The following is a 55956-nucleotide window of genomic DNA, read 5'->3' on the forward strand; positions in this document are numbered from 1 at the left end:
TTGCCTGTGTCGATGGCGATCCGCAGCTTCGTGCCCACCCCATCGGTGGCCGCGACAAGGATCGGATCAGTGTAACCCGCACCCTTCAGATCAAAAAGCGCACCAAACCCGCCCAACCCGGCCATCACGCCGGGTCGCGCGGTGCGCTTTGCGGCAGGTTTGATCCGCTCGATCAGGCTGTTGCCTGCATCAATATCCACCCCGGCATCGGCATAGGTCAGCCCGTTCTTTTGTTCTGCCATTTTCAAAGGCTCCTCGCACTGGTCGCTTTGCAGCGGGATACGCCAGATGGCCCCTGAAAGGAAAGCCTGTGCAGGCACCGGGCTATGAATTCTTTAGCGTGGGGAACATACATGCAAGCCCGTGCGCGGTCGCGATGAAAAAATAGCCGCGCATTTCACACGCAAAAAGGAGATTGGCGCGGTGCGGTTCAAGCTTTGTTAACCTTTTCGAGGCATCACTATATACAAGATAAACGATCCCTCCTCAGTTTCCTTTATCTCCCCATATGCAGAGGCGGCTCACCCCAGAATCGCGGGGCAGCCGCCTCGCCCCGCGCTCGCGAATGCGCATCTTTTCCATTCCACAACTTGACGCCTTGGCCCGGTCTGGTAATGCCTATTGCAGGGGGCCTGTAGCTCAATTGGTTAGAGCAGAGCGCTCATAACGCTTTGGTTGCGGGTTCAAGTCCTGCCGGGCCTACCACCTTATCCCTTACTGAAATCCCTTAACGTGCAATCAGCTGTGGGCAAGCAGCGCCGCATTGACAGCTGCAGCCTGCACGCCATCAATCACCTTGATTCCCGTAGTTGCCGCAGCCGCTGCCCGCAGGGTGACCATACCACCGCAGCCAAGCACAACAGAATCGATGTGATCTTCTTTCACGGCGGTCTGAATTTCCCGCAGCACCCTGTCCTGCGCGGTGGCGTCGCCGTCCTCTAACGCCAGCACTGGCACATCGCTGGCCCGGACCTTGGCCAAATTCTGCGCCAACCCATAGGCGCTGATATTCGTCTCTAGTATCGGAACCGACACGTCCAAAGTCGTCACCACCGAAAACCGCGCGCCGCACATCGCGGCAAGATGGTATGCCGCCTGCCCGATGCCAATCACGGGACAATGCGCCATGGCGCGCGCTGCACCTAATGCCGTGTCATCAAAGCAGCCGATGATGATCGCTTTGGCCCCCAAGTCCGACGCTTTTCCGACAAGCTTCAGCAATGGCGGCGTCGCCAGCAAACCATCCGACGCGCCCTGAATGGCGGGCGGGCCATCATGTGATGTCCAACCTTCAATCCGGGCCGACGGCACGGCCGCAGATGCGGTGTCCACCATGGCTTTTGTCATCGATGCGCTGCTGTTGGGGTTGATCAAAATGATCATAAAAGCCCCTTGCCCGCATCCGACCCGCGCTTGGCCTTTCGCCGGGTGCTCCACCATGTGATGAACAAAAATGCCCCGATAATCAGCAATGAAAACAAGGTGGTGAGCGTACCAAGTGCATATAGCACCGGCGTGGTGACATTCGTCGTCATGCCAAAAATTTCCAGCGGCAGCGTGTTATAGCTGCCCGCCGTCAGCAATGTGCGGGCGAATTCATCATAGGACAGGGTAAAGCCAAACAAGGCCACGCCGATCAGCGACGGCGCGATGATCGGGATCACAACATGTCGCAGCGTCTGCCACGGCGTCGCCCCCAAATCGCGTGCGGCCTCTTCATAGCTTTTGTCAAACCGGTTGAAGACAGCAAACATAATCAACAAACCAAAAGGCAACGTCCACGTCAGCTGCGACCCAAAACCTGATGTCGCCCAATGCACTGGCAGGCCGGATTGGGAAAAGATCAGCCCGACACCCAATGAAACAAGGATCGACGGGATCACCAGCGATGTAATGATCAGATAAAACAGGATGTTTGATCCCGGAAACCTGCGCCGAAATGCCAGCCCACCCATCACCGACACGACCACGGTGACCACCATCACCATCAGCCCAAGCACAAAGCTGCGCCGAAAACTGCCCCAGATATCCCCCACGGCCTGTTGTTGAAACAGGTCATAAAACCAATGGAGCGACACACCCTGCATCGGAAAGGTCAGTCCGCCGCCAGGGCCTTGGAATGACAAGATACCGATGGTGAGCGTCGGACCGTAAAGAAACAGCAGGAACAGCCCGAAAAAAACAGCGAGACCGTAGAATGATCTGGGACGAGGTTCCATGATCAAAGCTCCTTTCGGATATCAACAAAGCGCAGCATTACGGCGATGGTCAGCAGCACGGTGCACAGCAGCACCACCGCGGTCGCAGCCGCCGATGGATAGGCGAGCAGCGCGATATCATTGGAAATAAGCCGCCCCACATTTGCCGATTGGCTGCCGGACATGAACCGCACCGTAATGAAATCGCCCATCACCAGCGTGACCACAAAGATCGTGCCGATCATAATGCCGGGCTTGGTCAGTGGGATGATCACATTCCACAGGATCTGCGCACCAGTCGCGCCCGCATCGCGTGCCGCCTCGACCAGCGATTTATCGATGCGCATCATGGTGTTAAAGATTGGAACGACCATGAAAAGCGTATAAAGATGCACAAAGGCGAGGATCACAGCAAAGTCGCTAAACAGCAGCCATTCCAGCGGCGCGTCGATCACGCCCCATGACAGCAGCGCGGAATTCGCGATCCCGTTGCGTCCCAAAAACGGGATCCAGCTGATCATACGGATAATGTTCGATGTCCAGAACGGGATCGTACAAAGTAGAAACAGCGCGATCTGCCAGCGTAAACTGCGTATATGAAAAGCCAAAAAATACGCAACCGTGAACCCGATCACCAAAGTGAACCCCCAGGTGATCGCCGCGTATTTGAAGGTGTTGATGAACACCCGCAGCGTCACGGATGAGGTAAAAAGATACCCGTAGTTTTCAAAGGAAAAGGCAGGGATGATCGAAAACTCTGTCGCCCGCCAGAAACTGACGACAACAATCATCCCGATGGGCAGCACAAGGAAAAACAGCAGGACAAGCGCCAGTGGCGACACCATCATCATAGCGCGAAAGGAAGGTTTGGAATTCACGGGAAAACAATCATCTATCAAGGTGAAAGGGGTGCCCGCAGGCACCCCGAATATGGATCAGGCGGCGATGAATTCGTTCCACTTGCGCACCATATACTGGTTTTCGTCCATAACGGCGTTCCAGCAGGCAACCGATCCCATGCGGTCATAGAACGACCCGCCATCGCGGACCTCACCAGCCTGTGCCAGCGGATCACCGAAGGGAGAGGTGATCGTTTCTGTGGCCTCCTTGCCTTCGAACCAATAGCCCCATTCGTTTTCAGACATATGATCTTTGGAGGTTTCAGGCACAGCCGAATAATACCCCTGCCGCATCAGGAATCCGCCGACCCAGCCATCAAGATACCAATTGATGTATTCATAGGCTGCATCACGCTCCAGCCCGGTCAGGGCCGATGACAGGCCGATACCACCACCCCAGCTGCGATAGCCTTCTTCCAGAGGCTGATAGACGCAGTCGATCCCACGAGATTTGACCGCCGTGATCGCAGGCGACCACATGGATTGGATCACCACCTCACCCGATGCCATCAGGTTGACGCTTTCATCAAACGACTTCCAGAATGCGCGGAACTGACCATTACGCTTGGCCTCTGTGAAGATGCCGATGGTCATGTCGATTTCTTCGCGGGTCATGTTGCCCTTGTCGGGATAGGTGTATTCGCCCATCGATTCCACGACCATCGCCATATCCATGATCCCGATGGAGGAAATATCAAGGATCGACGCCTTGCCCTTGAATTCCGGGTTCAGCAGTTCGGACCAATTGGTAATCGGTCGCCCGATCAGATCGGGACGAATACCCAGCGTATCCGCGTTGTAGATGGTCGGGATCAGCGTCATCCAACCGGATTCTTCCTGAACGAAATCAGTACCCTCCGGGCCAGAGGTAAAGCCAACGGTATGCGGCGCGGTGCCTTGGGCGATGGTGCTTTCAGGTGTCAGCAAACCGTTGCGAAAGATGCCAACGATCTTGTCGTAATTCTTGATCTTGCTGGTATCCATCGCCTGCAAATTGCCGGTCGGCCAGACCTTTTTGCAGATCCAATATTCGATATCAGCAATGTCAAAGCTGTTAGGCTGCGTCGCGGCGCGCTGGGTCACACTGTCGCTGTCCAATGCTGTCATTTCAAGGGTAAAGCCAAGGTCCTCTTTGACCTTTTGCGCCACCTCATTCAGGTTTGACACGCCCGTACCAAATTGGCGCAATGTCACGTCCTTGATATTCTGCGCCCAGATCATGGGCGCGCCAAGCGTACTTCCGGCAGCAAGGGCAGCACTGCCTTTCAACATATTTCGTCTGGATAGTTTCGTCATCTGGTTTTCTCCCGTTGGATGGTCTTAAGCTGTCAATCTGTGCAGCTTGCTTTGATCCCAGGTCAGGCCGATTGCGTCGCCCGGGTTTTGCGGATTTTCGAAAAAGGTATTGTCGGGCACCATAGCGACCACATCCTGATCACCTGCAATGCGCGCCGAGACGGCGACATGCATGCCCTGATATTCAATCGCGGTGACCCTGCCCTGCAACTCGCCCGCATCGCTGGCCGTCAAGCGCACATCATCCGCACGAATGGCAAAGGGCCCATCAGGCAGCGCAATCACGTTATGCCCACCCATAAACTGCGCCACAAAGGCGGTCTTGGGTGCGTTGAACACATCCCGCGCCGGTCCGGCCTGTTCGATGACGGCGTTATTCATCACCACGATTTCATCTGCCAAGGCTAATGCTTCATCTTGGCCGTGGGTGACATGCAGAAAGCTGATGCCAAGTTCGCGCTGCAGTTTGCGCAGCTCGCCACGCATTCGGATGCGCAGGAACGGGTCCAAGGCCGATAGCGGCTCATCCAACAGCAAAACCTGCGGGCGGGTGATCAGCGCGCGGGCCAGCGCTACCCGTTGCTGTTGCCCGCCCGAAAGCTGGTCTGGCATTCGATCAGCCAACGCAGACAGATCGACCAATTCCAACATCTCTCCAGCCTTAGTGCGGCGTTCGGCGACCTCCACCCCTTTCATCTTCAGGCTAAAACCGACGTTTTCCGCGACGCTCAGATGCGGGAACAAGGCGTAGTTTTGGAACATCATCGCCGTGCCGCGTTTGGCGGGCGGCAGATGGGAAATATCGCTCCCGCCCAGCAGGATTGACCCGTCGCTGACGGACTCATGCCCCGCGATCATTCGCAGAGTTGATGATTTACCGCAGCCCGACGGGCCAAGCAGGCAGGCATATCCGCCCGGTCTGAAATGATGGCTTATCGCATCCACCGCGACCGTCGCGCCGTAGCGCTTTGTGACCGCGACCAATTCCAACTCTTTTTGCATAGCAGGTCCAAGACAGCTGACTTTCCTTGACCCTGCGTAAAACCTGCAGCGACTGCCAAGCGGCGTCACCAAGGGGATGATGGAAATGCCACGGTTTGCTTAATCAAAAAGCACGCAAAAAGCGGATCGCACATTTTTTGCACGCAATATTGTATACAATTAATCATTCGACCGCATACATACCAAGGTGCCTTGAGCCTGACCTGCAGTCTTGGCAAACAGGAATCCTAAGGAAATGAGATGGACGCACAGACAGACACGCCCCCCAAAGCCAGCGCCGAAACTGTGGCCGATGCGATTTCTCTGGCGATCCATGAACACCGCCTGGCCCCCGGTACCAAACTGGGCGAGGATGAACTGGCCGAGATTTACGGCATCTCGCGCACCGTTGTCCGGGCCGCACTGCAGGCGCTGTCTCATATCCGGTTGATTGATATCCAGCGCAATCGCGGGGCCTTTGTTGCAAAGCCGACATTGTCCGAAGCGCGCGAAGTGTTCGAAGCGCGCGAATTGCTGGAACCACGCACCGCCGCCTCTGCCGCGATACATGCGACGGAGGCTGATATTGCGCTGCTTGAACGCCACATCAACGATGAGCATGCCGCCCTTGCCGCCGCTGATCCCGGTCGTGCGTTGCATTTATCGGGCGTTTTTCACATCGAAATTGCTCGTATTGCTAATCAGGCCACGATTGCAGGCTTTGTTGAAACGCTGGTCGCCCGGTCGTCGCTGATTATCGCGCTTTATTGGCGGCGCGAAAGCGCGCTTTGTGAAAAGCACGCGCATCATGCATTGCTGCATGCCATTGCCGATGGCCATAGCGAACGCGCCGCCGATTTGATGCGCAGCCATCTGGTTGATCTGCACTCTGCCCTTGATTTGCGGGACAGATCAGCCCCCGCGCAATCCTTGAAAGAGGCCCTGCAACCATGACTATTCGCAATATGACGCTTGCCGATTTACAGCTTGTGCTTCACTGGGCCGCTTCCGAAGGTTGGAATCCCGGCCTTGATGATGCTGCGGCATTCATGGCCGCCGATCCGCAAGGGTTTTTCATCAAAGAGATTAAAGGCGTACCAGTCGCAGCAATCTCGGTGGTTAATCATACGGATCATTTCGCGTTTCTTGGGTTATACATTTGCCACCCAGACCACCGGGGTCAGGGCCACGGCTGGGACATCTGGCAAGCGGGCATGGCGCATGCGGGGTCGCGCACTGTCGGGCTGGATGGCGTGCCGGATCAGCAGGCGAATTATGCGAAATCGGGGTTTATCTACGCATCCCGGACAATCCGATATGAAGGAAATCTAAGCGCTGGCCAAGCCATTGATGTGGCACCATCGACGACAAAACTGTTGGCGGTAGACAAGGTGGCGACGGGTCTGAAACGCGTCGGATTTACGTCGGACTGGTTTGCGGACACCGCACACCGCAAGACGGTTGCGCACGGCGATGGCTATGCCACTTTCCGCAAATGCCAAGACGGCACCAAGATCGGCCCGCTCTATGCCAACACAGACGCAAAGGCCCGCGCGCTGCTTGCGGCCTGCCCTTGGGATGGTCCTGTCTATATTGATGTTCCGCAAGAGTGCACCGCGCTCACCGCATTGGTCACCCAGATGGGGTTTGCGCCAGTCTTTGAAACCGCACGCATGTACAAGGGCGCGCCGCCAGATGCGAAACCCCCGGCCTTTCACGCCATCGCGACGATGGAACTGGGTTAAAGCGTTATGCGAAAAACCTGTATCTGCTAACGCTGCCTGAAATCATAGATTTCAACGCGTTAGAGCATTTCGATTTATACCTGAATCACCAATCGCTGCCTTTCGCCTGCGGCTCAAACGCAATTGGTGATCTGTGATGTCTCAGGGTAAAACCGAAACGCCTTAGCAGATACGTCATGTCTCAGGTATTTCGTCAAACGCTATAGGCATCATCCACATAAGCGCGGATCACAGCGCGGCTGCCCTGCGCCCAGATCCCGGCCAACGCAGCGCAGAAGGCATCCGCAAACGCCGCATTCTCCGCAAGGTCGCCATAGATATGCGCCTGCTGTAGCCACAGCGCGGGCGTGTCGCACGCCGCTTTGGCGGTTTGTGTCAGCGCGTCCCATGCCGGATCGTTCGGGGCGATGGCCGTGCCATCTTCACGGGTACCCTCACACATTCGCGCCCAGAGCGCCTCGACCAGTGCCAACCCCTGGACTGGCGTTCCAGCGGCCAGCGCGTCACGCAAGATCGGCAGGATAAAGCCCGCGTGGCGGGATGAGCCGTCAAAGGCCACCCGGCGCGTCGTGTCGTGGATTTCTGGGTTGGCGAAACGGGTGCCGATCAGCGCCACATATTCCAGTGGGCCCATGCCCGGAACGGCATCGACCTGCGGTGCGATCTCTGTCCGTTCCACCTTTTCGAACAGCGCAAGGATATCCGGGTCCGCCATACAGCCGGCAATCGTTTCAATCGACAACAGCTCCCCTGCGTTGGCAAGGATCTGGTGACCCGCGTTCAGCATGCGGATTTTCATCGACTCGTAACTGTGCACGTCATCGGTCAGCGTCGCGCCCGCTTGTTCCCATGCGGGGCGACCGGCGCAGAACTTGTCTTCGATCACCCATTGGCGAAAATTCTCATGTGTAACGGGTGCTGCGTCAGCGATGCCCATGCCTTGCGCCAAGGCAATTTCCTTGGGGCCAGTCGCGGGCACGATGCAATCAACCATCGCATTGGGGAAGGTCACATTGGTTTCGATCCAATCCGCCAGTTCCGGGTCGTTCTGTTGGGCCAATGTGACAACGACCTTATGGGTCACATCGCCATTGCCCTGCAGGTTGTCACAGCTTTGCACGGTAAACGGCCCCTGCCCCGCATCGCGGCGCGCCTTGAGTGCGGCGATGATCGCGCCAAAGGCCGTGCGCGGTGTGGCAGGCTGCGCGATGTCATGCTGGATGTCATCATGCGACAGGTCGAGCTCCCCCGTGGCGGGGTCGTTATAATAGCCGCCCTCTGTCACTGTCAGCGATACGATCCGGATCGCGGGGTCTGACATACAGGCAATCAACGGTGCGTTGTCATCGGCCACAGGCAGAAAATCAATCATTGCGCCTGACACCTCTGCCGAGATGCCCGCAGGGTCCAGTTCGATCAATGTGGTCAGGTAGTCCTGTGCAGCCAGCTTGTCGCGCATGATGGCATCACCTGCACGTACACCAGCCCCGATGATCGCCCAGTCCTGCGCCTGACCATCCTGCATCAGCCGATGCAGATACCACGCCTGATGCGCCCGGTGGAAATTGCCCAACCCGATATGCACGATGCCGGGCGTCAGCGCCGTCCGGTCATAGGCGGGGCGCGTGATTTGCGCGGGTAAGTCAGACAGATGTGCGTTACACAGATCAATCATAATAGCCTCAGCGGTCTGTATTTTGGTTCAGTTCATCCAATTGCCGCCGTCGACATGAAATGTCTGGGCGACGATGTAGCGGGCTTCGTCTGTCGCAAGAAACACGGCCATTCCGGTCAGATCTTCGGCTGTTCCCATCCGTCCGAATGGGACCGCATCTGCGACTTCACGGCGTTTTTGACCGATTGGTTTGTCTTCATATTTCGCAAAAAACGCATCAACGCCCTCCCAATGTTCCCCATCGACGACGCCGGGGGCGATGGCGTTCACGTTAATCCCGTGGGGGATCAGGTTCAGCGCGGCGGATTGGGTCAGGCTGATGACGGCAGCCTTTGTGGCGCAATAGACAGCGACAAGCGGTTCACCCCGGCGGCCGGCCTGACTGGCCATATTGATGATCTTGCCGCCTGCATCCCGGTCAATCATGTGTTTGGCGACGGCCTGCATAGTGAATAGCGTGCCGCCGACGTTGATATCAAAGGCGCGCTGATAGTCCGCGCGGTCAATCTCAGCAATCGGGGCGGCGGTAAAGATCGCCGCGTTATTGATCAGGATGTCGATCTTGCCGAAGTGTTCCACCGTTGTTGCGACAGCGGCATCAATGCTGGCCTGATCGCTGACGTCTATTTTCACGGCGATTGCCGCGTCAGGGACCGCCTGATTGATATCATGCGCCGCGGCTTCTGCCCGTGCAAAATCAATATCGGCCAGCGCGACACGGGCCCCTTCGTTTGCATAGGTTTCTGCGAAGGCAAAGCCGATACCCCGCGCAGCCCCGGTGATCAGGGCAGATTGTCCCTGAAGACGTGTCATGCAATCCGCAGCCCCTGCGCATCAAAACGGTGGATCACATCGGCGCGTGGTGTCAGGAAAATCCGGTCACCGTGGTTAAAGCTGACCTCACCATCGGCCCGCACGGTGATCGTTTCGGCCAGACCTGTTTGGTGGATGTGAAAGAACGTATCAGACCCCAGATGCTCTGACACGCCGACGACACCGGACCAAAGACCGTCTTGGGCCGATACGTCGATATGTTCAGGACGCACGCCAATTGTCTGTGCGTTATGCTTGGCCGCTTCTTCACCCGCGATCAGGTTCATCGTGGGTGAACCGATAAAGCCCGCGACAAACAGATTGCGCGGCGCGCGGTAAAGGTCGAGCGGTGAACCCACCTGTTCAATATGCCCGGCGCGCAGCACGACAATCTTGTCAGCCATGGTCATGGCTTCAACCTGATCGTGGGTCACATAGACCATTGTGGTGGCAAGGCGCTTGTGCAGTTCCGAGATTTCCAGACGCATCCCGACGCGCAAGGCGGCGTCAAGGTTCGACAATGGTTCGTCAAACAAAAAGGCGGCAGGCTCGCGCACAATCGCACGGCCGATGGCGACACGCTGACGCTGGCCACCTGACAGCTGGCCCGGACGCCGGTCGATATAGTCGGCCAGGTTCAGCACCTTCGCCGCGCCATCGACGCGCCGGTCGATTTCAGCCTGATCAAGCTTTGCCATCCGCAACGGAAAGGCGATATTTTTACGCACCGACATATGCGGGTAAAGCGCATAGGATTGAAACACCATCGCCAGACCGCGTTTGGCAGGGGCGGTCTGCGTGGCATCGGCCCCATCAATTTCGATGGTCCCGGAAGAGGTATCCTCGAGCCCCGCGATCAGGCGCAGCAAAGTGGATTTCCCGCAGCCCGACGGGCCGACAAAGACCGTAAACTCGCCATCCTCGATCGTCAGATCCAGCGGTGGGATGACCTCCAGGTCGCCAAAGCTTTTCGTGACTTGCTTGAGTTGAATGCGTCCCATGGTTCGTATCCCTTATTTTACCGCGCCAAAGGTCAGACCGCGGACGAGTTGTTTCTGGCTGAACCAGCCAAGGATGAGGATTGGCGCAATGGCCATGGTCGAGGCCGCGCTAAGCTTTGCGTAGAACAGACCCTCTGGGCTGGAATAACTGGCAATGAAAGCTGTCAGCGGTGCGGCGTTTGCAGCAGTCAGGTTCAGCGTCCAGAATGCCTCGTTCCAGGCGAGGATGAAGTTGAGCAGCACCGTCGATGCAATGCCCGGTATTGCCATCGGGGTCAGCACATAGAGGATTTCCTCTTTCAATGCGGCCCCGTCCATGCGGGCGGCTTCCAGAATTTCGCCGGGGATTTCGCGGAAGTAAGTGTACAACATCCAGACGATGATCGGCAGGTTGATCAGCATGATCACGATCACCAGACCGATCAGACTATCCAGCATCCCTGCCCGGATAAACAGCAGGTAAATCGGATAGAGCACGCCCACAGCAGGCAGCATCTTGGTCGAGAGCATCCAGAGCAGAATATCCTTGGTCCGGCGCGAGGGCACAAAGGCCATCGACCAGGCGGCGGGCACTGCGATGATCACGCCCAGCAGGGTAGATCCCCCCGCGATGATGATCGAATTCCATAAGAACCGCCCGTAGTTCGACCGTTCCAACACGACGCCGTAGTTGTCCAATGTCCAGTCGAAGAACATGAAGACCGGCGGATCGCTGATCGCCTGCGCCTCTGTCTTGAAGCTGGTGAGGATGGTCCAGAGGATCGGGAAGAAGATCAGCAGTCCCACGGCCCAGGCCAGAAGGGTGTTGATTGCTTTGCGCTGGTTTGTGACAGATCGTGCCATGTCAGTATCTCCCGTCCGGGCTTTGGGCCGGGACCTCGAAATCAGGGCTGGGGTGAAGGTCCCGGATCAGGTCCGGGACACGCGGGGCAATGTAATCAAGCATCGAGATTTTTCCCCACGATCCGCATCAGGAAGATCGCGACGATATTCGCAAGGATGATGGCATAGACGCCGCCCGCCGATCCCAGACCGATGTTCTGGCTTTCCAGCACACGCTGATAAATCAGGTAGGTCAGCGTCCGGGTCCCGAAGGCACCACCGGTGGTCACGAAAATCTCTGCAAAGATCGAGAGAAGGAAAATCGTCTGGATCAGGACAACAATGGTGATCGCCCTGCCCAGATGCGGCAGCACGATATACCAAAAGCGCGATGTTACGGGTGCACCGTCCATTTCAGCCGCTTCCAGCTGTTCGCTGTCCAGCGACTGAATCGCGGTCAGCAGGATCAGTGTCGCAAAGGGCAGCCACTGCCAAGAGACGATCATCACGATAGAGGTCAGCGGCACGCTGCTCAGCCATTCGACCGGCTGTGCGCCGAAAAATTTCCAAAGATGGGCGAACAACCCGTTCACCGGATCCATGAACATGTTTTTCCAGACAAGGGCTGAAACGGTTGGCATGACAAAGAACGGAGCGATGACAAGAATGCGGACGACCCCCTGCCCCCACATCGGCTGGTCGAGCAACATGGCGAGAAAAACGCCGAGCACGACCGTGATAATCAGGACGCCGCCAACAAGGATCAGTGTTGTCTGAACCGAAGGCCAGAAGGCGCTGGAGCTTAGGAAGCGGCCGAAGTTTTCAAATCCGACAAAGCCCTGATCGCCGCCACGCAGCGGCAGATAGCTTCGGAAGGAAAACCAGAGTGTCATCATAAGCGGCACCAGCATCCAGGCAAGAAGCAGGACCACGGCGGGTGCCATCATGACGCGTGCAGCTGATCGGGATGCTTTGGTGGCCATCGGAGAATACCTCATTCGGGCGGACGCGGAATACGGCGGAAGGTCACGGAAACGACAAGGGGTCAGAGGGGCGCCATTTATCGCCCCTCTGGAGTGTTGGAAGAGGCCTAGTAGCCTGCGGCTTCCATTTCTTCGGCGGTGATCGCCTGCGCTTTTTCAAGCGCTTCTTCGACGGTCTGCTGCCCTGCATAAGCGGCCGAGAATTCCTGACTTACCTGCGAGGCAATACCAGCAAATTCGGGGATCGCAGCAAATTGGACACCAACATATGGCACCGGGTCAACCGTGGGGTTGTTCGGATCTGCCGACAGGATCGAGTCCAGGGTCTTTTGCGCAAAGGGCACAGCCAGATAATCGGGGTTCTCGTACAGCGATGTCCGTGCACCCGGAGGCACATTGGCCCAGCCTTCATTTTCGGCAACCAGCTCAATATAGTCTTTCGAGGTGGCCCATTCGATGAACTCTTTCGCCGCGTCTTCTTGCTGCGTACCGGCAGGGATTGCCAGCGCCCAAGCCCAGAGCCAGTTCGCATTCTTACCCAGCCCGGTGTTCGGGGCCAGCGCAAAGCCGACGCTGTCAGCCACGGTGGAATCTTCGGCGTTGGTCACGAAAGATGCCGCAACGGTGGCGTCGATCCACATGCCGCATTTGCCCTGCTGGAACAACGAAAGGTTTTCGTTGAAACCGTTCGTCGCATATCCCGGAGGACCGGATTCATCCATCAGGTCTTTGAAGAAATTGACGGTGTTGGCCCATGCGTCTGAATCGAATTGCGGGGTCCAGTTTTCGTCAAACCAGCGCGCACCAAAAGAGTTGCTGATCGCTGTGATCAGGGCACCACCCTCACCCCAACCAGCTTTGCCGCGCAGGCAGATACCGTTGATTTCATTGTCGCGATCCGTCATCGCCGCAGCGGCTTCGCGGATGAATTCCCATGTTGGGCTGTCAGGCATTTCCAGCCCGGCTGCATCCATCAGGTCGGTGCGATACATGATCATCGAGCTTTCGCCGTAGAACGGTGCCGCATAAAGGGTGCCATCGTGGCTCAGCCCGTTGGCCATCGCAGGCAGGATATCGTCTGCGTCATATTCATCTGACAGATCATCCAATGGCACGAGCCAGCCGTTCGCGCCCCAGATCGGGGTTTCATACATGCCGATAGTCATGATGTCGAACTGCCCACCATTGGTGGTGATGTCCGTGGTCACACGTTGGCGCAGCACGTTTTCTTCCAGTGTTACCCACTCGACATTGATGCCGGTCTCTTCGGTGAATTGATCCGTATAGCCCTGCATCCGGATCATGTCGCCGTTGTTGACGGTCGCAATCGTGATTGTTTGGCTGTGGCTATCTGCGTGGGCGGCGATACTTGCCGATATGGCGATCACATTCGCCGCGCATAACGCGGTTCTCATAGACATCCTGTTCCTCCCTAAAGTTTTGGATGTTGTGCGATCACCCTAGGGGTGTGAATGGCGGGCGTCAACAAAAAACTTTACGCGCGGTAATTTTATGCGGATTGGCGCATGACCAGCCGCCCGTCGAACAACGTTCGGGCAGTTTTTATTGGCTCACCGTTGATCGCGGCGACCAGCGTTTCCACTGCGCGGGCCGCGACCGCGTCGTAATCCTGCGCGATTGTTGTCAGTGCAGGACAAGTATAGCGCGAAAAAGGGTGGTCGTCTTGCCCTGCGATGCGAATATCACAATCGGGCTTTAAACCAACCCGCACACCCTGTTCATAGCTGGCCGCCAGCAGCCCAATCGCCAGTCGGTCATTGCTGCACAGAATCGTATTGGTCTTGAAAAAACCATCGGCCAGTGCCGCGCCCCCGCCCCGCTTGCCGATTTCCTCAATGGACCAGCCTTCGCCGTCGATTTTGACGACCTGCGGGTCTTGGCCCAGCCGCTCCATCGCGGTGAGATAGGCCATGCGCCGTTTGTTGGCATTGGGGTTGGCGGGGTTCTTCATCTCAAGCAGACAAGGCGGTTCGCCCGTGCGACACAGGTAATCGACCATCTGATCGGCGAAATTCTGGCTGTTGGAACCGACAAAGGCGCGCCCAACCCCATCCATCGCCGAATCGAACAGCACTGTTGGCACATCGGCGCAGAATCTCTCGATTGCTTTGCGGTCAGACAGACGGCCCAGCGGTGCCAGCAATACCCCTGCCGGTTTCAGCGCCCGCAATTCATCTAAAATCTCGGCTTCCAGATGCGGTTGCCCGTGCGCGGAATACAGAACCGGCTGATAACCGGCGGCGATGCAGCGATGTTCGAGGTTCCGCGCCACCTCAGCAAAGAACGGGTCTGCCAGAAACGGCACAAGGATCCCGATGTTCTTGGTCGCCTTGCGATTCTGATTCACCGCAAAGACATTCGGACGATAGTCATAGCGGTCCAGCGCCTGCTCGATCCGGGCGCGGGTGGTTGCGCGCACGCTGTCAGGATCGTTGAAATACTTGGACAGCGTCGGACGCGATATCCCACTGACAGCGGCGAACTCTTCCATATTCCTGATCTTTTCGCCGGCCATCACCCTGCTCCTTAATTTTTGTATAGTTTACCACATGCGTAGAACTTTACAAACTTATCGCGCGCAAAGCGCAGTACCGTCACAAATCGTTGTATAGAGGCAGCGTCATCGCATACGCCCCTGACGGCTACGGGCGCGTCATCAAAGTATACAATGGCATACGGCCTTCCCGTCCCGCATGATTTGCGTTATGGGGTCGGCAGAATCCTAGCAATGCGGAGGGACAAGATGTCCAAGATCAAGGTAGCCAACCCAATTGTCGAGATGGACGGGGACGAGATGACCCGGATCATCTGGGACTTTATCAAGCAAAAGCTGATCCTGCCCTATCTGGATGTCGATCTGCTTTACTATGACCTCGGCATTGAAGAGCGTGACCGGACCGAAGACCAGATCACCATCGACGCTGCCGAAAAGACCAAAGAAGTCGGCGTTGCGGTTAAATGTGCGACCATCACCCCTGATGAGGCACGTGTTGAAGAATTCGGCCTGAAAAAGATGTGGCGCAGCCCCAACGGCACGATCCGCAACATTCTGGGCGGTGTTGTGTTCCGCGAACCGATCATCTGTTCCAACGTGCCCCGTCTGGTGCCCGGCTGGACCCAGCCGATTATCATTGGACGCCACGCCTTTGGTGACCAGTACCGCGCCACAGACATGAAGTTCCCCGGGCCCGGCAAACTGTCGATGAAATTCGTGGGCGAAGACGGCACCGTGGAAGAGCATGAAGTCTTCGACGCGCCCTCCTCTGGCGTGTTCATGTCGATGTATAACCTCGACAAATCCATCGAAGATTTCGCACGTGCCTCGTTCAATTACGGGCTCAAGCGGAACTACCCGGTCTACCTGTCCACCAAGAACACCATCATGAAGCAATATGATGGCCAGTTCATGCTGATCTTCCAACGCATCTTTGACGCGGAATTCGCAGATCAGTTCAAAGAAGCCGGCCTGACGTATGAGCACCGGCTGATCGACGACATGGTCGCATCCGCAATGAAATGGTCTGGCGGTTATGTCTGGGCTTGTAAGAACTATGACGGCGACGTGCAGTCTGACACCGTGGCACAGGGCTTTGGATCGCTTGGCCTGATGACATCGCAGCTGATGACGCCCGATGGGAAAATCGTCGAGTCCGAAGCCGCACACGGCACCGTCACCCGCCACTACCGCCAGCATCAGGCAGGTCAGGCGACCTCGACCAACTCCATCGCGTCGATCTTTGCCTGGACCGGCGGGCTGAAGCACCGCGCGAAACTTGACGAAAACGCGCAACTGAAAAGCTTTGCCGAAACGTTGGAAAAGGTCATCGTTGATACGGTCGAAAGTGGCTTCATGACCAAAGATCTGGCCCTGCTGGTCGGCCCCGATCAGAAATGGCTGACCACTGAAGGTTTCCTCGAAAAGATCGACGAGAACCTGAACAAAGCAATGTAAGCAAAAGGGCTGGCAATCTTGCCGGGGGTAGAAATATCCGCAGAAAAAATTCTGCGCCTGACATTGGAAGCCCGCACCTCACCGTGCGGGCTTTTTCTATGTGAAGGGTTAAGGCGCTATAAAACCCGCTCCGCTGAATGTTTCCCGCATCAACTCTAAACTACAATGCGCCCGTGGTTCCAAACCCTGCCCCTAGGCAAGCCCGCACCGGCTTGCTACCACCGCCCCACGTATCACCAAAGGGAGGCTACAGAATGCGCCGAAAACTTGCTGCCGGAAACTGGAAGATGAACGGGCTGCGCGCTGACCTTGCCACCCTGCACACATTGGCAGAGCGTCATAGCGCGGCGCAGGTCGATATCCTGCTTTGCCCGCCTGCAACCCTGATCGGTGCCTGCACTGACCTGCCCTTTGCCATTGGCGGGCAGGATTGCCATCCCAACACCTCTGGCGCACATACGGGCGATATCAGTGCGGCAATGCTCGCCGATGCAGGGGCGAGCCATGTGATCACCGGCCATTCCGAACGACGCGCCGATCACGGCGAAACAGATGCCACCGTCGCCGCCAAATCGCAGGCCGCCTATGATGCTGGTTTGCAAGCGGTCATCTGTATCGGCGAAACACTGAATGAACGCGAGACAGGCAAGACGCTCTCCGTCATCGACCAGCAGCTTGCAGGGTCTATCCCCGACAGCTCCAGTGCCGCCAACACCATCATCGCCTATGAGCCCGTCTGGGCCATCGGCACCGGCAAGGTCCCTACGCTGGATCAAATCGGCGAGGTGCACGCCCATATCCGCGCGCGGTTGACCGCAAGGTTCAGCGATGGGGATGATATGCGCATTTTGTACGGCGGCTCGGTCAAAGGCAGCAACGCGGCTGACATCTTTGGCGTTGCAGATGTTGACGGCGCACTTGTGGGCGGGGCCAGCCTGAAGGCCGATGATTTTTCACCGATCATCAGCGCGCTTGAAGCCAGCGCATAGCCCACGGGCACGAAAAAAGGGCGGTCCCCGATCATGGGGGCCGCCCTTTTATATAGCTACACCACAGTCAGTTCACGATGATCTCTGGCCCCATAAAGAGCGTAGGCAAGAAGGTCGAGATGACCGGCACATAGGTGATCAGGATCAGGAAGACGAAAAGTACGGCGAGGAACGGCAACGCCGCACGCACCACCGCGATCATCGGCATACTGGCGACACCGGAGGTCACGAACAGGTTCAGCCCCACCGGTGGCGTGATCATCCCGATTTCCATATTCACCACCATGATGATCCCCAGATGGATCGGGTCGATCCCCAGTTCCATCGCAATCGGAAACACCAGCGGGGCCACGATCACGATCAGGCCAGAAGGTTCCATGAACTGCCCGCCGATCAGCAGGATCACATTGACCATGATCAGGAACATGATCGGCCCAAGCCCCGCATCCAGCATCATGCTCGCGATATGTTGCGGGATCTGCTCATCCGTCAGCACGTGTTTCAACAGCAACGCATTGGCGATGATGAACATCAGCGTGATGGTCAGCTTGCCGCCTTCGAACAATGTCTCGCGGGTGTCGCGGTGAAAAAAGGCAGTGACCAGCGCCCAGGGTTTCTGGAACAGGGTCGCCTTCTGCGGCACCGCCGCCGCTGACAGGCTGATGGCATTGCCCTGATAGATCGCACCATCCGCATCCCGCGCGGCCAGCGGCCCCATATCGCGATAGATAAAGGTGGCTACGACGAAGGCATAAACCGCAGCAACCGCTGCCGCCTCTGTCGGGGTGAAGGCACCGCCCTGCCAATAGATCAGGCTTAGCCCTTCTTCAAAGCGGATCCACGGATGCCCATAGATGCCGCCCATGATGATCACGATCAGCAGCAGCCCCCAGAGCGCGTCTAGGAAACTGTCAAAAACTTCGCGCCAGCCCAACCATTCGCCCTTGGGCATGTTTTTGATCCGGGCCATCACATAAATCGTTACCATCAGCATGACACCGGCCATCACGCCGGGGATGACGCCTGCAAGAAACATACGCCCAACAGACACATCGGTGGCCGAGGCATAGACCACCATCACAATGCTGGGCGGGATCAGAATACCCAGTGTGCCTGCGTTACAGATCACGCCAGCGGCGAATTCCTTGGTATAGCCAACCTGCGTCATCGCGGCGATCACGATTGATCCGATTGCCACCACGGTGGCTGGTGACGATCCCGACAAGGCCGCAAACATCATGCAGGCAAAAACGCCCGCGATCGCCAGACCGCCCTGCAAATGGCCCACACAGGCAATGGCAAAGCGGATGATCCGTTTCGCCACGCCCCCGGTCGACATGAAGGACGAGGCCAGCACAAAGAACGGAATGGCCAGCAGCGTGTAATGCCCCGCCATCGCCAGATACATCGACTGCGCCACAGCAGCGAGTGAGGTATCGGAAAAACCCAGCATGAAAATGATCGAACTGACACCCAGCGCCACGGCAATCGGCACGCCGATCAGCAACAGGCCCACGATCATCAAAAACAGAAGTGCGACTTCCATCGGCTCAGGCCTCCTTTTTCAGCTTGGCGGCGGCGTCTTCGACCGCATCTTCGGCTTCATGGCTAACGATCAGGCTTTCGGCCGCACCGGTCCAGACTCGCCAGACGGCCTGACAGACACGGAACAAAATCAGCACCGCAGCAATCGGCAGGATTGTATAGGGAATGACGCGGGGCATTTTGGAATAGCGGTCGCCATAGTTGATCCAGTCTTCCAGAAACCGCAGCCATTCAGGCATTGGGATCTGGTCGGTTTCGAAAAAACTGCGCCCGCGCGCGGCGGTATCAAAGCCGGTGGGAAACCAGCGACCCGTGGTCGGTGGCAGCTCTGCGAAGGGGGCCCATTGATCCCAGGCCCCTTTCAGTAACAGCATGGCGTAGAAAATCGTAATGACCCCGGCAATCAAAGCAACGGCTTTGCGCGGCCCCGGCGGCAGCAGGTTGGTGATCGCATCCACGCCCAGATGCGCGGTTACCTTAAACCCATAGGAGATGCCAAACAGCACCAGCCACGCAAACAGGACCAGCACGACCTCAAGGCTCCAGATGATGGAACTGTTGAAACCATAGCGCAGGATGACATTTGCGAATGTCAGCATGGTCATCAAGCCAAGGATCAAGGCTATAGCAGTTTCTTCGACTCCATTCACCGCACGGCCCACAGGCCCCTTTGGCGCATATTTACTGCTCATGATCCCTCCCCCGAACTGGCAGAAAGGCGGCCCGACTTTTCCGGGCCGCCGTGACGACTTACAAAGAGTCGTTAATAGCCTGTGCGGCGTCGATGTTTTCCTGGCCTACTTCCTCAGCAAACTGGGTCCAGACCGGCTTCATCGCGTTCACCCAGACAGCGCGCTGTTCAGGCGTCAGGGTGCGCACGACACCGCCGGCGTCGATGATCGCCTGTTTGGCCTCTTGGTTCACGCGAGCGGATTCGGCGTTGCGGGTCTCAGTCACCTCTTCCAAGATCGTCAGGAACTGGTCGCGGGTATCGGCATCCAAGCTGTCCAGCCAATCAACGCTGGCCACCACCAGATAGTCGAGAATGCCGTGGTTGGTCTCGGTGATACCGTCCTGCACCTCAAAGAACTTCTGGCCATAGATGTTCGACCAGGTGTTTTCCTGACCGTCCACAACGCCGGTTTGCAGCGCACCGTAGACTTCGGCAAAGGCCATCGGCTGCGGGCTTGCACCCAGTGCGGACATCTGCGCGACCAGAACGTCAGAAGGCTGCACGCGGAATTTCAGACCGTTGGCGTCCGAAGGTGCTTCCAGTGGCACGTTGGCGCTGATTTGCTTCATGCCATTGTGCCAGAACTGCAGGCCCTGCAGTCCACGGCGCTGCATCGAGTCCTTCATCGCCTGACCGGCCTCAGAGGCCTGAAACGCGTCGACGGCTTCGACGCTGGCGAACATGAATGGCAGGTCGAACAGACGATAGGATTTGGTGATCGACTCAAACAGCGACAGCGACGGTGCGGCCAGTTGCACGTCCCCGCGCAGCATCGCTTCGATGACCTGCTCATCTGTATAAAGGGTCGAGTTGGGGAACACCTCCATACACATTGTGCCGTCCATTTCGGCATTGACGCGCTCGGCCAGCAGCGTGGCGGCGATACCCTTTGGGTGACGGTCGGTATTGGTCACATGGCTGAACTTGACGACGATCTCGCCATCATCGCAGCCCATTGTGTCCGCCTGTGCGCTCGCCGCAATCAGCGACATGGAAACAGCCGCAGCAGCGGCTTTCAAAAAGGTCATGAGATTCCCTCCCGTGGAAAAAGAAGTGTCCAGATGGACACATGCAGCGAATAGATGCACCGGCCCGGACAACAGCAAGACTCTTTTTCAAACGGAAACTTCGACGTTTAAAATACTGATAAATATAAATTATAACCAGAATTTGAAATGCGATCTCGGGCAAGTGGGTGAATTTCCACACACATCGGCAGTGGCGGAGTGCGGAAAACCACACACATCATGCGCGACAAAGTATTCCCGATATCAAAAGGCCGACCGCAGCCCTACGCGCGATAGTCCCCGGCACGCAGCCCGTGCTTGTTAAGCTTGTCGTAAAACGTCTTCCGAGGCAGCTGCAAATCCTGAATAACATCCGTCACCCGCCCCCCGTGGCGATGTAAGGCGGCAATCAGCAGGGACCGTTCAACCTGCGCCATCTGCGCCACCAGGCCGCCCTGCGCGGGCGCGTCGTCTTCGTCCAGCCCAAGGGCAAAGCGCATGGCCACATTCATCAACGCGCGCGCATTGCCGGGCCAGTCCCGCGCCATCAGCCGCGCATTCAGTTCCGGCGTGATATGGGGCAAGGTCAGGTTGGCCTGCTCACAGGCCTGCGCCACGTAGTGCTGAAACAGCACCGGGATATCCTCTGGGCGTTCGCGCAGCGCCGGGATGCGCACGCGCATCATATCCAGCCGATAGAACAGTTCGGGATTGAACTGTCCGGCCCGCATCGCCTCTGGCAGGCGGCTGGTACTGCCTGCAAGAACGCGCGCCGCAGCGCGGTCTTCCAGCCGGTCGAGCAGCACCATCTGTACATCCGGACGCAACCCCGCGATTTCGTCCAGATAGAGCGTCCCATCCCGCGCTTCGGCAAAAGCCGCATCAAGACCCACCGCATCCAGCGAAGAGGCCGCGCGCTTGATGAACGGACGCGAGGCCGCCGCCGACAGCAGGTGGATCACCTCAGCCACCTTCGATGTCCCTGATCCCGGCTCACCCAAAATCAGCGCCTCGGTCGCCGCACGGGCCGCCACGCGGGCCTGATTGCGCATGTCACTGGATTGCTGCGATTGACCGCGCAACATCCGGGCCGCAGCATCGCCTGCCTCCAGTTCTGATTTCAAACGGCGATTTTCCAACACCAGCGCGCGCGCCTTCAGCGCACGGTCGATCACCGCCAGAAAGGCCTGCGGCGCACAGGGTTTTTCCAGAAAATCATAAGCCCCCGCCGCCATGGCGCGCACCGCCATCGGGATATCAGCCTCCCCGGTCAGCAGGATCACCGGCAATTCGGGGTCAATCTCGCGAACATGGTCCAGCAGGTAGAACCCGTCCCGGCCCGGCATACGGACATCGGACACCACAACACCCGCAAATTCCGTCGTCAGATGATCCTTCGCCGCAACAAAGGACCCTGCGACAGTCGGCAACAGGTCAGCCAGTTCCAGCGTTTGGCCCAAAGCCTCGCGGATATCGCGATCATCATCCACCAGCAGCACACGTTTGGTCATGCGGCGGCCTCCTGCCTGAGGGCCTGCAATTCAACGGTAAAAATCGCGCCGCCATCAGGATGGTTTTGCCCCCGGATCGCACCGCCAAAGCTTTGCACCAGCCCATAGGATATCGACAGACCCAGCCCCATGCCCTCGGCAGCGCCCACCGCCTTGGTCGAATAGAACGGGTCAAAGATCTTTTCGGGTTCAGCAATCCCCGGCCCGGTGTCGCGCACGGAAACACGGGTCAGCGGGCCCTCCGCCGCCAAGGTGATCGTGATAACCTTAGGATCGCTGTCTTCCATTGCATCAATCCCGTTTGACACAAGGTTCAAAATAACCTGCTGCAATCTCACCTCTCCGCCGCGCACCATCACCGGGGCCGCAGGTCGGGTCCAATGTAGCTGCACACCCTCTTGCGCCACACGCGGACCGATCATTTCCAGCACCGCGTCGATCACCGCCACGATGTCCACATCCTTGGGCGGTTCGTCTTCTTGCCGGGCAAAGGCCCGCAGATTGCTGATAATCCGACCCATCCTGCGGGCCAGCTCAGAAATCCGGCCCAAATTCTGTGCGGCCACCTCTGGTTTGTCACGGCTTAGGAAATTCTGCGCATTCTCAGCAAAAGACCGGATTGCCATCAGGGGCTGGTTCAGCTCATGGCTGATCCCGGCAGACATCTGACCAAGGGCAGACAGCTTGCCCGCCTGCACCAATTCATCCTGCGCCTTTTGTAACAACGCCTCAGCTGCCCTGCGTTCCGCCACCTCGCGGCGCAGATCAGCGTTCAGCACGGTCAATTCGACCGTCCGGGCACGGACCCGTTGCTCTAACTGGGTGTTCAGCATCGCCAACGTCCGGCGGCGCTGGGTCGCGACCAGCAGAAGCAACCCAAAGGTCAAACAGATCGCCGCCGCCACCGCCGCCTGCAAAAAGGCGATCTGGCGGGCCGGGGCCGCATCCAGCAGCACCTCGCCCACCATGCCGATTACCGGCAGATCAAGCGTCAGATGTAGGGCGCGACGGGGCAGATACCGGCCCGCATCCAATCGCCAAACCTCGTGGCCACCAACAGTCTGCGCATCATAATGCACAAACGGGGTCAGCTGCCCTGATGCCTGATCGTGCAACCGGGGGCGCAACACCAGTTCCGACCGGTTCGACAGAAAGATCAGCCCGCGGGCGTCGGTAAAAAATACCGCCGGACGGGCACCACGCCAGGCTGCCTCTACAGTTTCTACATCGGCATAGACAATCAGCGCAGCCTGCACCGGGCCGGCGTCCGAAAACACCGGGGCGGCAAAAACAAATGTGCGGCGGCCATAGGCGGGGCTGACCAGATGCGACAACCCCAGCGCACCATCTAAAGCGCGGGCGAAATGAGCACGGCCCGAATGATTGATCCGGGGGGCACCGGCGGTCGTCAGCACCGCGCGGCCATCACGATCCGCCAGCACGATATCCAGCGCACCGGTCTTGTCGGCAATCTCTTGCAACACCGGGCGGACGGTCTCCGCCTCTACCGCGCCTGCCAGTAAAGGGGGCAACTGCGGATGATCAGCGGTCAGCACCGCAACCTCGCGCATCCGGCGCAGTTCGCTTGTCAGACTGTCCGACGCCAACGCCAGATCCGACCGGGCACGCTGTTCCAGCTGATCCAGCCCCGCACCATAGCCATACCACCAAACCGCACCGGCAAACGCCGACACCGCAGCCAGAAAGGCCGCAATAACCAAAAGCCGTGGCCGCAAGAACCCTTCCATAGGTGCACAATATCCAGCCTGTCTTGCATTGACCAGACAGGCACGGCACATGGGGGCATGCAACGCTTTGAACAACCCCCGACCGACCCCGCCTTTGTCCAGAACCCCTACCCGTTTTACGACCGGGCGCGGGCGTCGGGCGATCTATTCTGGTGGAATGACTACAACATGACTTGTGCGGTCAGCCACAAAGCAGTGCAAACCATCCTGCGGGATAAGCGGATGGGCCGGGAATGCCCGCCGGAACAGGCCCCCGCCATTCCCGACCACCTGCGGCGCTTCTACGCGGTAGAGGCGCATTCGATGTTGGAACGGGAACCGCCCACCCACACGCGGCTGCGGTCCCTTGTACTGCGGGCCTTCACCAGCCGGACCATCGCAGCTCTCGGGCCCGATATCCGGCAGCTTTGCCATGACCTGATCGACCGGTTCCCGTCCGAGCCCTTTGACCTGCTGACCGCCTATGCCCAGCCCGTGCCGGTGGTCATCATCGCCCGGCTGCTTGGCGTGCCAGAGGAACGGGCCGATGATCTGCTACGCTGGTCCAACGCCATGGTCGCCATGTATCAGGCGCGGCGAACCCGCGCGACAGAGGACGCGGCCATCGCCGCCACCGCCGACTTCACCGCCTTCATGCGCAGCTACATCAACCAACGGCGCAAATCCCCGGGCGACGATCTAATCTCGACACTGATCGCAGCCGAAGAAGCCGGCGAAAAACTGTCAGAGGATGAACTGATCAGCACCTGCATCCTGCTCCTGAACGCCGGGCACGAGGCAACAGTGCACACGCTGGGCAACGGGGTAAAAACCCTGATGGAACATAAGCAACGCACGATCAGCGACAAACTGGTCGAAGAGATCATCCGCTACGATCCGCCCCTGCATATGTTCACCCGCTGGGTCTATGAGGACGTGGAACTGTTCGGAGAACGCTTCAAACGCGGCGACCAGATCGGCTGCCTGCTGGGGGCTGCAAACCGGGACCCGGCGGCCTATGACGCCCCCAACCAGTTCGATCCGGCGCGAAAAGGACCACAAAACACCAGCTTCGGCGGCGGCATCCACTTCTGCGTCGGCGCGCCGCTAGCAAGGCTCGAACTGCAAATCGCGCTCGAAGTCCTGATGGAACGCTGCCCGACGCTCCACCTGAACGAACCACCCAGCTACGGAGACGTTTACCACTTCCACGGACTGGAACGGGTGATGGTGAGGGTGTAACGCGATTCATACCGGGCATCAAATTAGGAATGTGCCGCCACTGAGCCTAAAGAAAATCCCCACAAATGCCCTCTCCCCAAAAGGGGCGAGGGGTAGTGTACTTAAGTTTCCGGTTTATCAGCGTCAGCATCAGGTGTTGGCGGAACGTCCATGACGTCATTGACGACGCCACTCAAACCGTTCTCCAAGCTCACACCCAGTTCCTTACCAAGAGCCTGCATGGCAGGCATTTGCAACGCCATTCCAAGCACAGAGTCGAGCGCTTGGTTCACAGGTGTTCCGCCAGCGCTGTCCGTATTTGCCCCGATTGCGCCCCCCCATGCCTGTCACTTGGTGGATCTTGATCGAGTCAATCTTTTCGGCTGGCTTGACCATCTCGGCAATAATCGCAGGCATTGCTGCACGATATGCCGAGCCACTTTTGGGAAAGCGCAAACTGACAGTAGTTCAAGCTGAATATTCATGGGCCTCGCATATCCCCTATGGCTTGCCGCACCCCATTCAAAACAGACAGATAATATGCAAATGAAAAAGGGCGCCGATCTAAAAAAGATCGGCGCCCCGCTATCGCGATTAATAACGCTCTATGCCTCAAGCTTTCTACATCACGCTTTAGTTCCGACGCAGCGTCTCAGAAACGAGGTCGTACAGCTCCTGCGACGGAAGACCCAGAACATTCTTTTCCGCAATCCACGCCCGTGCCGTTGGGCCTGCCACCTCATTACTGATCGCGTCAAGGATATCCGCACCCATGGTCAACTGAATGATCTGACGCTCTGCAAGAGTCTCTTCCCAGGCGGACATCGTCGTGTCGTTATAGTTATTGATAAAGTGGTCGAGCGCATCATCAACAGATGACAAAAGCGCGATGCGGCTTGATGCCGGAAGCCTTTCCAGCGCATCGCTATTCACGATGATTGGGCAATTCGCGGTGCCCGGGTTAAGGTTAGCCGTCCACCAGACCGCATTCTCAACCGTGTTGAACGACATATGCGCGTGGGGCGCAAAGGCGACCGCGTTGATTTCGCCTCGAGTTAACGCTTCGTTCACTTGGGGGGCTGGTAAGTTGACAGAAACCGCGCCAAGCGCTTCGACTGCGGCACCCGTGCCGCCGGTTGCGCGGATTGTCATCGTCTCGAACGCCGCCAAAGATGTTGGCGGCGAACCAACACCCAAAATGTTATATTGCGGCTGTGGTGTCGGCATCAAAATCGTAGCGTTCCAACGAGCCATATCGGCAACCACCGCTGGGTGATTGTACACGGATTGGGACACCGCCAGCTCTTGCTCTTGCGAAGTCACACCAAGAAACGGAAGCTCCAGCACTGTGATCGCCGGGTTTTTGTCGGGATGATAACCCGCACAAATCTGCGCCATCTCAAAGTCCCCAGCGGCGATGCCATCAAGGTTCTCACGGCTTGGGGCCAGACCACCATAAGACAGGTTAAGCGTCAGTTGCCCCCCGGTTTTCTGATCGACCAGCTCTGCCAGTTTTTCCACATGTTCCGTAAAGGCCCGGCGGCTACCCCAAAGCGACACATCCCAAACAATGGGGCCAGTCACCACAGAAACCTCTGTCGATGCGTTCACATCCGGGCAGGCCGCACCGATACACTCAAAATTCGAACCGCGGACATTGATCATGCCGAAATTGGTATTTATTGTGTAAACACCATCCGTGAATGAGACCAAATCACCCGTGATGCTCATCGTGGCATCACTCGTCGAATTCAGGGTAATTTCCTGCGCATTTGCCTGAAGTGGCACTGACAGGGCAACGCTCAAAGCGAACGCTCCCGCTATAAAGTGTTTGCCAGACACGGATTTCATTACTTTATCCATTATACTCCTCCCTCAATATTGTACGGCGCTCTCTTCCAAGAACGCTGTCAACATCCCCATAGATTTCTTGGTTAATCGTTTCTGGAATTCACCCCCTAATGCCAGAATTAGACTAATTTATGCCCAAATACGACTTTAATTACGTCCGCAATGCGGGTCAAGAGCCCTGATTTTCAACACTTTCCCGCGATCAGAAAGCTTGAATGTATTTCCTACCGATTATTTTACGTCGCCGGCCTCCAGTCACCGCGCGGCACAGGTCCGGCCAGATCAGACGCAAACCAGACATGGCGCATTTGACCAACCTGCCCTCTTAACAACCACCTTAAAACCCACTAGACCGCGCCCAGTCAAACGACAGGAGCCCGCGCCATGATCCCCACGTCATTTCCCCCCAAAGAAGAAATCGCCCGGCTGACAGCCAGCATGCTGATTGAAATCGGCGCAATTGATTTTAACGCGCGCGAGCCCTTCACCCATGCCTCTGGCAAACAGGCCCCGACTTACGTGGATTGCCGCAAGCTGATCAGCTACCCACGCATCCGGGCCACGCTGATGGATTTCCTCACCGTGTCGATCATGCGCGAAGCGGGGTTCGAGGCGTTTGATAACATCGCAGGCGGTGAAACGGCAGGCATCCCCTTCTCGGCCTTTGTGGCCGAACGCATGGCCTTGCCCATGACCTATGTGCGCAAAAAGCCCAAAGGCTACGGGCGCAACGCACGGATCGAAGGGGTGATGACAGAAGGTCAGCGCGTCTTGCTGGTCGAGGATCTAACCACCGATGGCGGATCAAAACTGTCTTTCGTCGATGCAATCCGCGACACTGGGGCCACCTGTAACGCCACCGCCGTGATCTTTTTCTACGGGATTTTCGATGGGGTGGAAAAGACATTGGCCGATCACGGGGTGCAGTTGATCTCGCTTTGCACATGGTGGGACGTGCTGGCCGAAGCCAAGGCGCGCGGTGCCTATGACACCGAGACGCTGACAGCAGTAGAAGCGTATTTGAACGATCCGACTGGCTGGAAACCATCCTGAAAATACTTATCCACCGCCACAGTGACGCAGCCTGCAAAGAATCATCGCACGCGCGCTGATCTTGTGGGGTCGTCCCTGCCCCGCCCCACCTGTGGTAACACCCATTGGGCCGTTACCTTATCCACAGGTTTATCCCGCCAAACATCCACCATCTTTTCCAGATAGCCCTCTGGGCACCTGCCCTGCTAAGACCCCCGACAATACGGGTGAAAGAACATGAACGAAGTCACGACATTCAATGCCACCGGGGTCGAGACCACCTCCCCCGATACCATGCCGCATTCCATTGAGGCCGAACAGCAACTGCTGGGCGCGATCCTGACCAATAACGACATTTTTGACAGGGTCGCCTCAATCATCGGACCCAAGCATTTCTATGATCCAGTGCATGCACGTATCTTCGAAACCGCCCAAAGCAGGATCAGCCGGAACATGCTGGCCAGCCCGGTCACACTGAAATCCTTCCTCGAAGACGACGAAGGGCTCAAGGAACTGGGCGGCCCGCCCTACCTCGCGCGGCTTGCCGGGGCTGCGATCTCGGCCTTTGCGGCGCGCGACTATGCGCAGATGATCTATGACCTTGCCACCCGGCGGGAACTGATCCGGCTTGGGCGCGACATTTCCGACAAGGCGGCCAAGGTCGCCGTCGAAAGCGAACCCAAAGAACAGATCGTCGAGGCGGAACAGGCACTATATGCGCTGGCCGAACAGGGCAGTTCCGAACAGGGGTTTCAATCCTTCCTCGCCGCCGTGACCGAGGCGGTGAATGTCGCCAACACCGCCTATCAACGCGAAGGCGGGCTGGCCGGGATTTCCACCGGGCTGGAAGACCTCGACCAGAAACTGGGCGGCTTGCATAAGTCTGACCTTTTGATCCTCGCCGGGCGTCCGTCGATGGGGAAAACCTCGCTCGCGACCAACATCGCCTACAACATTGCCAAAGCCTACCGCAAAGGGACAAAGTCGGACGGGTCAGAAGCGGCCGTTGATGGCGGCGTCGTCGGGTTCTTCTCACTGGAGATGAGCGCCGAACAACTCGCAGGCCGGATTCTGGCCGAAGCGTCCGAGATTTCATCCCACAAGATCCGCCAGGGCGACATGACGGAAACCGAATTCCGGCGTTTCGTCGATGCAGCCAAGCAATTGGAATCCTGCCCGCTTTTCATCGACGACACTGCCGCGATCCCCATCGCCCAGCTTGCCGCCCGCGCGCGTCGACTGAAACGGACCCATGGGTTGGACGTGCTGATCGTCGACTACCTTCAGCTTGTGCGCGGCACGTCAGATAACCGGGTGCAGGAAATCGGCGAGATTTCCATGGGGCTCAAGGCCATCGCCAAAGAGCTGAACATCCCGGTGATCGCCCTGTCACAGCTGTCGCGTCAGGTCGAAAGCCGCGAGGATAAACGCCCGCAACTGTCCGACCTGCGTGAATCCGGCTCGATCGAGCAGGACGCAGATGTGGTCATGTTCGTCTATCGCGGTGAATACTACGTGGAACGCGAAAAGCCTGATGACGACAACATGGAAGGCATCGCCGCTTGGCAGGAAAAGATGTCGAAACTGCATGGCAAGGCAGAGGTGATCGTAGGCAAGCAGCGGCACGGTCCTATCGGCACCGTTGAACTGGCCTTTACCGCCGAATTCACCCGCTTCGGCAACCTTGTGAAACCCTGGCAGAACAACGCGGTCGATGAATATTGACGGGGAAAATCTACGGCGCGGTCACCTTGATTAAGCTGTCGGTATCGTTAACGCTCTGACCACACCACAGGAGCAGGACGTTGATCATCGAATTCCGCAAATCCGCCAGACAGGTTGCGCTGCAAAAATCCGCAATGGTCGCAATCTGCGTGATCATCGGTGGCGTCTTTGCTGTCCTTCTGTTCAGCGGCATCACCGATGCCTTGGCCGTGCACATAGCTTCGGCAATCGCAGTGCTGATCGCGCTTGGCATGATCGTCGCGCTGGTGCGGGAAATACGCGCTGTGCTGGCCAGCGGGCAGGACTGGGTCGTCAAAATCACCGAGAACGCGCTGATATGGGATTCGCCCGTCCCCGAGCAGATGCAGCCCTTTACCTTGGCCCTGACCGAGATCGCGAAGACACGGCGCACGATGACCCATTACAGGAACAGCGACAAATCGGCGGACAACATCTGGGAGATCCTGCTGCATGACGGCCCACCGTTAAAAATCGACGAGCAGCTCTCTGGCATCAATCCCGAAAAGGTGTTCAACGCGCTGGCGCAGCGCGGCATCACCTTCGAAAAGCGCTCCGTCACCGTGGATGCCAGACTGGCCACCAATAGAACAACGGGTCAGTGATCGGGCCGATCTTCAGCGATTAACCTTGGTAAACCGCGCGCCGTGTTAAACTATCGGCGTCAGCGATCGCGCCACCCGCTACCATACGCAAGTCCGACACATGTCCGACGCAAGGCCAACCGCCGAAAACACCGTGAAAGCGCCGGGTTAACGACCATTGCAACGATATCACTATTGCATGCGCTCAAACCGGCGAGCGCATCGTTAACCTCTTGCCGCCCCGTCCCGGCGCTGCCAAAAGGTGATCATGGGAACCGGACGACTTATCATTGATCTTGACGCGGTGGTCGCCAATTGGCGCGCCTTGGATGACATGACCACCTGTCGCACAGGCGCAGTGGTCAAGGCGAATGGCTATGGCCTAGGTGCCGCCAATGTGTGCAAAGCCTTGTTCAAGGCAGGTGTGCGCCAGTTCTTTGTCGCCGTGGCCGAAGAAGCCGTGCCAATCCGGGAAGAGCTTGGCGAAAAGCCTGATATTTCAGTATTTTCCGGGCATATGCCGGGCGACACGGAATTGATCCGCGCGCTGAATCTGACGCCGATGATCAACTCCATCGACCAATTGACCCACCATTTCGAAACCCTGCCCGGCCATTCGTTTGGCATCCAACTGGATACAGGGATGAACAGGCTGGGCATGGAAGCACAGGAATGGGGCGCCATTGCCGAACTCGCACTGGCGCAGAACCCAACGCTGGTGATGTCACATCTGGCCTGCGCGGATGAACCGGACCATCCGATGAACGCCTATCAGCTTGAAAACTTTCACCAAATGACCGACGGGATCAATGTCCCCCGGTCCTTGGCCGCGACGGGTGGCATCCTTCTGGGGCCAGAATATCACTTCGACCTGACCCGCCCCGGCATCGGTCTGTATGGCGGTTTGCCGTTTGAAACCGCCACGCAGGCGGTCGAACTTGAGCTGCCCGTGATTCAGGTGCGCGAACTCGCCGAAGGCGAAGTTGTGGGCTACGGCAACACATGGCAGGCCGAACGCCCCAGCAAAATCGCAACCGTATCAGGCGGTTACGCCGATGGGATCGCGCGTATCCTGTCTGACCGCGCCACGCTCTTTCATGGCGATATCCCTTGCAAGCTTGTCGGGCGGGTCTCCATGGACCTATTGACAATCGACATTACCGACCTGCCGGACGTCCCGCGCAAGCTGTCGTTGATCGGGCCACATCAAACCATCGACGATGTTGCAAAAGCAGCAAATACAATCGGTTACGAAGTGCTGACCCAGCTTGGCGCCCGCTATAACCGCAAGACATTCGGCAAATAGCCTTTTCCCGGAAATGCAAGTCATTTCCACGTTAATTATTCCCGGCTCAGCAGTTATTTGCCGATAATCGGGAACCAATTAACCAGTTCACACCTTCTATCAGCAACAGCCGGTCATTTTGATATCGGCGCATCGCATAACGAAGGAGGGTGTCATGAACACCGGAAATATCAAATGGGTCGGGCGCGTTCTGCATGTTATTTCGCTCTACCTGATCGCGGCAATGGCTTTTATCTCAGTGGCTTACACGCTGCTTTGCGCAGCAGGGCTTGCCCCATGGCTGAGCATATCGGCCACCTTTGGTGAAACGGTTATCGCCAACGCCGGCCAGATCCTTCAAATCGCCGCAACTGTTCTTGTTACCTCGTTTGCTTTTTTTCTGCCCGCCAATGCCCGCATTGTTGCGCTGGAAAACAGCCACCGTAAATTTCACCTGAAAATGGAAGACGTGGCCCGCGCCTATCATTATGCGCATTCCGCCGACCGTGATGGTGTCTTTACGCTCAGCTCTGAATTTGACCAAGTGCGCGAACGTCTCGCCTATCTGCGCGATCACCCTGATTTGGCTAATCTGGAAACCGACGTGATGGAAATCGCCGCCCAGATGAGCCAGCAATCACGCCACCTTGCCGACACCTATGCGGTCGAAAAAGTAAAGCGTGCCAAGACTTTCCTGCAACAACGTCAGCAAGAGGCCGAGCAGCAGCAAGAGCGGATTGTCAAAGCGCAACACGAAGCGCAGCAGTTGCAACGCTGGGCCCAGCAGGTTGATGTTGAAGAAAGCGTCGTTGCTTCGCAGCTGAGCCAATTGGAAGAGCGCCTGTCAGAAATCCTGCCGGAACTGGGTTTGTCCCTGACCCCGGCCGCACATGGCAACCACGACAATGTGGTCCCGCTAAAGCACCTGCCTGCCGCAGAATAATTCTTGAATATCAGACACTCGCTCCTCAATATGGGTTTTCATATTGGGGAGCTTTTCTGTGTTAAATATCCTGCGTTTCAGCAATCTCACGTTGCTTATCCTGTTCCCCATCGCATGGTTCGCCCCTTTGATGCGCGCGGGGCTTTTGCCGCTTTTCGGATTGACGGAAATCAGCGTGATCACAGGGATGCAAGCACTTTGGGAAAGCGATGTTTTCCTCGCCCTGTTGGTCACCGCCTTCGCCCTTTTCGCCCCCTATCTGAAAACCATCGGGCTGGCGCTGATCCATTTTAACCTGCTGCGGCGCAAAGCGTTGCCCGTCCTGTCCTGGTTGGGCAAACTTGCCATGGCAGATGTGTTCCTCGTCGCGCTTTACATTGTTGTGGTGAAAGGCGTGGGCGTGGGCAAAGTGGAAACCGCGTGGGGGCTGTATCTGTTCACCGCCTGCATTCTGGCCTCTATTCTCATCTCTACATTGACCGTAAAAAGGACCTAAGGTGCAGGCGCTATTGCGCAGCCTGCATGTTTGGTCCAAAAGGTGAACATGGCTAAAGACCTTTCCTTTTCCTGCAATGAATGCGGCGCCGGTTTCAGCAAATGGTCCGGGCGCTGCGACGCCTGTGGCGCGTGGAATTCGATTACCGAAGATAAGGCGCTGTCCTCCGGCCCCAAGGGTAAGACGCTCGGTGGTATGCGGGGCAAACCGATCCCGCTTACCGATCTGGAAACCCAAGAAAAAGAGCCACCAAGAACCACCGCCGGTGTGGGCGAGCTGGACCGTGTCTTGGGCGGCGGGCTGGTCAAGGCGTCGGCGCTGCTGGTCGGCGGTGATCCGGGCATCGGCAAGTCCACATTGCTGCTACAGGCCGCCGCAAGGTTTGCCCGTAACGGTCTGAAAGTCATCTATATTTCTGGTGAAGAATCAAATGCGCAAGTACAAATGCGCGCCCGCCGTCTGGGGCTGGAAAAAAGCCCGGTCCTGCTCGCCTCGGAAACGAACCTGCGCGACATTCTGACCACGCTGGAAACGGAAAAGCCTGATCTGGCCATTATCGATTCCATCCAAACCATGTGGGCCGACAATGTGGATAGTGCGCCGGGCAGCGTCAGTCAGGTCAGGTCTTCTGCGCATGAGCTGACCACATTCGCCAAGCGCAACGGCATGGCTGTGATCATGGTTGGCCATGTGACCAAAGAAGGCGCGATTGCGGGTCCCCGTGTGGTCGAACATATGGTCGATACGGTGCTTTATTTCGAAGGCGAGCGCGGTCACCAATTCCGCATTCTGCGGTCTGTCAAAAACCGGTTCGGCCCTGCAGATGAAATCGGCGTCTTTGAAATGACCGGTAAGGGATTGGCAGAGGTAAAGAATCCCTCTGCACTTTTTCTGTCCGAACGGGGTGCCCCCGCTCCCGGATCGGTTGTATTTGCAGGGTTTGAGGGTACCCGCCCCATGCTCTGTGAGATACAGGCACTTGTGGCACCTTCGCCACACAGCCAACCCCGGCGCAGTGTGGTCGGATGGGATGGCGGACGGCTGGCGATGATCCTTGCTGTACTGGAATCACGCTGCGGTGTGCCCTTCACCGGATTGGACGTATACCTCAATGTAGCAGGGGGATTGCGCATCACAGAGCCTGCTGCGGACCTAGCCGTGGCAGCCGCCCTTGTGTCTGCGCGGGAAGACGCCGCTTTGCCTGCCGATGCGGCGATTTTCGGCGAAATCAGCCTATCAGGCGCGCTCCGTCCTGTGGTGCAGACCGAAAATAGATTGAAAGAAGCCCAGAAACTTGGTTTTACAACTGCAATCATACCGCAACAGGCAAAACTACCTGCGGTGTCCGGCATTGCTCTGCGTCATGCGACTGATCTGGCCGGATTTGTAGAAGAGATTTTTGGCGCACAATAACGCGTCAATGGGCAGGAGAAAGCCATGGAAGGTTTTACACTCATCGACGCAGGCGTCGCTATCATCATCCTATTGTCAGGGGTGCTGGCCTACAGTCGCGGTTTTGTACGTGAAGCAATGGCCATCGCAGGCTGGATCGGTGCCACTATTGTCGCATTCATCTTTGCCGATCAGGTCGAACCACTGGTGCGCCAGACCCCGGTGATCGGTGATTTCATCGGCGATAGCTGCGAGCTGGCGATCATCGCGGCCTTTGCGGCTGTTTTCGCCGTAGCGCTGGTGATCGTGTCGATCTTTACCCCGCTGTTTTCAAGCGTTGTTCAACGGTCCGCCCTTGGCGGGGTTGATCAGGCGATTGGCTTCTTCTTTGGCGTGCTGCGGGGCATCCTGCTGGTCGCTGTCGCCTTCTTTGTCTATGACACGGTCTTTGCTGGCCAAGAGGTGGCGATGATCGACGATAGCCGCGCGGCACAGGTCTTTGCCCAGATCACCGGGCAAATCGAAGAGCAGAACCCCGAACAGGCGCTTGGCTGGATCACGGAACAGTATCAGCAGCTTGTGGGCAATTGCGGCGCACCGACAGAGTAAGCGCCTTCGCCTGAATGTCTTAAATGGCCGCTCGTTTGAGCGGCCATTTTCATTTGGAATACTCCGTTCCGGTAGCGGCGCATTACCGGCGCATCTGGCGCGCCCCGACTTTCACGTCACTGTCACATGGCCTGCGTAGCCTTCGCCTTAATCTGGCGGCGGAGGACAAAGGCTTGCTGTATCGAACGATTTTCCTCTCTGACATTCACCTTGGAACCCGAGGATGCAGGGCGGACCTGCTGCTTGATTTCCTGCGCGATCACGATGCGGGCACGATCTATCTGGTCGGCGACATCTTTGACGGCTGGGCGCTCAGCCGCCGGGGCTGGCACTGGCCGCAGACCCATAACGACGTGGTGCAGGCGCTGCTTAACAAGGCGCATAACGGCACACGGATCATCTATATCCCCGGCAATCATGATGAGGTGATGCGCAATTACCTGGGCACCCATTTTGGCGGGATCGAGGTGATGAAGACCGCAGATTTCATCGGTTTGAACGGCAAACGCTATCTGGTGACACATGGCGATCAGTTTGATGCTGTGGTGATGAACGCCCGCTGGCTCGCCCACCTGGGTGACCGGGCATATGATTTCATGATCTGGATGAACCCCAAGATCAACCGGATACGATCCCTGATCGGCCGCCGCTACTGGTCCCTTTCGAAATGGGCCAAGCAACAGGTCAAGACAGCGGTGAATTTCATCGGTCAATACGAAGACGTGCTGGCGGATGAGGCGCACCGCGACGGCTATGACGGTGTCATCTGCGGCCATATCCACCACGCGAATATCTGCACCATCAAGGGCATCACCTACATCAACACCGGCGATTGGGTCGAAAGCTGCACCGCGATTGTCGAGCATCCGACCGGCGAGATCGCCCTGATCGACTGGGAAGAAAAGATTGCCGCAGCGCCCCGCCCGCAACCACGGCGCAAGAAATCCAAAACGCTCGCCAAAGCTGGCAGCTAGACAGGAGCCCCCATGACATCCATCCCCACTGTGACGCAGCAATTGGATGCTGCCGTTCAGCAAAATACCGCGCTCAGCCGTACAGGACTGCTGGAGCGTATGTTTTCGCGCCTTTTCCATGGGCTGGTCTACGCCCAGATCTGGGAGGATCCTATTGTTGATATGCAGGCGCTGGCCCTTGGTCCCGCAGATAATGTGATCTGCATCGCATCAGGTGGCTGCAATATGTTGTCTTATTTGACAGTATCCCCTGCAACTGTGACCGCCGTCGATCTGTCGCCCGCCCATGTGATGCTGAACAAGGTCAAGCTTGCTGCGGTGCGCAATGTGCCCGATCACGCCACGCTTTACGCGCTGTTGGGCACGGCCAAAGGCCGCGAGAATATCGCAATTTTCGATCAATATGTCGCCCCGCACTTGGATGCAGAGACCCGCGCCTATTGGGACGCATGGCGTCTGCGCGGGCCGCGCAAGATGATGTTTGCGCGTGGCTTGTATCGTCAGGGGTTGCTGGGCCGGTTTATTGGCACACTGCATTTTGTGACCTGGCTGGCCCGCGTTGATTTCAAAATGCTGCTGCGCGCGCAGAGCCTTGCAGAACAGCAGGCATTTTTCGACAACCAGATTGCGCCGCTCTATGACACAAAACTGATCAGGTTTCTGGCCCGCAGGCGGGCCTCTCTCTTTGGGTTGGGTATTCCGCCTGCGCAATATGACAAGCTCGCCGCAGATGCAGATGGCGACATCGTCGCCGTTCTGCGCGAACGCACGCGCAAGCTATTCTGCGATTTTCCAATCCAGGACAACTATTTCGCATGGCAGGCCGCAAGTCGCGGCTATGAACCCGGCTTCGATGCGGCTGTCCCGCCTTATCTGGAGGCGCAGCATTTCGAGACCGTTCGCGCAAATGTAGACCGTGTGCAAGTGTTGAACAAATCACTGGTTGATGTTCTGGCAGAGCGGCCTGCGGCATCCCAACAGGCCTATGTGCTGCTGGATGCGCAGGACTGGATGAATGACGACCAGCTTAATGCGCTACGGCTTCAGATCAGCCGGACCGCGACACCGGGCGCGCGGGTGATCTTTCGCACGGGCGGGACGGCTGACATCCTGCCCGGCCGGATCCGCGACGATATCCTGCGTCACTGGCGTTATCAGCCCGAAGCCTCTGCCACCGGTCTGCGCAACGACCGATCCGCGATCTATGGCGGCTTTCATCTTTATGAATTCATGGGGTAATCCGATGACTGACACGCATGGCGCATTGATGGATCAGGTCTACCGGCGGCAACGCTGGGTCTATGACGCGACGCGGAAATATTACCTGCTGGGCCGCGATTATGGACTGCGGCAACTGGTCCCTGGCGCACACGCGCATATTCTGGAAATTGCTTGCGGCACCGGGCGCAATCTGGACCAGATCGATATGCGCTATCCGGGTCGAAAGCTTTACGGGATTGATATATCGCGTGAAATGCTGCGCACGGCCAAGGCAAAGCTAGGCGGTCACGCGCAGCTGGCGTATGGTGATGCGCGTCATTTCGATCCACAGGCGATCTTTGGTCAGGCAAAGTTCGACCGGATCGTGATGTTCTATTGTGTGTCGATGATCCCGGCCTGGGAAGACGCAATTGCAGAGGCGATCCGCCATCTGGCACCGCATGGCGAATTGCACATTGTCGATTTCGGCGACCAGCAGCGTCTGCCCCGCTGGTTCGACCGTAGCCTGCGCAATTGGTTGGGCCGTTTCCATGTGACCCCGCGTGACGATTTGAATGCTGTGCTGGCACGCCTGCCCGGTACCGAGGTGCGTCACCAGATGTTGCTGCGCAATTACGCCCAATACAGCCGCGTGCGCCGCATCAGCCCCGCAGAAACGCCCCAATAAATTGCATCTGCCGTAGACCTGCTGTCCTATGGTCGCATTCCCGCCTTTTGGGCGCATAAACATGATCGTTCCGTGACACTGTCGGTTTGAGCCTCTATGAGGGGGGCAGTCCAGTACCAACGGATTCGGAGCTGCCACCTTGCCCACCGAGATGCCCCCTGCCCACCCCTTTGATGATGACAAACTCAAGGAAGAATGCGGCGTGTTTGGCGTCGTCGGCGTGGCTGACGCTGCGAATTTCGTCGCACTTGGCCTGCATGCCTTGCAGCACCGTGGCCAGGAAGCGGGCGGGATCGTCACCCATGACACCGAAACCGGGTTCAATCAGGCCCGCCGCATGGGGCTGGTCCGCGACAATTTCACCAGCGCCGATACAATGCAAATCCTGCCGGGAACGATCGGGATCGGCCATGTGCGCTATTCCACCGCCGGGTCTAAAGGCCAGACCGCGATCCGCGACGTGCAGCCGTTCTTTGGTGAGTTTTCCATGGGCGGCGCGGCGCTGGCCCATAACGGCAACATCACCAACGCAATGTCACTGCGGCGCGAGCTGATTGAACGCGGGTCGATCTTTCAAAGCTCATCCGACAGCGAATGCATCATTCACCTGATGGCCCGCTCCATGGGCCGGACGATCCCGGATCGGATGGAAGAAGCGCTGCGCAAAGTCGAAGGCGCGTTTTCCATCGTGGCGATGACCCGCACAAAACTGGTTGGCTGCCGTGACCCGCTGGGTGTGCGCCCGCTGGTTCTGGGCAAGGTTGGTGATGGCTGGGCGCTTGCCTCGGAAACCTGTGCGCTGGACATCATTGGTGCGGAATTCGTGCGCGAGATCGCACCGGGCGAAATGGTTGTTATCAACTCTGAAAAAGGCGTGCAAAGCCACTTTCCATTCCGCCCGAACCGGTCGCGTTTCTGCATCTTTGAACATGTCTATTTCAGCCGCCCCGACAGTATTCTGGGTGGCCGGTCTGTTTATGAAACCCGCGAGAATATCGGGCGTGAGCTTGCCAAGGAAGCACCCGTCGAGGCTGATCTGGTTTGCCCTGTCCCGGACAGCGGCACGCCTGCGGCCATCGGATATTCACTGGAATCGGGCATCCCCTACGCGATGGGGATTATCCGGAACCAATATATGGGCCGGACCTTTATCGAGCCGACTGAACAGATCCGTAACATGGGTGTCCGGCTGAAATTGAACGTCAACCGCGCCCTGATCAAAGGCAAGCGTGTCATCCTTGTGGATGACAGCGTGGTGCGCGGCACGACCAGCCGCAAGATCAAGGAAATGATCCTTGATGCTGGCGCGGCAGAGGTGCATTTCCGGATCGCCAGCCCCCCAACCGCCTGGCCTTGTTTCTATGGGGTCGACACCCCGCAGCGGGAAAAACTGCTGGCGGCCACCATGTCCGAAGATGAAATGTGCGAACATCTGGGCGTTGATAGCCTAAAATTCATCTCGCTCAATGGGCTTTACCGCGCCGTGGGCGAAGCAGCTGGCCGAGACAAGAACGCCCCTGCCTATTGTGACGCTTGTTTCTCGGGCGAGTATCCGGTCGCCCCGTCAGATATGATCGACCAAGGGTTTCACGCAAAGACGGCAGCAGAATAAAATGACCACAGTCATCCACCATAACCCTGATTGTGGCACCTCGCGGAATGTGCTGGCTGTGATCCGCGCGTCAGGCACAGAGCCTGTGATTATCGAATATCTGCAAACCGGCTGGACCCGGCCACAATTGCTAGCGCTTTTTGCTGCGGCTGGTCTGACCCCGCGTGACGCGCTGCGCACCAGCAAATCCCCCGCAAAAGAACTGGGCTTGCTCGATCCTGGTGTGAGTGACGACGCATTGATGGACGCGATGCTGGCCCATCCGGTGCTGGTTAACCGGCCCATCGTCTGCACCCCGAAAGGCGTTGCGCTTTGCCGCCCGTCAGAGGCTGTGCTGCCCCTATTGGAGCAGCCGCTGGCCGCACCTTTCACCAAAGAAGACGGCGGTATCATCGCCGCTGATCACGCCGAAGTGACGTGATTGGCGCTAAAATGTGACGGAATACCGCGCCCCAGCGACCATTGTCGCCTGTTACCCGACAAACAAATCTGGCAAGAGATCGCTTCATCAGGATAAGCGATAAAATACCATGACAGATCAGACGTCGGCCGAGGTGGCCGCAGCGGCAACGATTGCCGATGCTATAGACCTGCGCGAATTCGTCTTGCTGGGGATCATACAGGCGCAAAGCGGGGCTGCGGCGCTTTTGCGGTCCCCGCAGGGCGACATCGCGCGGGTGCATACGGGCACGCAAGTGTTCGGCTATACCATCGCGGCGATTGGTGACACGCAGGTGCAACTGACCGACCGGCGCGGCACGCTTTATGCGCTGGCGCTTCCGGGCACTTGACCTCGCGCGCTGTTCGGCACATGTCCGGGCGCATGACACAGACTGCTCTTATCACCGGCGCATCCCGTGGCCTTGGCGCTGCATTGGCCAAGGCGCTTGCCCCCACCCATCACATCATCGCCGTCGGCAAGACCGTCGGCGCGTTGGAAGAACTGGATGACGCGATCCAGGCGGCTGGTGGTCAGGCGACCCTTGCGCCGATGGATATTACGGTTGATGCGGCGATGCAGCAGCTTTGCCGGGGGATCTATGATCGTTGGGGCACGCTTGATCTATGGTTGCATACGGCCATTCACGCGGCCCCGCTTGCCCCAGCCGGGCATATCGCGCCGAAAGATCTGGCAAAATCCATGCAGATCAATGTAGAGGCCACATCCCGGCTGATCGCCTATGTCAGCCCACTGCTTGGGCAGGCAGGCAAGGCCGTGTTCTTTGATGATCCCCGTGGCGGGCAACAGTTTTTCGGCGCTTACGGCGGCACTAAGACCGCACAAATCGCTATTGCCCGATCATGGCAGGCGGAAACGGTTAAAACCGGACCAGAGGTCCGCATTGTTACCCCGGACCCTATGCCAACTGCTACCCGCGCCCGGTTCTATCCCGGCGAGGATCGCAGTAAGCTGGCTGATCCACAGGATGAGGCAGCACGGATTTTGGCCGAAATCACCGACTGAACGGGGCATCGGCACCGCTGCTATTCCGACTGCCCCTGCGTGAACCGTTGCCCAGTCTCTACGGTGCTGTTGAACATGTGCAAAGGCAGCCAACGCGGCTTGTCCCGCCCTGCCCGCTCGCATAGGAACAAGCCAAGAGCAAAGGGGCGGATATGCGCATTCTCATTACCAATGATGACGGGATCAACGCACCGGGACTGAAGGTCCTGACCGACATCGCGCAGAACGTCGCCGGCGAGACAGGCGAAGTCTGGACCGTGGCCCCGGCCTTTGAACAATCCGGTGTCGGCCATTGTATTAGTTACACGCATCCCACGATGATTGCCCAGTTGGAAGAGCGACGCTTTGCGGCAGAGGGCTCTCCTGCTGATTGCGTCATTGCCGGGCTTTATGACGTGCTGAAGGATACCCCGCCTGATTTGATCCTGTCCGGCGTCAATCGCGGGAACAACGCGGCAGAGAACACGCTTTATTCCGGCACCATTGGGGCCTGTATCGAAGGGGCACTACAAGGTGTCCCGTCCATCGCATTATCGCAATTCTATGGCCCCGGAAACGCGGCGCTTGAAAACCCGTTTGAGGCGGCAGCGGTCCATGGCGCGGCAACCGTGCAGGCGCTGCTGGATGCCAATCTGTGGGACGCACAAGATTACAAGTTGTTCTACAACGTGAATTTCCCGCCGGTCCCGGCAGCAGAGGTCAAGGGCCGCGCTGCGACGACGCAAGGGTTTCGTCAAAACGCCCGCTTTCACGCAGAGGCGCAGCTATCCCCCACCGGGCGCCGTTTTCTTTGGGTGCGCGGCGGCCCGCAGCATGAACCCACCGCATCCGGCAGTGATGCAGCAGCGAACCTTGATGGTTATATCTCGATCACCCCGATGCGGGCCGATCTAACTGATTACGCGCTGATGTCTAAACTAGAGGACGCGCTAAAGTGACGTTTGACGCCGCAACAAAGATGCAATTCCTTTATGCCCTGCGCAGCAAGGGTGTGACCGATACGCGCGTTCTGACGGCGATGGAACAGGTGGACCGGGCGGATTACGTCAAGGGCACCTTTGCCGACCGCGCTTATGAGGATATGCCACTGCCAATCGCCTGCGGGCAGACGATCAGCCAGCCATCGGTTGTCGGCTTGATGACACAGGCCCTGCAAGTCAGCGCGCGGGACAAGGTGCTCGAAGTTGGGACCGGCTCTGGCTATCAGGCGGCGATCCTCAGCAAACTGGCCCGCCGGGTCTATACCGTGGATCGCTATCGGCGGCTGGTACAGACGGCTAAGGCCATCTTTGAACAGAATGACATCAGCAATATCATCACCTTTACCGCCGATGGCAGCCACGGCTTTACCGATCAGGCCCCGTTTGATCGCATCCTTGTGACCGCCGCAGCAGAGGACCCGCCGGGCCCGCTTTTGGCGCAACTGCGGGTTGGCGGGATCATGGTTGTGCCGGTCGGTCAATCAGATGCGGTGCAAAGCCTGATCCGGGTGACACGGCGCGAAAACGGCTATGATTATGACGAATTACGCGCAGTGCGCTTTGTCCCCTTGCTAGAAGGGCTTGGACAAGAGTAAACTACCACAAAATATGGTACGACCTCAGGGATAAGGGGCGACCGGGACAAGGAGCGGTATGATGGCGAACAGGCAAAAGCTACGGCGCGTATTGATGACTGGTGCGGCACTGACCGCACTTGGCGCATGTGACGGCTTCGATTTCGATATGCGCGATATGGGCAATGGTTTTGACACCAGCCGGGCGGTGCAAGATCTGCCGAACCGGCCACGCCCGGATGAACGCGGTGTGATCTCTTACCCCAATTACCAAGTGGTCGTGGCCCGCCGTGATGACACGATCCGTGGGATTGCCATCCGGCTTGGGATCGACGCCAATGAACTGGCTGATTACAACGGGATTGAGCCAGATGTGATCCTGCGCCGCGATGAAATCATCGCCCTGCCCGGCCGCGTGGCCGAACCTGCCGGCGCGGCAGGTGCGGGCACTGGCCAACCGCTTGATGTGACGGCTGTGGCGACCTCTGCCCTTGACCGCGCGGATACTAATGTCACTGCCACACCACTCGCACCCGCAACACCGGCCACCGCCACCCCGGCAGCGCAAACGGCGGCGGAACCGATCCGTCACCAGGTGAAACGTGGTGAGACGGCGTTTTCCATCTCACGCCTATATAATGTGCCTGTTAGCAATATCGCACAGTGGAACGGGCTCAACAGCGAGTTCACGATCCGCGAAGGGCAGTTCTTGCTGATCCCACGGGGCAATGGTACAGCGCCCACGCAAGCGGTCACAGCACCGGGCGTAGGCACAGTCACACCTTTGCCGCCAAGTGCTGCGGCCCCCCTGCCCTCTGACGATCCGGCGATCCCCTTGCCCACGTCCGCAACCCCGGCAGCCCCTGATCTGGGCACACCAGCACCTGCGCCAGCCGCGGCTTCCAACGCACGGTTTAGCTATCCGGTGCGGGGCGATATCATCCGCGCCTATGCGGCAGGCCGCAATGACGGCATCGACATCGGCGTGCCAGCCGGAACCGAGGTGAAAGCCGCAGATGGTGGCAGCGTCGCCGCGGTCACGAATGACACCAGCGGCGGGTCAATTGTTGTCATCAAACATAGCGACGGGCTGCTGACGGTTTACACCCAGATGGAAGGGCTGACCGTTTCTAAAAATGACAGCGTGTCGCGCGGTCAGGTGTTGGGTAAAGTGCGCAACGCAGACCCAAGCTATCTGCACTTTGAAGTGCGGCGCGGTCTGCAAAGTGTTGATCCGGCAGATTTTCTGCCCTGACAGAGGTCACAGCGTAAGGTGGATCCAGATCCACCTTACTTGATGGCAACACCACGCCGTCCAGCCAAATCTGTAAAATATTGCCAAGCCACACGGCCAGAGCGGCTACCGCGTGTCGCCTGCCATTCCACCGCTTCGGCGCGCAATGTGGCATCGTCAATCACGACCCCATGCGCGTCACAATAGCCCCGGATCATCGCGAGGTATTGATCCTGATCGCAAGGATGGAAGCCCAGCCACAGGCCAAAACGATCCGAGAGCGACACCTTTTCTTCGACCGCCTCTGACGGCGAAATCGCGGTGGAGCGTTCATTTTCGATCATGTCGCGCGGCATCAGGTGCCGCCGGTTCGATGTGGCATAAAGCACCACATTGTCGGGCCGTCCCTCAATCCCGCCATCCAGCACCGCCTTGAGCGATTTGTAATGCGCGTCGTCATGCCCAAAGGACAGATCATCGCAAAACAGAATAAAACGCTCTTTGGCATTACGCAGCAGATTCAGGCAGCGCGAGATCGTTGGTAGATCTTCCCTTTGGACTTCGACCATTTTCAGGTCCGGGTGGTCGGCTTGAAGTGCGCCATGTATCGCTTTGACGAGGCTGGACTTTCCCATGCCGCGCGCACCCCACAAAAGCGCGTTATTCGCAGGCAGGCCGCGCGCAAACTGCACAGTATTGGCCATCAGAGTATCGCGAGAACGATCCACGCCCACAAGCAGATCGACATCAACCCGATTAACCTGCGGCACGGGCTGTAGCCGATCAGGGTCCGGATGCCAGACAAAGGCCGTCGCTTTCGAAAAATCGGGTGCTGCTGCTGGTGCAGGGCTGATCCGTTCCAGCGCATTAGCGATCCGGCGCAGGGCTTTCTTGGTCACGCGGTCTTATCCTCGTCCTCAAATGTGCCTTCGCCATGCAGGTCTTCATCCCACAGACCATCTGCACGCAGCTTCGCCTCGCGCTTGCGTTCCACCCGCGCCACCAATTGAATCGATACCTCATAAAGCCCGTAAACGACGACAAACAGGATCACCTGCGAAATCACGTCCGGCGGTGTCGCTAGGGCAGCCACAATCAGGATGCCGACAACAGCGTATTTCCGGGTCCCCCGCAGACCGCGTGCGGACACCAGACCCGCCTTGCCCATCAGGGTCAGCAGAACTGGCAGTTGAAAGCAAAGGCCGAACGCCACGATGAACTTGATCGTCAGGTTCAGATAGGCTTTGGCCGAGCCTTGAAACAGAATGCCCGCTGCCTGTGTGCTACTGTCCGTCCCATTGATAACGCTGCCCGGCTGCTGAAAGCCCAGAAAGAACCCAAAGGCCAGCGGCGTGATCACGTAATAGGCAAAGGCCGCCCCTAGCAGAAACATAAAGGGTGATGCGATGAGGAACGGCAGGAACGCGCCCTTTTCAGATTTATAGAGCCCCGGCGCAACAAAGCGCCACAACTGATAGGAAATAAACGGAAATCCTAGCATCAGCCCGCCCAGAAGAGAGATCTGGATTGCAACAAAAAAGCCTTCTTCCAGCGCGATGAATTGCAGGTCGCAATCCTGCCCGCGTGACGCAAGCGCATCACAAAGTGGCAGGGTCAGGAAGTTGAACACAGGGTTCCAGACCGTGAAGCAAATCACCATGCCGACAATAAACGCCAGCAGTGACCGGATCAGCCGAGACCGTAATTCTGTCAGATGTTCGATCAGCGGGGCGGCGGTATCTTCTAATTCGTCTGCGGCGCTCATTTATCCGCCTCCGGCGCGGTCGTTTCGGCGGCGGCCTCTGCGGCTTCGCGTGCGTGACGCTCTTCCGCTGCCTTGCCCATGGCCGCGCTCATCTTTTCCTTCGCGGCCTGGCGTTCCTCAGACAGGGTCTGCGTTTCAGGTCCTTTGGCCATGCCCGTCGCATCCTTGATCTTGTCCACGCCGAATTGCTTGGGGTTCGCTGCGGTCTTGATCGTGTTGGAAATATCCTTCACCCCGGCCTCATCGGCGGCGGCTTCCATAGCGCGCGAAAACTCCCGCGCCATGCCGCGCGCCTTGCCGGTAAATTGGCCAAGTGTGCGAAACATGCCGGGCAAATCTTTTGGCCCGATTACGATCAGGGCAACGATGCCAATCAGCACCATTTCACTCATGCCAAGGCCAAACATCAGGCGCGGTCCTTACTTAGGATGATTTAGGCTTTGTCTTTTTCGTCTTCGGGTGTGACGTCGCGGGCGTTGGCCATGCTGTCGTCCAGCTCTTTTTTGCCATCGTCAACGCCACGTTTGAACGCGGTAATGCCTTTGCCGACTTCGCCCATCAGGCTGGAAATCTTGCCGCGCCCGAACAGGACCAGCACGACAACTGCAATCAGTAGAAGGCCGGGAAGGCCAATATTGTTGAGCATCTCTCTCTCCTCTGGCGGTGTATGATCCGCACGCGCTTTGCTTTCGCATTACAGATAGGGCCGCAACACCTACAATGGAAGCGCTAAAACGGCGCTTAGCGACTTTCCAACGCCCTTTTCCATAAGGATATTTCTACATTTATGACATTTACTTGTCAGTTGTCAGAAAATTGACAAAATACCCGCAAGCAAAGAGAGAATCATATGCGCCGCGCAGACCGACTGATGCAGCTTGTCCAAATTCTGCGAGATGGCACCTTGCACAAGGCTGCCGATCTTGCTGGCGCCACGCAGGTGTCGCTGCGGACTATCTATCGCGACATGGAAACGCTTGCCGCGTCAGGCGTCCCAATCGAAGGCGAACGCGGGATCGGTTACCGCGTCACCGCCGCCGTCACTCTGCCCCCGCTGAACCTGACCATGACGGAAGTCGAGGCGCTGCATCTGGGGCTTAGCGCGGTCGGCAAAGGTGGTGACCCGGAACTCTCTGCCGCAGCACGGGCTCTGTCTGCAAAGCTGGACGCGGTCCTGCCCGAGGATCGCAGCCGTGCGCCTGCCGGATATGGTTTTGCCATCTATCCGTTCGCGGACGCCACACGCGGATTTCAGCATCTACCCAGCGTAAGGCACGCGATCCGCTCTCGCCAAAAGCTGGAAGTCACCTTAGGGGACGCAACCCGCCGGGTTCGCCCGCTACAACTGGATTACTGGGGGCGGCTTTGGACCTGCGTAGTTTGGTGTGAAACACGTAAAATGTTCGACGAGATCAGAGTAGACCAGATTGTCAGCCTACGCATTCTGCCCAGCCTGTTTGTGGATGAAGCGGGAAAATCGCTACGCGATTTCAACCGGGGCCGATGAGTGATCATGTGGCGGCCCGCATGGTTCTGTAAATTATAGGGTCAATGCTCTTGCCCGAATGGTCGCACAGTCAAGGAGGCATTACGCAATCAAAACAACACATCGCGTAGCATATTCAGCGCAACAATGATCAGAAAGAACCCAAAGATCCGGCGCAATGCGCCCGCGTCGGTGCGATGCGCCAGTGTCGCGCCAAATGGTGCGGTCAAAACCGTCATCAGCACTACAAGCCCGAAGGCAATCAAATTCACGGAACCAACGGTCAGCGGGGGCGCGGCGGTGACCTGGGTGAAAAGGAAACCAGCGACCGAAGGCACGGCGATGGCAAGACCAAAGCCGGCGGCCGTGCCCACGGCCTTGTGGATCGGCACATTAAAGGCGGTCATTATCGGCACCCCGAACGACCCACCGCCGATCCCCATCAGAACGGAAAAGAACCCCATCACCGAAGACATAACCACCCGTATGATCCCACCGGGCATACGCTGCCCCACGCGCCAATGCTCTTGCCCAAAGGCCAGATACAGACCGACAATGGCGGCCAACCCCCCGAACATCGCCTGTAAAACGGTCGATGAAAGCCGCGAAGCCACCAGCATACCCAGCAATGCCCCCACCACGATGCCGGGCACCCAGGATTTAAGGATCGCCCAATCCACAGCGCCCTTGCGGTCATGGGCCAACGTCGAGCGGATAGAGGTGACGATGATTGTCGCAAGCGATGTGCCAAGACATAGCTGCATCAGATCGGGGCCACCAAACCCCAGTGCTCCAAACACATAAAAGAAAGCGGGCACCAACACGATGCCGCCACCGACCCCCAATAGGCCCGCCAAAACACCGGACACAGCACCGGACAGTAATAGCAGCGCACCCATGGCTGCCAGCACCAATAGATTTTCCATGGGTCTTTCCTACGCTGCCCGTGTTTCTACCAGACGCAATGCCTGTTCCAGCACGGCGGGTCCAGCCCCTTCGCGATGGGCATTTTCAGAGAGGTAGCGCCGCCACGCCCGCGCGCCGGGTCGCCCTTGAAACAGGCCCAGCATATGCCGGGTCACCTGATTAAGCTTGCCGCCCTGTGCGATATGCGCCGCAATATAAGGCAGCATCAGTTCTACTACGTCTTCCGCAGTGCGCGCGGAAGGTGTTCCGAAAATCCTTGCATCGGCCTCCAGCAAAATATCACTCGGCGTATGATAGGCGGCGCGCCCGATCATTACCCCGTCCATGCCTTTGCTCAGGCAATCCTCTGCTTCATCAAGCGTGTTAATCCCGCCGTTTACCGATAGATGCAGATGTGGGAACAGCCCTTTCATCTGCAAAACGAGATCATAGTCAAGCGGCGGAATATCGCGATTTTCCTTGGGGCTAAGCCCTTGCAGCCAAGCCTTGCGTGCGTGGATCGTAAACCGTTCAACGCCAGCCGCCGACACGCGCGAGAGAAAATCTGGCAGCACCTGCTGCGGGTCCTGATCGTCGACACCAATCCGGCATTTGACAGTCACCGGAAGAGTAACCGCATCCTGCATCGCTGCCACACAATCCGCCACGAGCGGCGCATTCTCCATCAGCACAGCGCCAAAGAAGCCCGATTGCACCCGGTCGGACGGGCAGCCACAATTCAGATTAACCTCTGCGTAGCCAAAGTCTTGCGCAAAGCGCGCGGCCGCAGCCAATTGCGCAGGATCGGACCCGCCAAGCTGCAACGCGACAGGCTGCTCTGCCCGGTCAAAACCAAGCAAGCGGTCACGATCACCATGAATGATGGCAGGTGCGGTCACCATTTCAGTATAGAGCAACGCCTGCCGTGACATCAGGCGATGGAGATACCGGCAATGGCGATCAGTCCAATCCATCATGGGTGCAATGGAAAGGCGCGCAGCCCGCAGAACGTCGGAAAACCCTGTTTTTTCTTGGTTTTTCAGATCAACCATTTTTTCGATTTCCCCGTTTCGGCCCGATTTAGCCCCGCTTTTGAGTGCAGTGCTACGGAATGTAGCACCGAAGCCGCCGTGTAGCACTTTTTCCCGGCAAGTTTCCACCTCCCGGATGTCACATGAAGGCCCAATCCCAATTATGCGAGGAATTTGTTCTCATTCGCCCCGATCTCCCCCTTTCTTGGGGACCAAACAAAACAAACCCGCTTCTGAAAAATACGAACGATCAAATGCCCCAGGAATGGAAACCCCGAGACTGAAAAGACATGCCATGGGAATCATTGTTAAGCGCGCCAAGAAGAATGGCAAACCGAGCTTTACTGCTCAAATCCGGAAGAGAAAGAAAGATAAGGTCATCCTCAATCTAGTGGAGACATTCGCCTCCGAGCAGGCCGCCAAAAGCTGGCTAAAGCGCCGTGAAGATGTATTGAAAAATCCGGAGGGCTGGAGCGCCTGAAACCGGTCCATTTTCAGCCCTCGTTGATAATAATTTAGAGGTAAAAAGTCAAAATTTCAAAATCACCGCAACCAATTGCTGCTCTGTAAGCCAAAGTGCCATCCGCATTTTACACAAGGATTGGCGACGATGAAGGCATTAAAAGTCGCGCATACAGCTCTGACGGTATTCCATATACGGTTGGGGTTAAAGCTGACTTGTTTAGGTTGCTAAAGGACTCCCAAAGCCGTCCCTGCAGGACACCCGATCCGTGTACATCAATGTCTTTTTGCGACCCTAAACCTTGATCTCTGGGCGTCGGAACTGGGCCATTGCTTGAGACAATGGATCACCAGTGGTTGCGAAATCTTCAATCGGAATGCCCTGCTGCGCAGCCGCTGCGGCCTGCCGCAAACTGATGACACCGGCGGCCGGGCCGCTCGGGTGGCTCATGATGCCACCCCCCGCGCAAAAGATGAAATCATCATTGCCCAGCAGGCGTCGGGCCGGATCAACCTGCCAGATCGTCTGCCCAGATGAATAAACCGGCATAGCTGCATGGGTCGGACCACCGTGGTCAGAGACCGGCTTTTGCACCGAACGCGCGGCATGGGCGACGGTGGCATCATCCTCGGTAAATTTGTTGCCCAATCCATTGACATGCAAATGATCGACACCCGCCAGCCGCCACAGTTTCTGCATGACTTCAAAGCTAATCCCGATATCTGGAGAGCGTGAATAAACGCCCCACCCTGCGCGATGCCCGTGGATCAATGCCGCGCTGTGATCACGCACAGAACGCAAGCCAGCTTGCCCGATAGAAGACACACAGACCATCGCACAATCCGCCCCGACGCTCTGCATCTTGTCGAGATTACGCTTCATCTGGTCGATCTCATCAGTGATATTCGCAGCATAAGGCACTGTTTTGCCAGTCTTATCGGCATGATCGTTAATGACCTGCATCACTGCATCCAAACGGTCGTCAAACGGGCAATCAGGACCGTTCGCCTGCAGCTCGTCATCTTTGATAAAGTCAATCCCTGCCTCGACTAAGGTACGCACAAGATCACCGGTTTCTTGCGCGGATAACCCGATACTGGGTTTGATAATGGTCCCGATAAGTGGCCCCTCATGTCCCCCCATAAACGACCGTGTGCCAGCGGCACCAAACTGTGGGCCAGGGTGATCATTGGCGAATGCTGCCGGCAGATCCATGCTGACCAATCGGATGGCAGACAGTTCGGCCAACTCAAACAGGTTCCCTGCCAAAGTGGACAAAAGCGTTGGCAAAGAAGTACCAAAATTACCCAGCGGCCAACTGACCGTGACCAATCCGCGTTCGTATGTCTCACCGGATTTGCGGCACGGTAACGAAGGTATCTTTGATGTGCCTGTTGGTTCTATATTTTCGACTACGGCGGCAGAGCGCGCCCGCAACTCATCGGTTTCCGCCGCAAGGCGCACAAAAGTTCCGGTCGATTGTTCTCCCGCAAGTACAGCAGCCGCCCGTTCAAGTCCGACAGGTGTTTCAATATCGTAAGTCGCGTATATGCGTGTCATCGCTGCCCCCCTCCGTAGCGTATCCAGCCAAAATAGTCGGGGCTGCCCATCTGCCCCCCTTTGAGCGCAAGTTCCAACCCATCACGCGGCCCATCCGCATGCGCGCGAAACAAAGCCGCTCCCGGAATCGTCGGCGCCAATGCAGAGAGGGCGAAGATACCCAAACGCGCGGTCGCATGCCCAGAGGTATCCCCCCCGGCCACGATCGCGCGTGTTGCACCTGAATGCGCCAGAACACGGTCCAACACCTGCCCAAGGGCATCGCCTAAACGCGCATTCACCTTTTCCATGCTTACGCCTTCCACTCGCCCCAATGCCTCAAGTTCGGCAACGGCAGGATCATTCGGCCCCTCAGCCGTGAAGATGAGCGGGTCTTTACCTGCGCCCAACGCAGCAATCCCTGACGCCACAAGACGTTCTATTTCAGCGTTCAAACTGCTGTCATCTTTACAAGCTTTACTCACATCAAAGCGCATGGTCGTAAATCCGTTGTCGCGCGCCCAGGCTATCTGATCCGCCGTCACCGGCGAAACCGATCCGGACACCGTCACCATGCCCTTAGCGCGCCCGATACCGGGCGGCGATGGCTGCGATTCAACGAGGTTGCTATCGACCCAGTGGCGCACCAGCGCGTATTCCACACCCTGTGACCCGACTACGAAAGAAGAGGAAACCCGATCACCCCAGAGTTTTGCTCCAGCCGCAGATTCATCATCCTGCGTCACGCAATCAATTGCAGTGATTGACAAATCTGCTCCTTCGGCGGGCGCAATCCGGCTCGACTGCAAGGCGATATGGCGCGCGACATTAGCGTCCGTCATTGGCGTTATGGGATGGCAGGACATGACCGGGTGCTGATCCAGTAGGTACATTTTTCCCTTAAATTCTGCGAATAACTCCCCATCCTTTTGAATGCGGCCCATTTGGGGGGCGGCCACCAGGATTGGCACCGTTTTCGCCCCCGTCAGATCCGCCCCGACCTCAATCGCGCACCCGATAGAGCCAAAGTCAGGGGATGAATCCAATGTAGAGCAGATTTTATAATGGAAGAGTTGCGGCTTCAGCGCGAGCAGTGCGCAAAACGCCGTGGGAAGATTTTCACGCATCCATTCAGGCGATTGCGCCCGCGCAGTGGAAGCGACCCCAACCGCTTGGATATCTGGATAATTTTCCAACTGTTGGCGTGTCGGCGGATCAAGAAACAGCATCGTGTTGACCCCCGAAAAACTCAGCACCTCCATCACGGCAGCCGCACCGGTAAAATCATCCCCATACCACGCAACCAAGATACCATCAGGTAATCTATTCAAATTCCCACCCTCATTTCACCTGCTGTCCCCTTGACTCAGTGGAATACTTAGTAACTTATTATACCAGTTGTCAATTCGCAGGCTGATGAGCACTGCGATATCTTTGGGAGAACGAGCGTGACGAAAATCGCACTATTCGGGGCTGGCGGTAAGATGGGCGTTCGCCTGTCACGCAACCTTGCAAATACAGAGTTTGAAACCGCGCATGTCGAAGTCTCCGACATCGGGAAAGAACGCTTGAAGACCGAGCTCGGCTTTGATTGCCAGCCTCCAGAGGTAGCCTTGAAAGATGCCGATGTAATCGTGTTAGCAGTCCCGGACACAGCTATTGGCAAGGTTACTGCTGGTATCATTGACCAAGTAAAACCCGGCGCGATGATTGTCTGCCTTGATGCTGCAGCCCCCTTCGCGGGTCACCTGCCGATCCGCGATGATGTTACCTATTTCGTCAGCCACCCCTGCCATCCGCCAATCTATAACGACGAAAGTACCGAGGCTGGCCGCAAGGACTATTTTGGCGGAATCGCTGCACAACAAGGTATTGTAAACGCGCTGATGCAAGGACCCGAAGCCGACTACGCATTGGGCGAGGCTGTCGGAAAAGCCATCTATGCACCCGTTGCCCGGTCGCACCGTGTCACCGTAGAACAGATGGCGCTGCTGGAACCGGGTTTGTCGGAAACGGTCTGTGCCTCTTTGTTGGACATCATGCGCGAAGCGATGGATGAAGTCGTTGCTCGCGGCGTCCCCAAAGAAGCAGCGCGCGACTTTCTACTCGGCCACATGAATATCTTGGGCGCAGTGATATTTGGTGAAGTCGATGGGGTCTTTTCGGATGCTTGCAACAAAGCCATCGAATTCGGCAAGCCGGTTTTGATGCGCGACGACTGGAAACGGGTTTTTGAGCCAGATGAAATCGCGGCAAGCATCGAGCGGATCACGTAAGTTACTTGTAGCACCAGTGAACAACTTCTAATGTTGCGTGATGTCTGTCCAAAAAAGGAAATGACGCAGCATGAGTGACCAAGGTGCCCAAGATAATAAGATCGTTCGCCTAAAACTGTCGGATCAAGTTTTTGAACGGCTGCGCGAACTGGTCGCGAGCGGGGAGCTTGCACCAGGCGATGTGGTGCCGTCCGAACGGGTGCTGATGGAACGATTTGGCGTCGGGCGTCCTGCCGTGCGTGAAGCCCTGCAAGCGATGCAAAGTAAGGGCTTGATTACGATCACCCATGGCGGGCGCAGCCGCGTCAATGCTCTCACGGCAGGCGTGGCATTCAGCCAGTTGGACGATATCGCCAAACTGCTATTGTCGAGCGAGCCTGCCAACATCGAACATCTAAAAGGCATACGTCATATTCTGGAACGCGGCACCGCTAGGCTTGCTGCCGAGAAATGCACGTCGAAAGATGCCGCTGACCTTTCGGCTTTGATCGACGCACAACGCGCGCAGCTCGGGAATGCAGAGCTTTTTATGAAGGCCGATATCGCCTTCCACACGCGGTTGGCACAGATCACGGCGAACCCGCTTATCCAGGCAATCACGGAAATGATGCTCACATGGCTTTTTGAATACCATGCGTCGCTGTTGCTGTGGTCAGGCAGAGAGGAAACAACGCTAAGCGAACATGCCGAAATCGTGGCACGGCTGCTGGCCAATGATGTTGAAGGCAGCGAACGTGCGTTGGAAGATCATCTCAGCCGTGCGGATTCCCGGTTTTCCCTAGGCAATCAGGTCTAGCCTTCCACACGCCACTGGTATGGCCCCAGATCGTCGCGCGTTTCAGGTGTTAAATTCGCTACGATTGACGTGTCCCCGACAGTCAGCCGTGCGGTGCCGTTGGCGATCTGCGCATCTTTGACAGATTCCCCGGCAAGACCTGCCAAGGTGGCCAGCGCCCTTGCAATGGGCGACGGGCCCGTGACCCCACGTGGGCCATAGACAGCCCCCGGGGTCCAGACGGCGATATCTGCAGGTGCAAGCGCGGTGGCCAGTCCAACCACATAAGCTGCGCCGAACTGCCCGCGATGACGCGGATCATCGTCAGCCATGCATAGGCGCTGCAAGTCGGGGTTCGGGATGGTGCGATTGCCATATGGGTTCTGACGCATCGCAATTGTCGCGGGGCCGATCCGATAGGGCAAACCCCCGAATATCGCGCGCGCAGAGCGTGTGATGTGCGGAATGGTTTCGAGTGTTTCCATAACTGAAATATCGTCGGCGGCATGCACGATGGGGCATAGCCCATGACTAACAAAATCCAGTATTTCAAGCGGCGGGCGTTTGCGGTTCAGCTCTGGAAAAAAGCTTACCATGCCACCACCGCGGCACGCATCTGGAAAGACATTGGCAGCCGCGAGGTGGATCTCTTCGAGTGGCGGGCAGTCCGGCCATTCTGATCCTGGCGGCGTCGATTGCCGATCCACAGACGGGCACAGCATAATGCTCGCCGGGGTAAATTGCGCATCGGTCATAAGCTCGGCAATTGCAGCCAATTCAGTTGCGGGTGTATCGGCACAGGATAGGATAAGCTCCAAATCGAACAGGATATCAGGACAGGCCGCTTGTGCGGCAGCAAACGCCTGAATTTGTTCATCCCACGCGCCAAGGTCCATATCCAAGTGGCACAACAATCGCTGCGGCTGAACGAATGCCAGATCATCAGGCGATGCGGCCAGTCGCGCAGCGTCAGCAGGCGTCAGCACCAGTGCCATTTCCGGAAAATTTGCTGGTCTCGTCTCTTCTACTGGCTTCGCTGGCACAGATGGCAACCGGTCGCCGATAGTCAGCACAACCGATTGAATCAATGGCTTCCCCGCATCCAGCACATAAGGCCATGGCTCAGCCAGTGGACGGTTGTAGGTCTTGAATGATGCATCCCCCCATTGCCGCTGATCTTCCATTTCAAAGGTGTCGCCCGCCAGCTTGCAGGTCACGCTATGATCACCTGCGTTATGTGTCAGCGATACGATATCTTTGAATGGCTGCCACGGTGCGATCAGCAGCGGGAATGCGGTCTGCTCGACACTGCCATCACTATGGCCCACCTGCACCGCCTGCCCTGCGACGCCATCAATCGGATGCAGCACGGTAAAGCCTGCGCGGTTCGTCTCAAACCCGGCGGTCGCAGTGCCATGGGCTGACATGGTCAGCGACGTAGGTGTCACATCGACGGTGACATCAACGACCAGCCGTGCGCCGTTGCTCTCATAAGTCGCAGTGTAGGTCACACATAGCTGGTCGTCCTTCTGGATCGTGGCTTCCCCTTCAATCCGTGGCGACAAGGTGCCCCAATCGCTATCGCGCACCAGAAAGGCTATGCTCCGTATGGCCTCGACCCCGTTGAGCATGACGTAGCGCAGGTTGCCTGAATCCAACGTGAACGACCAAGGTCGCTGCGCCATGTGGGTGGTCGGTAGCGCCCGGTGATCGGTCCCGTAGAGATCCTTGTGATCGTTCACAGCTCTGACAGGCGCACTGCCCGCTGTTCGGCTGCGGATAGATACGCCGCCTCAACCAAGGCGAGGGTCTTGAGGTTATCCGCCCCCGATGTCTGTGGGGGATGGCCCTGCGCGATACAATCGACAAAGTGCTGCTGGATCGTTTGCACGCTTTCCTGAATGTTATGCCAGGGCTTTTCCGCCCAGGGCAG

The 55956-nt window shown here is 57.5% G+C and carries 57 protein-coding genes, 1 tRNA gene and 1 pseudogene (2 of these 59 only partly in view); 28 read left to right on the top strand and 31 right to left on the bottom strand.

Translation table 11 applies throughout. The features are described from left to right. On the bottom strand, positions 1–242 hold the 5' end (the start) of the coding sequence (gene purM / locus ACJ5NV_RS11810) for a phosphoribosylformylglycinamidine cyclo-ligase (protein WP_411643938.1). It extends 805 nt beyond the left edge of the window; the window shows 242 of its 1047 coding nt (coding positions 1–242); its start codon is at positions 240–242; its stop codon lies off the left edge, out of view. A gap of 386 nt (positions 243–628) precedes the next feature. Here purM and ACJ5NV_RS11815 point away from each other — a divergent pair. After that, a tRNA-Ile gene (locus ACJ5NV_RS11815) sits at positions 629–705 on the top strand. A 33-nt stretch (positions 706–738) separates the two neighbouring features. Here ACJ5NV_RS11815 and ACJ5NV_RS11820 read toward each other — a convergent pair. The 5 genes from ACJ5NV_RS11820 to ACJ5NV_RS11840 all read right to left on the bottom strand — a co-directional run bounded on the left by ACJ5NV_RS11820 (position 739) and on the right by ACJ5NV_RS11840 (position 5395). Continuing rightward, positions 739–1383, bottom strand: coding sequence for an aspartate/glutamate racemase family protein (locus ACJ5NV_RS11820; RefSeq protein ID WP_411643939.1), 645 nt, complete (start codon positions 1381–1383; stop codon positions 739–741). Beyond that, positions 1380–2219 carry an ABC transporter permease gene (locus ACJ5NV_RS11825; RefSeq protein ID WP_411643941.1) on the bottom strand — a complete coding sequence of 280 codons (840 nt, stop codon included), beginning with the start codon at positions 2217–2219 and terminating at the stop codon, positions 1380–1382. The genes ACJ5NV_RS11820 and ACJ5NV_RS11825 overlap by 4 nt, the downstream gene beginning before the upstream one ends. 2 nt (positions 2220–2221) lie before the next feature. Continuing rightward, complete coding sequence (locus tag ACJ5NV_RS11830) at positions 2222–3049, bottom strand: ABC transporter permease (protein ID WP_411644110.1); 828 nt, start codon at positions 3047–3049, stop codon at positions 2222–2224. 84 nt (positions 3050–3133) lie between these two features. Continuing rightward, the gene (locus tag ACJ5NV_RS11835; RefSeq protein ID WP_411643943.1) at positions 3134–4393 is read right to left on the bottom strand and encodes an ABC transporter substrate-binding protein; all 1260 of its coding nucleotides are present in this window, start codon (positions 4391–4393) and stop codon (positions 3134–3136) included. Between the two features lie 24 nt (positions 4394–4417). Then, on the bottom strand, positions 4418–5395 hold the full coding sequence (locus ACJ5NV_RS11840) for an ABC transporter ATP-binding protein (protein ID WP_411643944.1): 978 nt from the start codon (positions 5393–5395) through the stop codon (positions 4418–4420). Positions 5396–5635: 240 nt separating this feature from the next. Here ACJ5NV_RS11840 and ACJ5NV_RS11845 point away from each other — a divergent pair, with 240 nt between their 5' ends. Both ACJ5NV_RS11845 and ACJ5NV_RS11850 read left to right on the top strand, forming a co-directional pair. Next, positions 5636–6328, top strand: a complete 693-nt coding sequence (locus tag ACJ5NV_RS11845) for a GntR family transcriptional regulator (RefSeq protein WP_411643946.1) — start codon at positions 5636–5638, stop codon at positions 6326–6328. Continuing rightward, on the top strand, positions 6325–7119 hold the full coding sequence (locus ACJ5NV_RS11850) for a GNAT family N-acetyltransferase (RefSeq protein WP_411643948.1): 795 nt from the start codon (positions 6325–6327) through the stop codon (positions 7117–7119). Before ACJ5NV_RS11845 ends, ACJ5NV_RS11850 begins: the two co-directional genes overlap by 4 nt. A gap of 193 nt (positions 7120–7312) precedes the next feature. Here ACJ5NV_RS11850 and ACJ5NV_RS11855 read toward each other — a convergent pair whose 3' ends face one another. The 7 genes from ACJ5NV_RS11855 to ACJ5NV_RS11885 form a co-directional block, all read right to left on the bottom strand. Beyond that, complete coding sequence (locus ACJ5NV_RS11855; protein WP_411643949.1) at positions 7313–8794, bottom strand: mannitol dehydrogenase family protein; 1482 nt, start codon at positions 8792–8794, stop codon at positions 7313–7315. A 27-nt stretch (positions 8795–8821) separates the two neighbouring features. Beyond that, positions 8822–9607 (bottom strand): L-iditol 2-dehydrogenase, encoded by a 786-nt coding sequence (locus tag ACJ5NV_RS11860; protein ID WP_411643950.1) that lies wholly within the window; start codon positions 9605–9607, stop codon positions 8822–8824. Then, a complete protein-coding gene (locus tag ACJ5NV_RS11865; protein ID WP_411643951.1) occupies positions 9604–10608 on the bottom strand; it encodes an ABC transporter ATP-binding protein in 1005 nt (334 codons plus the stop codon). The genes ACJ5NV_RS11860 and ACJ5NV_RS11865 overlap by 4 nt, the downstream gene beginning before the upstream one ends. A 12-nt stretch (positions 10609–10620) precedes the next feature. Next, positions 10621–11451, bottom strand: coding sequence for a carbohydrate ABC transporter permease (locus tag ACJ5NV_RS11870; protein ID WP_411643953.1), 831 nt, complete (start codon positions 11449–11451; stop codon positions 10621–10623). A 95-nt stretch (positions 11452–11546) separates the two neighbouring features. After that, positions 11547–12413, bottom strand: a complete 867-nt coding sequence (locus ACJ5NV_RS11875; protein WP_411643955.1) for a carbohydrate ABC transporter permease — start codon at positions 12411–12413, stop codon at positions 11547–11549. Positions 12414–12520: 107 nt separating this feature from the next. Next, entirely contained in the window at positions 12521–13834 is a 1314-nt protein-coding gene (locus ACJ5NV_RS11880) for an ABC transporter substrate-binding protein (RefSeq protein WP_411643956.1), read from the bottom strand. Positions 13835–13923: 89 nt separating this feature from the next. After that, complete coding sequence (locus tag ACJ5NV_RS11885; protein WP_411643957.1) at positions 13924–14949, bottom strand: LacI family DNA-binding transcriptional regulator; 1026 nt, start codon at positions 14947–14949, stop codon at positions 13924–13926. A 228-nt stretch (positions 14950–15177) separates the two neighbouring features. On the opposite strand from ACJ5NV_RS11885, the gene ACJ5NV_RS11890 reads away from it, so the two are divergent. Then, the gene (locus tag ACJ5NV_RS11890) at positions 15178–16386 is read left to right on the top strand and encodes an NADP-dependent isocitrate dehydrogenase (protein ID WP_411643959.1); all 1209 of its coding nucleotides are present in this window, start codon (positions 15178–15180) and stop codon (positions 16384–16386) included. 254 nt (positions 16387–16640) lie between these two features. After that, positions 16641–17375: a triose-phosphate isomerase gene (tpiA, locus tag ACJ5NV_RS11895; protein WP_411643960.1), complete on the top strand. Its 735-nt coding sequence runs from the start codon at positions 16641–16643 to the stop codon at positions 17373–17375. Positions 17376–17442: 67 nt separating this feature from the next. Here tpiA and ACJ5NV_RS11900 read toward each other — a convergent pair whose 3' ends face one another. From ACJ5NV_RS11900 to ACJ5NV_RS11920, 5 genes are all read right to left on the bottom strand, one after another. Beyond that, positions 17443–18921 (bottom strand): TRAP transporter large permease, encoded by a 1479-nt coding sequence (locus ACJ5NV_RS11900; RefSeq protein ID WP_411643962.1) that lies wholly within the window; start codon positions 18919–18921, stop codon positions 17443–17445. A gap of 4 nt (positions 18922–18925) precedes the next feature. Further along, entirely contained in the window at positions 18926–19612 is a 687-nt protein-coding gene (locus ACJ5NV_RS11905; RefSeq protein ID WP_411643963.1) for a TRAP transporter small permease, read from the bottom strand. Positions 19613–19670: 58 nt separating this feature from the next. Continuing rightward, the gene (locus tag ACJ5NV_RS11910) at positions 19671–20681 is read right to left on the bottom strand and encodes a DctP family TRAP transporter solute-binding subunit (RefSeq protein WP_411643965.1); all 1011 of its coding nucleotides are present in this window, start codon (positions 20679–20681) and stop codon (positions 19671–19673) included. A gap of 263 nt (positions 20682–20944) precedes the next feature. Further along, positions 20945–22171: a sigma-54-dependent transcriptional regulator gene (locus ACJ5NV_RS11915; RefSeq protein WP_411643966.1), complete on the bottom strand. Its 1227-nt coding sequence runs from the start codon at positions 22169–22171 to the stop codon at positions 20945–20947. Continuing rightward, the gene (locus ACJ5NV_RS11920; protein WP_411643968.1) at positions 22168–23907 is read right to left on the bottom strand and encodes an ATP-binding protein; all 1740 of its coding nucleotides are present in this window, start codon (positions 23905–23907) and stop codon (positions 22168–22170) included. Before ACJ5NV_RS11920 ends, ACJ5NV_RS11915 begins: the two co-directional genes overlap by 4 nt. 69 nt (positions 23908–23976) lie before the next feature. Between ACJ5NV_RS11920 and ACJ5NV_RS11925 the strand changes: the two genes are divergently transcribed. Next, positions 23977–25140: a cytochrome P450 gene (locus ACJ5NV_RS11925; RefSeq protein WP_411643969.1), complete on the top strand. Its 1164-nt coding sequence runs from the start codon at positions 23977–23979 to the stop codon at positions 25138–25140. A 101-nt stretch (positions 25141–25241) separates the two neighbouring features. Here the strand turns inward: ACJ5NV_RS11925 and ACJ5NV_RS11930 are convergent. Both ACJ5NV_RS11930 and ACJ5NV_RS11935 read right to left on the bottom strand, forming a co-directional pair. Further along, positions 25242–25536 (bottom strand): annotated as a pseudogene (locus tag ACJ5NV_RS11930) (flotillin domain-containing protein). A 216-nt stretch (positions 25537–25752) separates the two neighbouring features. Continuing rightward, entirely contained in the window at positions 25753–26982 is a 1230-nt protein-coding gene (locus ACJ5NV_RS11935; protein WP_411643971.1) for a type 2 periplasmic-binding domain-containing protein, read from the bottom strand. Between the two features lie 372 nt (positions 26983–27354). On the opposite strand from ACJ5NV_RS11935, the gene ACJ5NV_RS11940 reads away from it, so the two are divergent. Both ACJ5NV_RS11940 and ACJ5NV_RS11945 read left to right on the top strand, forming a co-directional pair. Continuing rightward, positions 27355–28023: an orotate phosphoribosyltransferase gene (locus tag ACJ5NV_RS11940; protein WP_411643972.1), complete on the top strand. Its 669-nt coding sequence runs from the start codon at positions 27355–27357 to the stop codon at positions 28021–28023. A gap of 216 nt (positions 28024–28239) precedes the next feature. Beyond that, entirely contained in the window at positions 28240–29727 is a 1488-nt protein-coding gene (locus ACJ5NV_RS11945) for a replicative DNA helicase (protein ID WP_411643974.1), read from the top strand. Positions 29728–29737: 10 nt separating this feature from the next. Here the strand turns inward: ACJ5NV_RS11945 and ACJ5NV_RS11950 are convergent, their stop codons facing one another. Then, a complete protein-coding gene (locus ACJ5NV_RS11950; protein WP_411643975.1) occupies positions 29738–29884 on the bottom strand; it encodes a hypothetical protein in 147 nt (48 codons plus the stop codon). Between ACJ5NV_RS11950 and ACJ5NV_RS11955 the strand changes: the two genes are divergently transcribed. From ACJ5NV_RS11955 to ACJ5NV_RS12030, 16 genes are all read left to right on the top strand, one after another. Further along, complete coding sequence (locus ACJ5NV_RS11955; protein WP_411643977.1) at positions 29877–30350, top strand: hypothetical protein; 474 nt, start codon at positions 29877–29879, stop codon at positions 30348–30350. The two genes, ACJ5NV_RS11950 and ACJ5NV_RS11955, sit on opposite strands and share 8 nt — an antisense overlap. Before the next feature lie 247 nt (positions 30351–30597). Continuing rightward, positions 30598–31635, top strand: a complete 1038-nt coding sequence (gene alr / locus ACJ5NV_RS11960) for an alanine racemase (RefSeq protein WP_411643978.1) — start codon at positions 30598–30600, stop codon at positions 31633–31635. A gap of 154 nt (positions 31636–31789) precedes the next feature. Then, a complete protein-coding gene (locus ACJ5NV_RS11965; RefSeq protein ID WP_411643980.1) occupies positions 31790–32557 on the top strand; it encodes a DNA repair protein in 768 nt (255 codons plus the stop codon). A gap of 58 nt (positions 32558–32615) precedes the next feature. Next, positions 32616–33053 carry a paraquat-inducible protein A gene (locus ACJ5NV_RS11970; protein WP_411643981.1) on the top strand — a complete coding sequence of 146 codons (438 nt, stop codon included), beginning with the start codon at positions 32616–32618 and terminating at the stop codon, positions 33051–33053. Positions 33054–33101: 48 nt separating this feature from the next. Further along, on the top strand, positions 33102–34466 hold the full coding sequence (gene radA, locus ACJ5NV_RS11975) for a DNA repair protein RadA (RefSeq protein WP_411643983.1): 1365 nt from the start codon (positions 33102–33104) through the stop codon (positions 34464–34466). 24 nt (positions 34467–34490) lie between these two features. After that, positions 34491–35054 (top strand): CvpA family protein, encoded by a 564-nt coding sequence (locus ACJ5NV_RS11980; RefSeq protein ID WP_411643985.1) that lies wholly within the window; start codon positions 34491–34493, stop codon positions 35052–35054. A 23-nt stretch (positions 35055–35077) separates the two neighbouring features. Continuing rightward, positions 35078–36028 carry a UDP-2,3-diacylglucosamine diphosphatase gene (locus ACJ5NV_RS11985; RefSeq protein WP_411643987.1) on the top strand — a complete coding sequence of 317 codons (951 nt, stop codon included), beginning with the start codon at positions 35078–35080 and terminating at the stop codon, positions 36026–36028. 12 nt (positions 36029–36040) lie between these two features. After that, the gene (locus ACJ5NV_RS11990) at positions 36041–37267 is read left to right on the top strand and encodes a BtaA family protein (RefSeq protein ID WP_411643988.1); all 1227 of its coding nucleotides are present in this window, start codon (positions 36041–36043) and stop codon (positions 37265–37267) included. Between the two features lie 4 nt (positions 37268–37271). After that, positions 37272–37916: a class I SAM-dependent methyltransferase gene (locus ACJ5NV_RS11995; RefSeq protein WP_411643990.1), complete on the top strand. Its 645-nt coding sequence runs from the start codon at positions 37272–37274 to the stop codon at positions 37914–37916. A gap of 151 nt (positions 37917–38067) precedes the next feature. Continuing rightward, the gene (gene purF, locus ACJ5NV_RS12000; protein ID WP_411644112.1) at positions 38068–39528 is read left to right on the top strand and encodes an amidophosphoribosyltransferase; all 1461 of its coding nucleotides are present in this window, start codon (positions 38068–38070) and stop codon (positions 39526–39528) included. Between the two features lies 1 nt (position 39529). Further along, the gene (gene arsC / locus ACJ5NV_RS12005; protein ID WP_411643992.1) at positions 39530–39949 is read left to right on the top strand and encodes an arsenate reductase (glutaredoxin); all 420 of its coding nucleotides are present in this window, start codon (positions 39530–39532) and stop codon (positions 39947–39949) included. A 109-nt stretch (positions 39950–40058) separates the two neighbouring features. Continuing rightward, positions 40059–40319 (top strand): hypothetical protein, encoded by a 261-nt coding sequence (locus tag ACJ5NV_RS12010; RefSeq protein ID WP_411643993.1) that lies wholly within the window; start codon positions 40059–40061, stop codon positions 40317–40319. A gap of 32 nt (positions 40320–40351) precedes the next feature. Continuing rightward, entirely contained in the window at positions 40352–40993 is a 642-nt protein-coding gene (locus ACJ5NV_RS12015; RefSeq protein ID WP_411643995.1) for an SDR family NAD(P)-dependent oxidoreductase, read from the top strand. A gap of 152 nt (positions 40994–41145) precedes the next feature. Next, a complete protein-coding gene (surE, locus tag ACJ5NV_RS12020; RefSeq protein WP_411643996.1) occupies positions 41146–41931 on the top strand; it encodes a 5'/3'-nucleotidase SurE in 786 nt (261 codons plus the stop codon). Next, the gene (locus ACJ5NV_RS12025) at positions 41928–42569 is read left to right on the top strand and encodes a protein-L-isoaspartate(D-aspartate) O-methyltransferase (RefSeq protein WP_411643997.1); all 642 of its coding nucleotides are present in this window, start codon (positions 41928–41930) and stop codon (positions 42567–42569) included. Before surE ends, ACJ5NV_RS12025 begins: the two co-directional genes overlap by 4 nt. Positions 42570–42627: 58 nt before the next feature. Further along, a complete protein-coding gene (locus ACJ5NV_RS12030; RefSeq protein WP_411643999.1) occupies positions 42628–43803 on the top strand; it encodes a peptidoglycan DD-metalloendopeptidase family protein in 1176 nt (391 codons plus the stop codon). Between the two features lie 35 nt (positions 43804–43838). Here the strand turns inward: ACJ5NV_RS12030 and ACJ5NV_RS12035 are convergent, their stop codons facing one another. The 4 genes from ACJ5NV_RS12035 to ACJ5NV_RS12050 are packed head-to-tail and all read right to left on the bottom strand — an operon-like array spanning position 43839 to position 46193. After that, complete coding sequence (locus tag ACJ5NV_RS12035) at positions 43839–44681, bottom strand: ATP-binding protein (protein WP_411644000.1); 843 nt, start codon at positions 44679–44681, stop codon at positions 43839–43841. Beyond that, a complete protein-coding gene (gene tatC, locus ACJ5NV_RS12040) occupies positions 44678–45547 on the bottom strand; it encodes a twin-arginine translocase subunit TatC (protein ID WP_411644002.1) in 870 nt (289 codons plus the stop codon). The genes ACJ5NV_RS12035 and tatC overlap by 4 nt, the downstream gene beginning before the upstream one ends. Next, the gene (gene tatB / locus ACJ5NV_RS12045) at positions 45544–45954 is read right to left on the bottom strand and encodes a Sec-independent protein translocase protein TatB (protein WP_411644004.1); all 411 of its coding nucleotides are present in this window, start codon (positions 45952–45954) and stop codon (positions 45544–45546) included. Before tatB ends, tatC begins: the two co-directional genes overlap by 4 nt. Before the next feature lie 26 nt (positions 45955–45980). Next, complete coding sequence (locus ACJ5NV_RS12050) at positions 45981–46193, bottom strand: twin-arginine translocase TatA/TatE family subunit (RefSeq protein ID WP_411644006.1); 213 nt, start codon at positions 46191–46193, stop codon at positions 45981–45983. Between the two features lie 204 nt (positions 46194–46397). On the opposite strand from ACJ5NV_RS12050, the gene ACJ5NV_RS12055 reads away from it, so the two are divergent. Further along, complete coding sequence (locus ACJ5NV_RS12055) at positions 46398–47054, top strand: helix-turn-helix transcriptional regulator (protein ID WP_411644007.1); 657 nt, start codon at positions 46398–46400, stop codon at positions 47052–47054. A gap of 89 nt (positions 47055–47143) precedes the next feature. On the opposite strand, the gene ACJ5NV_RS12060 is transcribed toward ACJ5NV_RS12055, so the two are convergent. Continuing rightward, the gene (locus tag ACJ5NV_RS12060) at positions 47144–47959 is read right to left on the bottom strand and encodes a sulfite exporter TauE/SafE family protein (RefSeq protein ID WP_411644009.1); all 816 of its coding nucleotides are present in this window, start codon (positions 47957–47959) and stop codon (positions 47144–47146) included. Positions 47960–47968: 9 nt separating this feature from the next. After that, positions 47969–48991, bottom strand: coding sequence for a tRNA dihydrouridine(20/20a) synthase DusA (gene dusA, locus ACJ5NV_RS12065; RefSeq protein ID WP_411644010.1), 1023 nt, complete (start codon positions 48989–48991; stop codon positions 47969–47971). A 274-nt stretch (positions 48992–49265) separates the two neighbouring features. Here dusA and ACJ5NV_RS12070 point away from each other — a divergent pair, with 274 nt between their 5' ends. Continuing rightward, complete coding sequence (locus ACJ5NV_RS12070; protein WP_411644012.1) at positions 49266–49451, top strand: hypothetical protein; 186 nt, start codon at positions 49266–49268, stop codon at positions 49449–49451. A 276-nt stretch (positions 49452–49727) separates the two neighbouring features. Here ACJ5NV_RS12070 and ACJ5NV_RS12075 read toward each other — a convergent pair whose 3' ends face one another. Together ACJ5NV_RS12075 and ACJ5NV_RS12080 are read right to left on the bottom strand one after the other, a co-directional pair. Next, positions 49728–50993 carry a ribulose-bisphosphate carboxylase large subunit family protein gene (locus tag ACJ5NV_RS12075; RefSeq protein ID WP_411644014.1) on the bottom strand — a complete coding sequence of 422 codons (1266 nt, stop codon included), beginning with the start codon at positions 50991–50993 and terminating at the stop codon, positions 49728–49730. After that, positions 50990–52303: a four-carbon acid sugar kinase family protein gene (locus ACJ5NV_RS12080; protein ID WP_411644016.1), complete on the bottom strand. Its 1314-nt coding sequence runs from the start codon at positions 52301–52303 to the stop codon at positions 50990–50992. The genes ACJ5NV_RS12075 and ACJ5NV_RS12080 overlap by 4 nt, the downstream gene beginning before the upstream one ends. 117 nt (positions 52304–52420) lie before the next feature. On the opposite strand from ACJ5NV_RS12080, the gene ACJ5NV_RS12085 reads away from it, so the two are divergent. Next, a complete protein-coding gene (locus ACJ5NV_RS12085) occupies positions 52421–53248 on the top strand; it encodes a phosphogluconate dehydrogenase C-terminal domain-containing protein (protein ID WP_411644017.1) in 828 nt (275 codons plus the stop codon). Between the two features lie 70 nt (positions 53249–53318). Continuing rightward, positions 53319–54044: a transcriptional regulator NanR gene (gene nanR, locus ACJ5NV_RS12090; protein ID WP_411644019.1), complete on the top strand. Its 726-nt coding sequence runs from the start codon at positions 53319–53321 to the stop codon at positions 54042–54044. Here the strand turns inward: nanR and ACJ5NV_RS12095 are convergent. Both ACJ5NV_RS12095 and ACJ5NV_RS12100 read right to left on the bottom strand, forming a co-directional pair. Then, complete coding sequence (locus ACJ5NV_RS12095; protein ID WP_411644020.1) at positions 54041–55765, bottom strand: hypothetical protein; 1725 nt, start codon at positions 55763–55765, stop codon at positions 54041–54043. The genes nanR and ACJ5NV_RS12095 overlap by 4 nt on opposite strands. Beyond that, positions 55762–55956: the final stretch of a Gfo/Idh/MocA family protein gene (locus ACJ5NV_RS12100; protein ID WP_411644022.1), read on the bottom strand. 822 nt of this gene lie beyond the right edge of the window; the window shows 195 of its 1017 coding nt (coding positions 823–1017); its start codon lies off the right edge, out of view; its stop codon occupies positions 55762–55764. Before ACJ5NV_RS12100 ends, ACJ5NV_RS12095 begins: the two co-directional genes overlap by 4 nt.

Origin of the sequence: Loktanella agnita, from assembly GCF_046640325.1 — a bacterium.
GTDB lineage: Bacteria > Pseudomonadota > Alphaproteobacteria > Rhodobacterales > Rhodobacteraceae > Yoonia > Yoonia agnita.

What these genes read in the sequence shown, in the direction of transcription:
- ACJ5NV_RS11820 (WP_411643939.1), bottom strand. Translation starts at nt 1,383, where the DNA reads ATGATCATTTTGATCAACCCCAACAGCAGCGCATCGATGACAAAAGCC.
- ACJ5NV_RS11825 (WP_411643941.1), bottom strand. Translation starts at nt 2,219, where the DNA reads ATGGAACCTCGTCCCAGATCATTCTACGGTCTCGCTGTTTTTTTCGGG.
- ACJ5NV_RS11830 (WP_411644110.1), bottom strand. Translation starts at nt 3,049, where the DNA reads ATGATGATGGTGTCGCCACTGGCGCTTGTCCTGCTGTTTTTCCTTGTG.
- ACJ5NV_RS11835 (WP_411643943.1), bottom strand. Translation starts at nt 4,393, where the DNA reads ATGACGAAACTATCCAGACGAAATATGTTGAAAGGCAGTGCTGCCCTT.
- ACJ5NV_RS11840 (WP_411643944.1), bottom strand. Translation starts at nt 5,395, where the DNA reads ATGCAAAAAGAGTTGGAATTGGTCGCGGTCACAAAGCGCTACGGCGCG.
- ACJ5NV_RS11845 (WP_411643946.1), top strand. Translation starts at nt 5,636, where the DNA reads ATGGACGCACAGACAGACACGCCCCCCAAAGCCAGCGCCGAAACTGTG.
- ACJ5NV_RS11850 (WP_411643948.1), top strand. Translation starts at nt 6,325, where the DNA reads ATGACTATTCGCAATATGACGCTTGCCGATTTACAGCTTGTGCTTCAC.
- ACJ5NV_RS11855 (WP_411643949.1), bottom strand. Translation starts at nt 8,794, where the DNA reads ATGATTGATCTGTGTAACGCACATCTGTCTGACTTACCCGCGCAAATC.
- ACJ5NV_RS11860 (WP_411643950.1), bottom strand. Translation starts at nt 9,607, where the DNA reads ATGACACGTCTTCAGGGACAATCTGCCCTGATCACCGGGGCTGCGCGG.
- ACJ5NV_RS11865 (WP_411643951.1), bottom strand. Translation starts at nt 10,608, where the DNA reads ATGGGACGCATTCAACTCAAGCAAGTCACGAAAAGCTTTGGCGACCTG.
- ACJ5NV_RS11870 (WP_411643953.1), bottom strand. Translation starts at nt 11,451, where the DNA reads ATGGCACGATCTGTCACAAACCAGCGCAAAGCAATCAACACCCTTCTG.
- ACJ5NV_RS11875 (WP_411643955.1), bottom strand. Translation starts at nt 12,413, where the DNA reads ATGGCCACCAAAGCATCCCGATCAGCTGCACGCGTCATGATGGCACCC.
- ACJ5NV_RS11880 (WP_411643956.1), bottom strand. Translation starts at nt 13,834, where the DNA reads ATGTCTATGAGAACCGCGTTATGCGCGGCGAATGTGATCGCCATATCG.
- ACJ5NV_RS11885 (WP_411643957.1), bottom strand. Translation starts at nt 14,949, where the DNA reads ATGGCCGGCGAAAAGATCAGGAATATGGAAGAGTTCGCCGCTGTCAGT.
- ACJ5NV_RS11890 (WP_411643959.1), top strand. Translation starts at nt 15,178, where the DNA reads ATGTCCAAGATCAAGGTAGCCAACCCAATTGTCGAGATGGACGGGGAC.
- tpiA (WP_411643960.1), top strand. Translation starts at nt 16,641, where the DNA reads ATGCGCCGAAAACTTGCTGCCGGAAACTGGAAGATGAACGGGCTGCGC.
- ACJ5NV_RS11900 (WP_411643962.1), bottom strand. Translation starts at nt 18,921, where the DNA reads ATGGAAGTCGCACTTCTGTTTTTGATGATCGTGGGCCTGTTGCTGATC.
- ACJ5NV_RS11905 (WP_411643963.1), bottom strand. Translation starts at nt 19,612, where the DNA reads ATGAGCAGTAAATATGCGCCAAAGGGGCCTGTGGGCCGTGCGGTGAAT.
- ACJ5NV_RS11910 (WP_411643965.1), bottom strand. Translation starts at nt 20,681, where the DNA reads ATGACCTTTTTGAAAGCCGCTGCTGCGGCTGTTTCCATGTCGCTGATT.
- ACJ5NV_RS11915 (WP_411643966.1), bottom strand. Translation starts at nt 22,171, where the DNA reads ATGACCAAACGTGTGCTGCTGGTGGATGATGATCGCGATATCCGCGAG.
- ACJ5NV_RS11925 (WP_411643969.1), top strand. Translation starts at nt 23,977, where the DNA reads ATGCAACGCTTTGAACAACCCCCGACCGACCCCGCCTTTGTCCAGAAC.
- ACJ5NV_RS11935 (WP_411643971.1), bottom strand. Translation starts at nt 26,982, where the DNA reads ATGGATAAAGTAATGAAATCCGTGTCTGGCAAACACTTTATAGCGGGA.
- ACJ5NV_RS11940 (WP_411643972.1), top strand. Translation starts at nt 27,355, where the DNA reads ATGATCCCCACGTCATTTCCCCCCAAAGAAGAAATCGCCCGGCTGACA.
- ACJ5NV_RS11945 (WP_411643974.1), top strand. Translation starts at nt 28,240, where the DNA reads ATGAACGAAGTCACGACATTCAATGCCACCGGGGTCGAGACCACCTCC.
- ACJ5NV_RS11950 (WP_411643975.1), bottom strand. Translation starts at nt 29,884, where the DNA reads ATGATCACGCAGATTGCGACCATTGCGGATTTTTGCAGCGCAACCTGT.
- alr (WP_411643978.1), top strand. Translation starts at nt 30,598, where the DNA reads ATGGGAACCGGACGACTTATCATTGATCTTGACGCGGTGGTCGCCAAT.
- ACJ5NV_RS11965 (WP_411643980.1), top strand. Translation starts at nt 31,790, where the DNA reads ATGAACACCGGAAATATCAAATGGGTCGGGCGCGTTCTGCATGTTATT.
- radA (WP_411643983.1), top strand. Translation starts at nt 33,102, where the DNA reads ATGGCTAAAGACCTTTCCTTTTCCTGCAATGAATGCGGCGCCGGTTTC.
- ACJ5NV_RS11980 (WP_411643985.1), top strand. Translation starts at nt 34,491, where the DNA reads ATGGAAGGTTTTACACTCATCGACGCAGGCGTCGCTATCATCATCCTA.
- ACJ5NV_RS11985 (WP_411643987.1), top strand. Translation starts at nt 35,078, where the DNA reads ATGGCCGCTCGTTTGAGCGGCCATTTTCATTTGGAATACTCCGTTCCG.
- ACJ5NV_RS11990 (WP_411643988.1), top strand. Translation starts at nt 36,041, where the DNA reads ATGACATCCATCCCCACTGTGACGCAGCAATTGGATGCTGCCGTTCAG.
- ACJ5NV_RS11995 (WP_411643990.1), top strand. Translation starts at nt 37,272, where the DNA reads ATGACTGACACGCATGGCGCATTGATGGATCAGGTCTACCGGCGGCAA.
- purF (WP_411644112.1), top strand. Translation starts at nt 38,068, where the DNA reads ATGCCCCCTGCCCACCCCTTTGATGATGACAAACTCAAGGAAGAATGC.
- arsC (WP_411643992.1), top strand. Translation starts at nt 39,530, where the DNA reads ATGACCACAGTCATCCACCATAACCCTGATTGTGGCACCTCGCGGAAT.
- ACJ5NV_RS12010 (WP_411643993.1), top strand. Translation starts at nt 40,059, where the DNA reads ATGACAGATCAGACGTCGGCCGAGGTGGCCGCAGCGGCAACGATTGCC.
- ACJ5NV_RS12015 (WP_411643995.1), top strand. Translation starts at nt 40,352, where the DNA reads ATGACACAGACTGCTCTTATCACCGGCGCATCCCGTGGCCTTGGCGCT.
- surE (WP_411643996.1), top strand. Translation starts at nt 41,146, where the DNA reads ATGCGCATTCTCATTACCAATGATGACGGGATCAACGCACCGGGACTG.
- ACJ5NV_RS12030 (WP_411643999.1), top strand. Translation starts at nt 42,628, where the DNA reads ATGATGGCGAACAGGCAAAAGCTACGGCGCGTATTGATGACTGGTGCG.
- tatC (WP_411644002.1), bottom strand. Translation starts at nt 45,547, where the DNA reads ATGAGCGCCGCAGACGAATTAGAAGATACCGCCGCCCCGCTGATCGAA.
- tatB (WP_411644004.1), bottom strand. Translation starts at nt 45,954, where the DNA reads ATGTTTGGCCTTGGCATGAGTGAAATGGTGCTGATTGGCATCGTTGCC.
- ACJ5NV_RS12050 (WP_411644006.1), bottom strand. Translation starts at nt 46,193, where the DNA reads ATGCTCAACAATATTGGCCTTCCCGGCCTTCTACTGATTGCAGTTGTC.
- ACJ5NV_RS12055 (WP_411644007.1), top strand. Translation starts at nt 46,398, where the DNA reads ATGCGCCGCGCAGACCGACTGATGCAGCTTGTCCAAATTCTGCGAGAT.
- ACJ5NV_RS12060 (WP_411644009.1), bottom strand. Translation starts at nt 47,959, where the DNA reads ATGGAAAATCTATTGGTGCTGGCAGCCATGGGTGCGCTGCTATTACTG.
- dusA (WP_411644010.1), bottom strand. Translation starts at nt 48,991, where the DNA reads ATGGTTGATCTGAAAAACCAAGAAAAAACAGGGTTTTCCGACGTTCTG.
- ACJ5NV_RS12070 (WP_411644012.1), top strand. Translation starts at nt 49,266, where the DNA reads ATGGGAATCATTGTTAAGCGCGCCAAGAAGAATGGCAAACCGAGCTTT.
- ACJ5NV_RS12075 (WP_411644014.1), bottom strand. Translation starts at nt 50,993, where the DNA reads ATGACACGCATATACGCGACTTACGATATTGAAACACCTGTCGGACTT.
- nanR (WP_411644019.1), top strand. Translation starts at nt 53,319, where the DNA reads ATGAGTGACCAAGGTGCCCAAGATAATAAGATCGTTCGCCTAAAACTG.